The organism is Pyxidicoccus trucidator (assembly GCF_010894435.1).
GTDB lineage: Bacteria > Myxococcota > Myxococcia > Myxococcales > Myxococcaceae > Myxococcus > Myxococcus trucidator.
Map to the genome: position 1 here is coordinate 57672 of NZ_JAAIXZ010000022.1, position 56885 is coordinate 114556.

At 72.1% G+C, this 56885-nt stretch carries 48 protein-coding genes (2 of these 48 cut by a window edge); 16 read left to right on the plus strand and 32 right to left on the minus strand.

All coding sequences use genetic code 11. The annotated features are described in order from the left end of the window. The 5 genes from G4D85_RS40735 to G4D85_RS40755 form a co-directional block, all read right to left on the minus strand. Positions 1 to 796 carry the start of a non-ribosomal peptide synthetase gene (locus G4D85_RS40735; RefSeq protein WP_164019661.1) on the minus strand. 2426 nt of this gene lie to the left of the window's left edge, so the window shows 796 of its 3222 coding nt (coding positions 1–796); the start codon lies at positions 794 to 796; its stop codon lies off the left edge, out of view. Between the two features lie 46 nt (positions 797 to 842). Beyond that, a complete protein-coding gene (locus G4D85_RS40740; RefSeq protein WP_164019662.1) occupies positions 843 to 1907 on the minus strand; it encodes a TauD/TfdA family dioxygenase in 1065 nt (354 codons plus the stop codon). After that, entirely contained in the window at positions 1904 to 5452 is a 3549-nt protein-coding gene (locus G4D85_RS40745; RefSeq protein WP_164019663.1) for a condensation domain-containing protein, read from the minus strand. The genes G4D85_RS40740 and G4D85_RS40745 overlap by 4 nt, the downstream gene beginning before the upstream one ends. Before the next feature lie 263 nt (positions 5453 to 5715). Continuing rightward, positions 5716 to 8319: a MupA/Atu3671 family FMN-dependent luciferase-like monooxygenase gene (locus G4D85_RS40750; protein ID WP_164019664.1), complete on the minus strand. Its 2604-nt coding sequence runs from the start codon at positions 8317 to 8319 to the stop codon at positions 5716 to 5718. 158 nt (positions 8320 to 8477) lie between these two features. Continuing rightward, positions 8478 to 9428, minus strand: coding sequence for an ATP-grasp domain-containing protein (locus G4D85_RS40755; protein WP_240359794.1), 951 nt, complete (start codon positions 9426 to 9428; stop codon positions 8478 to 8480). A 106-nt stretch (positions 9429 to 9534) separates the two neighbouring features. Between G4D85_RS40755 and G4D85_RS40760 the strand changes: the two genes are divergently transcribed. Together G4D85_RS40760 and G4D85_RS40765 are read left to right on the plus strand one after the other, a co-directional pair. Continuing rightward, positions 9535 to 10248 (plus strand): hypothetical protein, encoded by a 714-nt coding sequence (locus G4D85_RS40760; RefSeq protein ID WP_164019666.1) that lies wholly within the window; start codon positions 9535 to 9537, stop codon positions 10246 to 10248. Between the two features lie 287 nt (positions 10249 to 10535). Next, a complete protein-coding gene (locus G4D85_RS40765) occupies positions 10536 to 10787 on the plus strand; it encodes a hypothetical protein (RefSeq protein ID WP_240359795.1) in 252 nt (83 codons plus the stop codon). An 83-nt stretch (positions 10788 to 10870) separates the two neighbouring features. Here the strand turns inward: G4D85_RS40765 and G4D85_RS40770 are convergent, their stop codons facing one another. Together G4D85_RS40770 and G4D85_RS40775 are read right to left on the minus strand one after the other, a co-directional pair. Then, positions 10871 to 11644, minus strand: coding sequence for a DUF5953 family protein (locus G4D85_RS40770; protein WP_338052941.1), 774 nt, complete (start codon positions 11642 to 11644; stop codon positions 10871 to 10873). 52 nt (positions 11645 to 11696) lie between these two features. After that, complete coding sequence (locus tag G4D85_RS40775) at positions 11697 to 11954, minus strand: DUF6310 domain-containing protein (protein WP_240359797.1); 258 nt, start codon at positions 11952 to 11954, stop codon at positions 11697 to 11699. A 120-nt stretch (positions 11955 to 12074) separates the two neighbouring features. Between G4D85_RS40775 and G4D85_RS40780 the strand changes: the two genes are divergently transcribed. Next, positions 12075 to 13415, plus strand: coding sequence for a mechanosensitive ion channel family protein (locus G4D85_RS40780; RefSeq protein ID WP_164019667.1), 1341 nt, complete (start codon positions 12075 to 12077; stop codon positions 13413 to 13415). Positions 13416 to 13460: 45 nt separating this feature from the next. Here the strand turns inward: G4D85_RS40780 and G4D85_RS40785 are convergent, their stop codons facing one another. Next, positions 13461 to 13853, minus strand: coding sequence for a hypothetical protein (locus G4D85_RS40785; RefSeq protein ID WP_164019668.1), 393 nt, complete (start codon positions 13851 to 13853; stop codon positions 13461 to 13463). Between the two features lie 189 nt (positions 13854 to 14042). Between G4D85_RS40785 and G4D85_RS40790 the strand changes: the two genes are divergently transcribed. The 3 genes from G4D85_RS40790 to G4D85_RS40800 all read left to right on the plus strand — a co-directional run bounded on the left by G4D85_RS40790 (position 14043) and on the right by G4D85_RS40800 (position 18074). Next, complete coding sequence (locus G4D85_RS40790; RefSeq protein ID WP_164019669.1) at positions 14043 to 14999, plus strand: hypothetical protein; 957 nt, start codon at positions 14043 to 14045, stop codon at positions 14997 to 14999. Between the two features lie 156 nt (positions 15000 to 15155). Continuing rightward, on the plus strand, positions 15156 to 17663 hold the full coding sequence (locus G4D85_RS40795) for a PQQ-dependent sugar dehydrogenase (protein ID WP_164019670.1): 2508 nt from the start codon (positions 15156 to 15158) through the stop codon (positions 17661 to 17663). Positions 17664 to 17762: 99 nt separating this feature from the next. Further along, positions 17763 to 18074 carry a hypothetical protein gene (locus G4D85_RS40800; RefSeq protein ID WP_164019671.1) on the plus strand — a complete coding sequence of 104 codons (312 nt, stop codon included), beginning with the start codon at positions 17763 to 17765 and terminating at the stop codon, positions 18072 to 18074. A 46-nt stretch (positions 18075 to 18120) separates the two neighbouring features. Here the strand turns inward: G4D85_RS40800 and G4D85_RS40805 are convergent, their stop codons facing one another. The 5 genes from G4D85_RS40805 to G4D85_RS40825 are packed head-to-tail and all read right to left on the minus strand — an operon-like array spanning position 18121 to position 22753. After that, positions 18121 to 19380 (minus strand): hydroxymethylglutaryl-CoA synthase family protein, encoded by a 1260-nt coding sequence (locus G4D85_RS40805; protein WP_164019672.1) that lies wholly within the window; start codon positions 19378 to 19380, stop codon positions 18121 to 18123. A gap of 58 nt (positions 19381 to 19438) precedes the next feature. Then, positions 19439 to 20476, minus strand: a complete 1038-nt coding sequence (locus tag G4D85_RS40810; RefSeq protein ID WP_164019673.1) for an alcohol dehydrogenase catalytic domain-containing protein — start codon at positions 20474 to 20476, stop codon at positions 19439 to 19441. Between the two features lie 47 nt (positions 20477 to 20523). Beyond that, a complete protein-coding gene (locus G4D85_RS40815) occupies positions 20524 to 21264 on the minus strand; it encodes a CoA-transferase subunit beta (protein WP_164019674.1) in 741 nt (246 codons plus the stop codon). After that, entirely contained in the window at positions 21261 to 22058 is a 798-nt protein-coding gene (locus G4D85_RS40820; protein ID WP_164019675.1) for a CoA transferase subunit A, read from the minus strand. The genes G4D85_RS40815 and G4D85_RS40820 overlap by 4 nt, the downstream gene beginning before the upstream one ends. After that, positions 22055 to 22753 carry a TetR/AcrR family transcriptional regulator gene (locus G4D85_RS40825; RefSeq protein ID WP_164019676.1) on the minus strand — a complete coding sequence of 233 codons (699 nt, stop codon included), beginning with the start codon at positions 22751 to 22753 and terminating at the stop codon, positions 22055 to 22057. Before G4D85_RS40825 ends, G4D85_RS40820 begins: the two co-directional genes overlap by 4 nt. Before the next feature lie 256 nt (positions 22754 to 23009). Here G4D85_RS40825 and G4D85_RS40830 point away from each other — a divergent pair, with 256 nt between their 5' ends. The 6 genes from G4D85_RS40830 (at position 23010) to G4D85_RS40855 (ending at position 30060) form a co-directional block, all read left to right on the plus strand. Beyond that, on the plus strand, positions 23010 to 23849 hold the full coding sequence (locus tag G4D85_RS40830) for a GC-type dockerin domain-anchored protein (RefSeq protein WP_164019677.1): 840 nt from the start codon (positions 23010 to 23012) through the stop codon (positions 23847 to 23849). A gap of 452 nt (positions 23850 to 24301) precedes the next feature. After that, on the plus strand, positions 24302 to 26413 hold the full coding sequence (locus tag G4D85_RS40835) for a two-component system sensor histidine kinase NtrB (protein WP_164019678.1): 2112 nt from the start codon (positions 24302 to 24304) through the stop codon (positions 26411 to 26413). Then, the gene (locus G4D85_RS40840; RefSeq protein ID WP_164019679.1) at positions 26403 to 27761 is read left to right on the plus strand and encodes a sigma-54-dependent transcriptional regulator; all 1359 of its coding nucleotides are present in this window, start codon (positions 26403 to 26405) and stop codon (positions 27759 to 27761) included. The genes G4D85_RS40835 and G4D85_RS40840 overlap by 11 nt, the downstream gene beginning before the upstream one ends. 111 nt (positions 27762 to 27872) lie before the next feature. Next, positions 27873 to 28286: a DNA-binding transcriptional response regulator gene (locus tag G4D85_RS40845; protein WP_164019680.1), complete on the plus strand. Its 414-nt coding sequence runs from the start codon at positions 27873 to 27875 to the stop codon at positions 28284 to 28286. Continuing rightward, on the plus strand, positions 28283 to 28783 hold the full coding sequence (locus G4D85_RS40850) for a DUF6232 family protein (RefSeq protein WP_240359798.1): 501 nt from the start codon (positions 28283 to 28285) through the stop codon (positions 28781 to 28783). The genes G4D85_RS40845 and G4D85_RS40850 overlap by 4 nt, the downstream gene beginning before the upstream one ends. 311 nt (positions 28784 to 29094) lie before the next feature. After that, positions 29095 to 30060, plus strand: coding sequence for a ribokinase (locus G4D85_RS40855; RefSeq protein ID WP_164019681.1), 966 nt, complete (start codon positions 29095 to 29097; stop codon positions 30058 to 30060). Between the two features lie 16 nt (positions 30061 to 30076). On the opposite strand, the gene G4D85_RS40860 is transcribed toward G4D85_RS40855, so the two are convergent. From G4D85_RS40860 to G4D85_RS40920, 13 genes are all read right to left on the minus strand, one after another. Then, complete coding sequence (locus G4D85_RS40860) at positions 30077 to 31072, minus strand: sulfotransferase family protein (RefSeq protein WP_164019682.1); 996 nt, start codon at positions 31070 to 31072, stop codon at positions 30077 to 30079. Next, complete coding sequence (locus G4D85_RS40865; RefSeq protein ID WP_164019683.1) at positions 31069 to 31275, minus strand: Nif11-like leader peptide family natural product precursor; 207 nt, start codon at positions 31273 to 31275, stop codon at positions 31069 to 31071. Before G4D85_RS40865 ends, G4D85_RS40860 begins: the two co-directional genes overlap by 4 nt. After that, positions 31265 to 31870 (minus strand): aspartyl/asparaginyl beta-hydroxylase domain-containing protein, encoded by a 606-nt coding sequence (locus G4D85_RS40870; protein WP_164019684.1) that lies wholly within the window; start codon positions 31868 to 31870, stop codon positions 31265 to 31267. The genes G4D85_RS40865 and G4D85_RS40870 overlap by 11 nt, the downstream gene beginning before the upstream one ends. Positions 31871 to 31935: 65 nt before the next feature. Then, entirely contained in the window at positions 31936 to 33738 is a 1803-nt protein-coding gene (locus G4D85_RS50480; protein ID WP_164019685.1) for a diguanylate cyclase domain-containing protein, read from the minus strand. A 126-nt stretch (positions 33739 to 33864) separates the two neighbouring features. Beyond that, positions 33865 to 35286: a CHASE2 domain-containing protein gene (locus tag G4D85_RS40880; protein ID WP_164019686.1), complete on the minus strand. Its 1422-nt coding sequence runs from the start codon at positions 35284 to 35286 to the stop codon at positions 33865 to 33867. 42 nt (positions 35287 to 35328) lie between these two features. Next, the gene (locus tag G4D85_RS40885; RefSeq protein ID WP_164019687.1) at positions 35329 to 36501 is read right to left on the minus strand and encodes a FecR family protein; all 1173 of its coding nucleotides are present in this window, start codon (positions 36499 to 36501) and stop codon (positions 35329 to 35331) included. Then, entirely contained in the window at positions 36498 to 38489 is a 1992-nt protein-coding gene (locus G4D85_RS40890; RefSeq protein ID WP_240359799.1) for an OmpA family protein, read from the minus strand. The genes G4D85_RS40885 and G4D85_RS40890 overlap by 4 nt, the downstream gene beginning before the upstream one ends. Positions 38490 to 38494: 5 nt before the next feature. Continuing rightward, positions 38495 to 38872 (minus strand): response regulator, encoded by a 378-nt coding sequence (locus G4D85_RS40895; RefSeq protein ID WP_240359800.1) that lies wholly within the window; start codon positions 38870 to 38872, stop codon positions 38495 to 38497. A gap of 110 nt (positions 38873 to 38982) precedes the next feature. Further along, positions 38983 to 40344 (minus strand): sigma-54-dependent transcriptional regulator, encoded by a 1362-nt coding sequence (locus G4D85_RS40900; RefSeq protein WP_164019689.1) that lies wholly within the window; start codon positions 40342 to 40344, stop codon positions 38983 to 38985. After that, positions 40341 to 42464, minus strand: coding sequence for a PAS domain-containing sensor histidine kinase (locus G4D85_RS40905; RefSeq protein ID WP_164019690.1), 2124 nt, complete (start codon positions 42462 to 42464; stop codon positions 40341 to 40343). The genes G4D85_RS40900 and G4D85_RS40905 overlap by 4 nt, the downstream gene beginning before the upstream one ends. A 255-nt stretch (positions 42465 to 42719) precedes the next feature. Next, a complete protein-coding gene (locus G4D85_RS40910; protein ID WP_240359801.1) occupies positions 42720 to 43442 on the minus strand; it encodes a phosphoribosyltransferase in 723 nt (240 codons plus the stop codon). 99 nt (positions 43443 to 43541) lie between these two features. Further along, positions 43542 to 43760: a hypothetical protein gene (locus G4D85_RS40915; protein WP_164019691.1), complete on the minus strand. Its 219-nt coding sequence runs from the start codon at positions 43758 to 43760 to the stop codon at positions 43542 to 43544. A gap of 196 nt (positions 43761 to 43956) precedes the next feature. Continuing rightward, on the minus strand, positions 43957 to 45771 hold the full coding sequence (locus G4D85_RS40920) for a sensor histidine kinase (protein ID WP_164019692.1): 1815 nt from the start codon (positions 45769 to 45771) through the stop codon (positions 43957 to 43959). A 244-nt stretch (positions 45772 to 46015) separates the two neighbouring features. Between G4D85_RS40920 and G4D85_RS40925 the strand changes: the two genes are divergently transcribed. The 4 genes from G4D85_RS40925 to G4D85_RS40940 all read left to right on the plus strand — a co-directional run bounded on the left by G4D85_RS40925 (position 46016) and on the right by G4D85_RS40940 (position 49913). Then, positions 46016 to 46849, plus strand: coding sequence for a hypothetical protein (locus tag G4D85_RS40925; RefSeq protein WP_164019693.1), 834 nt, complete (start codon positions 46016 to 46018; stop codon positions 46847 to 46849). 82 nt (positions 46850 to 46931) lie between these two features. Then, a complete protein-coding gene (locus tag G4D85_RS40930) occupies positions 46932 to 48122 on the plus strand; it encodes a protoglobin domain-containing protein (RefSeq protein ID WP_164019694.1) in 1191 nt (396 codons plus the stop codon). Beyond that, positions 48097 to 48810, plus strand: a complete 714-nt coding sequence (locus G4D85_RS40935) for a response regulator (RefSeq protein ID WP_164019695.1) — start codon at positions 48097 to 48099, stop codon at positions 48808 to 48810. The genes G4D85_RS40930 and G4D85_RS40935 overlap by 26 nt, the downstream gene beginning before the upstream one ends. Next, the gene (locus G4D85_RS40940; RefSeq protein WP_164019696.1) at positions 48807 to 49913 is read left to right on the plus strand and encodes a sensor histidine kinase; all 1107 of its coding nucleotides are present in this window, start codon (positions 48807 to 48809) and stop codon (positions 49911 to 49913) included. Before G4D85_RS40935 ends, G4D85_RS40940 begins: the two co-directional genes overlap by 4 nt. 9 nt (positions 49914 to 49922) lie before the next feature. Here the strand turns inward: G4D85_RS40940 and G4D85_RS40945 are convergent, their stop codons facing one another. The 6 genes from G4D85_RS40945 to G4D85_RS40970 form a co-directional block, all read right to left on the minus strand. After that, positions 49923 to 51821 carry a M56 family metallopeptidase gene (locus tag G4D85_RS40945; protein ID WP_164019697.1) on the minus strand — a complete coding sequence of 633 codons (1899 nt, stop codon included), beginning with the start codon at positions 51819 to 51821 and terminating at the stop codon, positions 49923 to 49925. Beyond that, positions 51822 to 52214, minus strand: a complete 393-nt coding sequence (locus G4D85_RS40950) for a BlaI/MecI/CopY family transcriptional regulator (RefSeq protein ID WP_164019698.1) — start codon at positions 52212 to 52214, stop codon at positions 51822 to 51824. Between the two features lie 86 nt (positions 52215 to 52300). Continuing rightward, on the minus strand, positions 52301 to 53476 hold the full coding sequence (locus tag G4D85_RS40955; protein ID WP_164019699.1) for a hypothetical protein: 1176 nt from the start codon (positions 53474 to 53476) through the stop codon (positions 52301 to 52303). 32 nt (positions 53477 to 53508) lie between these two features. Continuing rightward, on the minus strand, positions 53509 to 54933 hold the full coding sequence (locus G4D85_RS40960) for a sigma-54-dependent transcriptional regulator (protein WP_164019700.1): 1425 nt from the start codon (positions 54931 to 54933) through the stop codon (positions 53509 to 53511). A gap of 18 nt (positions 54934 to 54951) precedes the next feature. Continuing rightward, the gene (locus tag G4D85_RS40965) at positions 54952 to 55461 is read right to left on the minus strand and encodes an OsmC family protein (RefSeq protein WP_164019701.1); all 510 of its coding nucleotides are present in this window, start codon (positions 55459 to 55461) and stop codon (positions 54952 to 54954) included. A gap of 118 nt (positions 55462 to 55579) precedes the next feature. Beyond that, positions 55580 to 56885, minus strand: the 3' portion of a protein-coding gene (locus G4D85_RS40970; protein ID WP_164019702.1) for an SLC13 family permease. 110 nt of this gene lie beyond the right edge of the window; 1306 of the gene's 1416 nt are visible here — the last part of the coding sequence; its start codon lies beyond the right edge, outside the window — the gene reads right to left on this strand; it ends in the stop codon at positions 55580 to 55582.

Here is a 56885-nt window from a genome sequence, read left to right on the forward strand (position 1 = left end):
ACTCGTCACGCGCGCCCATGCGGCCCAGCAGCAACATCCACCCGGCCAGCACCGCGTCCGCTGCCCGCGCGCCCAGACGTCCGGCGAGTGCCTCCAGGGTGGAGGTCGTCTCCGGCTTCAGCGCAAGGGACTGGAGCCCCGGCCGCTTCCACGGTCCGCTCGCACCCGGAAGACGCGTGGGCAGCACGGTGCCGGTGGCGGACGAGACGTCGCGCGACTTCCAGTACTTCCGCCCGTCGCCCGTCTCCTCGGACTCGAGGAGCTGGTGGAAGATTTCGGCCACGTCCGCGTACTGGGGCGGTGGCTCCTCGTCCGTCGTCGCGGCGGACGTCAGGCCCTGGCACAGCTCGCGGGCGAGGAGGAGCAGGCTCTGCCGGTCAGCGGACGGCGCGGGCAGGTCCACCACCAGGACATGCCGCTCGGGGCCCAGCCTCGCCAGCTTCAACGGAGCAGGCCCGTCCTCGGGCGTGGCCTCGGCGGACAGCACGGCCTGGAGTCGCGCCTCGGCTTCCGCGGCGGAGACAGCGCTCCAGTCGAGCACCTCCAGCACGGTGGCCGGCACGTCGCCGGGCACCTGCACCGCGGCCCCCGTGCCCGGAAGGCGGCGGTAGGTGGTGCGGAGCAGCTCATGCCGCGACACGACCTCGCGTACGACGCGCTCCAGCCGCGCGGCCTCCAGCGGGCCTTCGAGCAGGAGCGCGGCACGGGCACGCGCGGACGTGGCGGGAGTTGCCGCCAGGAGCGACCACTGACGCGCTTGTTGGGGGGAGAGCCGGAATCCAGGGGTGTGGGTCACGGTGATGGCTCATCGGTAGTCGGCGCCATCGGGCGCGTTGGGAAGCTCAGGACGAGGAGGAGCCTGGCGGGGCCACATCACTCCAGGAGAAGGGGCGCGCCATGCCCGCCAGCACCCGTCGGGGCCCGGAGAACGGGGAGCGCGCATGCGCGGCGAGCATGTTGTCCACGACGAGCAGGTCCCCACGCTCCCACGGGAAGGCCACCAGCTCCGCGTCGTACGCGGCGCGCAGCGTCTCCAGCGTGGCCGGTTCGATGGGCGAGCCATCGCCGTAGTACGTGTTGTTGGGCAGCTCGTCCTCGCCCAGGTCGGCCAGCAGCACCGCACCCACCTGCGGGGGCAGGGTGGAGACGTGGAAGAACGTGGCGTGGTTGAACCAGACGGGCTCGCGGGTGACGGGGTGGAGCCCCGCGGCGCGGCGCACCTGGCGCGTGCGCAGGCGGTTGCCCTCGCGCCACTCGAAGCTGATGCCGTTGCGGCGGCAGTACGCTTCCACCTCGGCGCGGTCCTCGGTCTGGAAGGCCGTCTGCCAGCTCAGCCCCAGCTGGTGGCCGAAGTTGCGGACGTACATATAGCCCTGCTCCAGGAAGCGGGCGCGCAGCTCCGCCGGCAGGCGCTGGTACACCCGCCGCGAGTCCACCAGCGGCGTCTCGCCTCCCTGCTGCGCGGGCGTCACGCAGGCGAAGAAGAGGCGCAGTGGGAAGGTCAGGTTGTAGGACTGCTCGTTGTGCGGATAGATGCGCTCGGCCGCGGGGTGGTCCGTGGACGTGTAGATGTTGCCGCTGACCTGGGAGCGCGGTGACGAGCGCTCCTCGTACTTCAGCGCCTCGTCGGCCAGCGCCTGGATGGCGGCGTCCATGGCCTCGGGCGTCGCCACGTCGAAGCCGCGAAAGAGCACGGCGCCGTGGCGGTGCAGGTGCTCATCCACACGGGCACGCTGGCCACGGGCCCACGCGGCCAGGTCCACGCCCGGAAGCGCGGGACGGGCCACGACGGGCAGGTGAGTTGCGGGGCGGGGTTCCTCGAAGCGCACCCAGTCCTGTCCGGAGCCATCCACCTCGCGGCGCCGCACCTGGGGCAGCGCGCGCTTCACCGGGCCACCTGCCGTCATGACTCACCTCCGCTCTTGCGGCGTACGCTGCGGAACAGCTCCTTGCGCGTCGACTGCAGCTCCTTCGCCCGGGCCTGCTGCCGCTGGCGCTCCAGCTCGGCCAGTTGCTGCCTCAGCTCGTCCACCGTGGCGTCGGGCCGCGTCACCGCCGTGGTCAGCACCGCCTCGTAGTCCTCCGCGAGCCGGGTGATGGTGGGCGCGTCGAACAACGCCGTGGCGTAGCGCAGCACGCCGTGGAAGTGCCCACCGGACTCGGACAGCAACACGGACAGGTCGAACGGCGAGCCTCCGTCATCCACCTCGAGCTGCCGGAGCTCCAGCCCTGGCAGCTTCAGCGCGGGCAGCGGCGCGTTCTCCAGCACGAACATCACCTGGAAGAGCGGGTTGTAGCGGGCGTCGCGCGGCGGGCGCAGCGCCTCCACCAGCTTGTCGAAGGGGACGTGCGGGCGCGCGTAGCCGCCGAGCGCCACCTCGCGCACGCGCCCGAGCACCGCGCGGAAGGACGGGTTGCCCTCCAGGCCCACGCGCAGCACCAGCTGGTTGACGAAGAGGCCGGCCAGCCCCTGCGTGCGGGCGTGCTCGCGGTTGGCCACGTCCGTGCCCACCACCAGGTCCGTGCGGCCCGTGCGCGCGTGCAGCACCACGAGGAAGCCCGCGAGCAGCGACATGAAGGGCGTGGCGCCCTCGGCCTGGCCCAGCTGGCGCAGGCCCGAGGTGAGGGCGGGGGAGAGCGCCAGCGGGTGACGCGCGCCCTCGAAGTGCTGTCGCTCCGGACGGGGCCTGTCGGAGGGCAGCTCCAGCAACGGAGGTGCACCCGTGAGGCGCTCCTTCCACCACGACAGCTCCGCCTCCAGCTCGCCGCCCTCCAGCCACCGGCGCAGCCACGCGGCATGGTCGGCGTACTGCACGGGCAGCGCGGGCAGGGGAGAGGGCCGCCCCTGCGCGAAGGCCGCGTAGAGCGCGCCCAACTCGCGCACCAGCACGCCCATGGTCCACCCGTCGGACACCCCGTGGTGCAGCGTCAGCAGCAGCCGGTGCTTGCGCTCCGACAGCCGCAGCAGCCGTGCTCGCACCGGAAGGCCGTGCTCCAGGTCGAAGGGGCGACGGGCCTCCTCGGCGGTGAGGCGCTCGGCTTCCGGCTGCCGCTCCGCGTCGGGCAGCGCGCCCAGGTCCACCACCGCGCCGGGTCCGGAGAGCTGGGCCGGGACTTCTTCCGGCGGAAGGATGACCTGGGTGAAGCGTCCCTCCGCGCGGGGGAAGCGCGTGCGCAGCACCTCGTGCCGCTGGAAGATGGCGGCCAGGGCCTGGCCCAGCGCCGCCACGTCCAGCGCCCCCTCCAGCTCCACCGCCGCCGGGATGTTGTAGGCCGCGCTGCCCGCCGACAGCTGCTCCAGGAAGAGCAACCGCTCCTGCGCGTAGGAGAGCGGCGGCGAGTCCCCACGAGCGCCAGCCACCAGGGGAGGCAGCACCGCGGTGGGGTGGCGCAGCTCCGCGAGCGCCCGCGCGGTGAGCGCCTCCAGGTGCACGCCCTCCAGCAGCAACGCCACCGGCAACCCGACGCCCAGCTCCTCCTCCAGCGCGCCCTTCAGTTCAATGGCATGGATGGAGTCCAGCCCCAGCTCGGTGAGGGGGCGCGTCGCATCCAGCGCCGACGCAGGCATCGACAGCGCCCGGGCCAGCCGGCCCTGGAGCCACGCGCCCAGCAGCCGCGAGCACTCCTCCTCTGACGCGGCCAGCAGCGCCTCGCGGGTGAGCGGAGGCAGCGCCTCTTCCTGGCTCGCGGGCGCATCGGACGCGTCCGCTACACCCCGGTCCTCCGCGAGCACCTCCAGCTCACCGGCCACGTACATGGCGCGAGTCGCGCGCCGCTGCACCTTGCCGCTGGACGTCTTGGGCAGGCCACCCGGGGGGATGAGCACCACGGTGCCGACCGCCACCTCGTGCGCCTGCGCGATGGCGCGGCGCAGGGCAGCGACAGCCGCCGCGGGCTCCGACAGCCGGTTGCGGTCCACCTCCATCACCACCACCAGCCGCTCCTCGCCGTCCGCCTCCACGGAGAACGCCGCCGAGCAGCCGGGACGCATCGCCGGGTGACTGGCCTCCGCCGTCAGCTCCAGGTCCTGCGGGTAGTGGTTGCGACCGCGCAGGATGATGAGGTCCTTGATGCGGCCCGCGACGAACAGCTCTCCCTCCGCCACGAAGCCGAGGTCGCCGGTGCGCAGGTACGACCCTTCGCCCGTGTCGGCGCGGCGGGCACGGAAGGTGGCCTCGCTCTCCTCGGGGCGCTCCCAGTAGCTGGCGGCCACGCTGGCGCCACGCACCCAGATTTCCCCCAGCCGTCCCTCCTTCGCGGGCACGCGGGACTCCGGGTCCACGACGAGCAGTTCCTGCTCCAGCACGCCCTGGCCACAGCCCACCAGCACGCTCGCGCCGTCGGCTCCGGCCTCCGACGCCTCGGCGCGGCCCTGCTGGAGGGACTCGCGCACGTACGCCCGCTCCACCGGCGGCGTGGCCTTGCGCCCTCCCGCGGCAATCAACGTGGCCTCGGCCAGCCCGTAGCACGGGTAGAACGCCTGCTTGCGGAAGCCCGACACCTCGAAGGCCCGGGCGAAGCGCTCCAGCGTCTCCGCGCGCACCGGCTCGGCGCCGTTGAAGGCCACGTCCCAGCTGCTCAAGTCGAGCGCCGCCCGCTGCTCCGGCGTCGTCTTGCGCACGCACAAGTCGAACGCGAAGTTGGGCCCGCCGCTCGTCGTCGCCTTGTAGCGGGAGATGGCCTCCAGCCACCGCGCCGGTCGCTTGAGGAAGTCCAGCGGCGACATGAGCACCACCGGGAAGCCGCCACACAGCGGCTGCAGCACCCCGCCGATGAGGCCCATGTCGTGGTACGGCGGCAGCCAGATGACGCCCCGGCTGGCCTCGGTGTGCTCGAAGCAGCGGTGGATGGCCAGCGAGTTGTGCAGCAGGTTGCCGTGGCTGAGCATCACCCCGCGAGGCGTGCCCGTGGAGCCGGAGGTGTACTGGAGGAACGCCAGCGACTCGCGCGTGGCGCCCGGCTCCTTCCACGCGTCCGCCGCTCCGGCCTCCACCGTGTCGGTGGCAATCCACGTCAGCCCCGCCAGCGCCGCGGACTGCTCACCCAGCGACTCCACCACGGACTGGATGAAGCCGGTGGTGAGCGCGAAGCGCGCGCGCGCGTCGTGGATCACCGCCTCCAGCCGGGGCAGCGTGCGCGCCACCCGCATCGGGTCCGGCGGGTAGGCCGGCACCGCCACCGCGCCCGCGTAGAGGCAGCCGACGAAGGCGGCTACGTAGTCCAGGCCCGGGGCGTAGAGCAGCAGCACGCGCTCACCCCGCGCGCCGCGCTCCTGCAGGAAGCCACCAATGGCCCGCGCCCGAGCGTCCAGCTCCGCGTACGTGAGGTGGGCTTCCTCGCCGTCACCGTCCACCAGGAAGGTGTACGCACGCTGATCGCCATGCTGCTCCGCGCGACACCGGGACAGCTCCACCAGCGTCGAGCACTCCAACAGCAGATTCGTCGCGCGCATACGTCCCGTACCCGCCTCCCGAGCCCCGCCACCCCGGAAGGGCTTCGCGAGTGTCCCCCTTGCCTGGCTGGCTCGCGGTCCACCGCGAACACAGTCAGCGCGATTCGGGGACACGGTCTCCCGCGCGCCCGGCAGCGCGACACATTTGTTTGATACAAACCGAGTAACACAGCCGTCTGTCGGATGTCCAGGCAGGGCGGAAAAAACGAGATTGGCGGGATTTTGCCCGCCCCCCGGACGACCGCTGAAGACCCGTCAGGTGCTCACGCGCCCACATCCTCCACGAGGCGGAAGGTGAGCTGGGGGCGTGTGCCCACCACGCGCTCGTCGAGGTACTCGGAGAGGACACGCTCCATGCGCAGCGCGTCATCCTGGACGAGGCGCTTGAGCTCGGCGAGGTGCGTGAGGCTGTCCAGCACCGAGCGGGTGTCCACGCCGAAGTCGATGAGGCACGCCACCTCGTCCACGTCGCCCGCCAGCAGCTTGTCCACCATGGGCAGGCAGGACGTCACCGTGCCGATGAGGGCCCCGGTGCGGTAGTAGCGCTCGAAGGCGTAGGAGGCGAGGTAGTCCGCCCACTTCGGCTCGTTGATGTCCACCTGGAGGTCCAGGCTCTTCACCAGCGTCTGCATCAGCGCCACGTGCGCGCGCAGGTAGGCGGTGAGGGGGGCGCGCACCTTGTCGAGGACCTCGTCCGCGTCCTGGCCGATGAAGGTGTGCATCATGAGCGTGGCGGTGCGAGAGCCGCGCGCGTGCCCGGCCCGCTCCGCCGCGGCGTGGTAGAGGCCGAGCTTCTCCAGCGCCTCCTCCAGCGCCTGTCCCAGCAGCGAGGTGAGGACGTTGTAGCCGTTGGCGCCGGTGCGCTCGAAGAGGGCGGGGTCCGTGGCGCACGTCACCCAGGTGGGCAGCCGTGGCTGGAGGGGACGGGGGAAGACCTGGAGGTGGACCTCCTTGCCGGCGCCGTCCTTCGTGGCCACGGCCTCGCCGCGCCACAGCCGCTCCACCGTCTCCAGGTTTTCCCACATGACGTCGCGCTTGCGCGCGAAGTTCTCCGGGAAGAAGGCGAAGTCGTTGGGCACCCAGCCGGAGGCGATGGAGATGCCCGCGCGGCCGCCGGAGAGGTTGTCGACGATGGACCACTCCTCGGCGACACGGAAGGGGCTCTGCAGCGGCAGCACCACGCTGCCCGCGCGCAGGCTGACGTTGCGGGTGATGGTGGCCAGCGCGGAGGCGAGCATGGCGGGGTTGGGGTAGATGCCGCCGTGCTCGTGGAAGTGGCGCTCGGGCGTGGAGACGGAGCTGAAGCCGTGCTGGTCCGCGAACTTCGCCGCCTCGAGCAGCAGGTGGTACTTGTCGCGGGTGCCGGCGTCCTCGTCGGCGAAGAAGAAGAGGCCGAAGTCGAGCTTCCTCGCCCGGCGGCGGGCCGGCACCACGTGGGCCACCAGCGCGTTGCCCTCGGCGCGCACCGACACCGTGCGCACCTCGGGATGACAGGCCAGCAGGGCCTGGAGCTCCGCGGGCCCCGGCGTGGAGCCCGCGGTGACGGTGCCCCGCGAGCCACCTTCCACGGCCCGGCCGGCGGCCTCCACCACCTCATGCAGCGAGGACACGTCCCTGTCTGCCTGCGAGACGAGCGCGTCCACGAGCGCCACGAGCTGGCCCGACAGGCGGATGACGTCCAGGGGCGCGAAGCGGCGCGCGTCATGGTGGAGGCGCAGCGCCAGGCGGGGGCCGGGCTCCACCTCCAGCAGCAGCGGGAAGGACGGCGGCGGCGCGGCGCGGGTGAAGGGCTGGAAGCCCAGCTCCCGCGCGAGGGGACGGAGCGGGTCTTCGTCCGGAGCCTCCCAGACGGCGACGACGCTCTGGAAGAGGAGCGCGTCCTCGGGAAGCGCGAGCCACTGGCGCACCTGGGCCGTGGAGACGTACTCGTGGCGCTGGGCCTCGGTCAGCTCGGCCTGGAGGCCGCGCAGCCAGCGCACGGGGTTTCCGTCCGCCGGAACCGCGAGCCGCCTTGGCAGCACGTGCGCGAAGCTGCCCACCAGCGGGCGGCCCTGGGTCAGCGTCGCGGGCCGGCCCGGCACCTGCGCGCCAAAGACTACGTCCTGGCTCCCCGTGACGTGGCGCAGCAGCAGCGCCCACGCCGCCTGGACGAGCGTGCCCAGCTCCAGCTTGTGCTTGCGCAGGAACGCCTGCACGTTGCCCGTCTCCGTGGGCGAGAGGAGCTGCTGCTGGACGCGGGGCAGGGCGTCGGAGGCAGCGGCGGGCAGCTCCGGGAGCAGGGAGGGCTTCGCGTCGCGCAGCAGCTCGCGCCAGCGGGCCTCGGCCTCGGGGGTGCCCTGCTGGTCCACCCAGGAGAGGTACTCGCGGAAGGGGCGGGCCTTCTCCAGGCCGGCGTCCGCCTTCTCACGGAGGGACTTGTAGAGGCGCAGCAGCTCGTGGAGGCACAGCCGCGCGGCGCCCGCGTCGAGCGCCGCGGCGTGGTAGCCCAGGACGAGCACGCCCGTGTCCGGCCCGGTGCGCAGCAGCGACAGGCGCACCAGCGGGGCGGCGGTGAGGTTCAGGCCTCGCCGGCGGTCCGCCTCCAGCCAGGACGCCACGTCGGTGGCGTCCACGCGCTCCAGGGCGGGGGCTACCTTCTCGCGGACGACCTGCATGGGCTCGGCGAGGCCCTGCATGAAGAAGGCGGTGCGCAGCGCGGCGTGCCGGCGCACGAGCTCGCGCAGGGCTTCCTCCAGGACGGGCTCGTCCAGGGCGCCACGGAACGGGGCATGGAGGTGCTCGACACGGGCCTCGGGAGCGGGCTGTCGCTGGGACAGCAGCTCCCGCTGGGAGGCGGTGAACCGGTAGACGTCCTCGACGTTCTTCATGATGTAGGGCGGAGGGTCTCCGGAGGGCCGACTTCCATCAGGGTGTGGTGGAGACCGTGGGCACCGTAACACGGTGCCTCCCACGCTCGGGAATGGGGCCCGGGCGCCCGTCGAGGTCGGCGCTGACTTCGCCGAGGTCCGGCGTGGGGTCCGCCCGGCTACCGCGCCGTGCGCGCGCCCTCCACCACGGCCCGGGCGATGGCGCGGCTGATGGGGTGCCCCAGCTTCACCTCCACGTCCAGGTAGATGGGCGAGCTGTTGAGCTCCAGGAAGACGTAGTCGTCCCCGTGGTGCTTGATGTCGATGCCGGCGAAGGTGAGGCCGCACGCACGCGCCGCCTGCCGGCAGAACTGCTTCACCGGCTCGGGCAGCGGCACCTCGCGATAGCTCGCCTCACCCCCGCTGTAGATGGGGTCCGCCCTGAAGTCGAGGTGCTGCTCGGGCGTTTCAATCGCCACGCAGGACACCACCTCGTCGCCCACGAGCATGATGCGCAGGTCGTCGCCGCGCACCCGCTCCTGGAAGATGACCGGGGAGGCGGCGACGTCCTCCAGCCGCTCCAGCGCCTCGGCGTCGAGGCCTCGGGTGATGGCGCCGCCCATGATGGGCTTGTAGATGACGTCCTTCACCTCCGCGTGGAAGGCGCGGATGGCGGCCGGGTCATTGGAGATGAGCGTGCGGGGTACGCGTGCACCCAGGCTGCGCAGGGCGTGGAGCTGGAAGGGCTTGTACTGCATGACGCTGGCGGCGTGCGGCCCGTTGACCAGCGTGGCGCCCTGGTGGGCCAGCTTCAGCAGCCACGCCACGAAGTACGAGGCGCGCTCGCGCGTCTGCATGAAGTGGTGGTGCCAGTCCTCATAGAGCACCAGCTCGCCGTTCTGCTCCAGGGCGGGGACGAAGGGGGCGGGGACGAAGCGCAGGTAGAAGCCGCGCAGGTCGTCCACGCGCTGCCCGAGGTAGTACGTCTCGTCGTCCTTCATGGACAGCGGCCAGCCGTGCTCCAGGGCCTCGCTGTCGATGATGACCGATTCCGCGCCCAGGACTCCCGCCTCGTGCGCCACCGCCGCGCACTGCGGGTCATTGCCGTCACCGAAGATGCCGATTCTCAAGGACCTGCCCTCTGTCGTCGGGTGCTTCCGGGGGTTCGCCAATTTCTCAGGCAACTACAAAGGCCGGCGTCCGACAATCCATGTGACCAAGCAGGGGGAGAGTTCCTTGACCAAGATTCCGAAGGGGCCGTCGTTCATCAAGTACGAGACGCCCCGTCCGCCGGTGAAGCCGGGTGGACCCATGACGACGAAGGCGCTCGGTGAGGAGGGCAGCACCAAGCCGCCCCCGATGACCACCAAGGCGCTCGGGGAAGAGGGTGGCATCAAGCCGCCTCCGATGACCACCAAGGCGCTCGGTGAAGAGGGTGGCATCAAGCCGCCTCCGACGACGACGCTGGCCGTGGGCGAGGAGGGCGGTACGAAGCCGCCTCCGACGACGACGCTGGCGGTGGGCGAGGAGGGCGGTACGAAGCCGCCTCCGTCGACGACACTGGCCGTGGGTGAAGAGGGTGGCATCAAGCCGCCTCCGATGACCACCAAGGCGCTTGGTGAGGAGGGTGGCATCAAGCCGCCTCCGTCGACGACGCTGGCCGTGGGTGAAGAGGGTGGCATCAAGCCGCCTCCGTCGACGACGCTGGCAGTGGGCGAGGAGGGCGGCATCAAGCCTCCCCCGATGACGACGCTGGCCGTGGGCGAGGAGGGCGGCATCAAGCCTCCGGGCGGTGGCACCAAGCCGCCTCCGATGACCACGTTGGCCGTGGGCGAGGAGGGCGGCTTCAAGCCGCCTGACATCACGACCAAGGCGCTGGGCGAAGATGGTGGCTTCAAGCCGCCTCCGATGACCACGCTGGCCGTGGGCGAAGAGGGCGGCGCGAAGTAGCACTCAGCACGTCCCTGACTCGAAGCCGGGGAGACTCCGCTGTGCGCCCCTGGCCTCGCGGTCCGGCGGAACGCAGCGGAGTCCCGGTGACACGCAGGGGCTTCGCGGTGCGGCCCGCTCCGTTCGCGAAGCCACGCGCGTGCGAACCCGCAGGGCAGACCACGGACAGTGGCGGTCGGTGCTGCAGGTGATTGAGGAGCAGTCGCGGCAACATGCCAGTCGCGTCGCAATCGCGGACGCGGCCGTCGCAGTGACCTACGCGCGGCTCTGGAACTGCGGACACGCGGGTGTTGCAGTTCTTCCACCCGTCCGTTGACGCGTCCCTGTGCGACATCCTGATGGCGCTGGCCAACGGCGGCCGGCTGGAGATGCTTCACGAATCGCAGAGCTCCGGGGAGCCGCTGGCCGAGCTCCTGCTCGCGCGACGGCTTACCCACGCGGTGCTGCCCGCGAACGTGCTGCGAACGCTGAGTCCGAGCCGGTTCTCCGAGCTCCGGATGCTGATGAGCACAGGTGACGTGTGTCTGCCGGAGACCTGAAGGCAGTGGACGTCCTTCCATCGCTTCGTCAACGGCTCCGCCTGACGGAGGTGACGGTGGCCAGCGGGGGCCTCACGGTGGGCTTATTCCCACTGAAGCGGACCGTCCAATTTCCCTGCCGGGAACTTCCTTCGATCATCGCGTGGACTTCGAAGGGATGAGCGCCCGCCGATCTTCGGGAAACGATCATAGCCGCGCAGGAGCGCGTCGAGGTGCGCGGGATTATCGAGGTCGAGCGGAGCAGTCGTGAGACGAACAACCCATCCGTCTGTCGCAGTGCTCCGCGCCAGTGAGAGCAGGTCCTCGTCGCGCGAGTGATCCGGGAATCCGATGGCGCCCGCAGCAGCGGCCGACCAGTAGTTCAGCCACCCCAGGCGATGCGGAGTCTCAGGCGATGGGAGGTCCCACGGAAGCTTGAGAGCGGGCAGGCTCCGGGGCGGGTAGGGCGGCCCCTCCAACGTGGGGCTTGTCTGCTCCGCGATATCTCCCGCTGCGCGTCCGGGCGTTGCATGCCCCCATAGCGCGTGCGTGCATCCTGCCACCTGCTCCAGCAACTCCGCTGCAACCGAAAGGCCCGTCGCGTCCAGTGGCCACTCCGCATGGACCTCAAGAAAGCGCTGGCCGCACGGGTTCTGGCTGGTTGGCGGTTCCGACCAGGAGAGCGTCACGAGGTTGCTCTCATCGTCGTTGCAGATGAGTGGAAATGCCCCCTTTCGCGTATCTTCGGTGATCCACGCGTCGCGTCGCGGCAGGGGGAGGAACCGTCCCTCATTGGAAATCGTCCACCCCAGATGGAGGCCGGGGAAGGCGCGTTCCATCGCATGGACGACCGCCACCAGTCGGTTGTCGTCGGCCACGAGCGCGGGTGCGTAGACCCTGAGCAGGAGGGAGTCTCTCGGCTCTGCCATTTCAGCACCAGTCCATGACGACAATGTTGAGGGAAGGGTCTGATGCGCGCAGCGCCGCCCGGTGCGTTGCGCTTCGTACGCCGACAACGAATCCATACCTGCAGGCCTTTGCCAGGTCGCGTTCGCGCTGCAACTCATGCACCTGTTTTGCGATCACAATCTTTCGGAGGGCGGCTGTGTACGTGTCGAAGTTGTCGGTCTTGACCTCCCACAGCACGCCCCTGGCGGTTTGCATCGCGTCGAAGCGCTTGCCGCGCACGGACCCGCCGTGTCACGCAACATCCGCGGGGTCGGGCAGGCTGGACGGGGGACCCATCATGCCGTATAGTTTGAACTCAAACTATATGGCCTAGAAGGGCCTTCACTCGAAACGGAACCCATGCGCCGCGCCTCCCTCCTCCTCGTGTTGCTGCTGTCCTCCCTGCCGGCGCTCGCGCTCGAAGCGTCCCCGGAGGTGGCACGAGCCGAGGCAGGACTCCAGGCGCCCACCGCCCCGCCGGCCATCGACCTGCTGTCCACCTCGCAGGGCCTGGCGCTGCGTGAGTCGCTGCCTTCAGTCCTCTTCACGCGTCCGTTCGGTGTGGTGGAGCTGTGGCAATGGCTGGGGCTGGCGCTGGTGATGGCGGCGGGCTGGCTGGCGGGACGCGCCCTGGAGGGCGGGGTGCTCCGCATGGCGGTCCGTGCCACGGGGCTGACGAAGTCGGGCTGGGATGACCAGCTCGCGGCCTCGGGCCGGGGGCCCCTCCGCTACCTGCTGTTCGCGGTGGTGGTGCTGTCAGGCGCGCTGGCGCTGCGGCTTCCTCCTCCCGCGGGGCACGTCATCCAGGTCGGCGGGCACTCGGTGGTCATCGCCACCGTGGCGTGGTTCCTGCTGCGCTTCGTGAAGCTGGCCTCGCGCTTCGTGGAGCAGACCGTCGCCCAGGAAGCGAACAGCGCGGACGTGGCCCGCGCGCGGGGACTGCGCACGCAGCTCGCGGTGCTCCGGCGCGTGACGGAAGTCGTGGTCGCCCTGGTGGCCGCGTCGCTGCTGCTGCTCCAGTTCGAGGCGGTGCGCAACGTGGGGGTCTCGCTGCTCGCGTCGGCGGGCCTGGCGGGCCTGGTCATCGGCCTGGCGGCGCAGAAGTCCATCTCCACGCTGCTGGCCGGCATCCAGCTCTCCATCACCCAGCCCGTGCGCATCGGCGACACCGTCATCGTGGAGAACGAGTGGGGCTGGGTGGAGGAAATCACGCTCACCTACGTGGTGGTGAAGGTCTGGGACTTGCGGCGGCTCGTGATTCCGATGACGCACTTCCTGGACAAGCCCTTCCAGAACTGGAGCAAGGTGTCGCCCGACATCATGGGCACGGTGGAGCTGTACGCGGACTTCCGCACCGACGTGGTGGCGGCCCGCGCCGAGCTGAAGCGGGTGCTGGAGCACGAGTCCCTGGGACTGTGGGACGGCAAGGTGCAGGGGCTCCAGGTGACGGACTGCACCGAGCGGACGATGAAGCTGCGGGCGCTGGTGAGCGCCGCGGACTCGGGGAAGGCGTGGGACTTGCGCTGCCTGGTCCGCGAGAAGCTCATCGGCTGGCTGCGGGGCCAGCCTCACGGACTTCCGCTGCTGCGCGCCGAGGCGAACCTCGAGCAGCTTCACCAGCCCGTGCTGTCGCGCATCGCGCCCGCGCTGCCCCCCGGCCGGCCGGAAGGCAGTCTCCTCGCCGGCCGTTCCCCGGAGTGAGTCCGCGTGGGAGGGGGGCTCCCGCGGGAGCCCTCGTGCGGCCCCTCAGTCCCTCCGCTTCTTGAGGAGGAAGGCATCCGCGAAGCCCTGCACGCGGGCCTGCGGCTTCGAGAAGATGAAGGTGATGACGCTCACCTTCCGCTCCGCGTACACCATCGCCAGCTCGGCGATGGCGCGCACGTCATGGGTACTGACGGGGCTGTAGCGGTAGCGCTCGGGCTTCCCTCCGTCGCTGACGAGCAGACCGCCAGCGGTGAGGTCCTCCATCCGCGCGGCCGAGGACTCTTCATTGATGCGCAGCTCCAAGGCCACCTCTGCCGCGGTCCACTCCCGCTCCGTCCGAGTCCGAAGCAGGAGGAGAACCTCCAGCTTCTCGAGGGAGTCGATGTGCGCCATGAGGAAGCCCTGGACCCGCTCGTTCAGGGCGGCGTCAGTCACGGGTCTACCTATGGGTATAGATACTTTGAGCGTCAACTAATTCCAGCATTGGCGTGTTCGCTACGCAATTCGGGGCCAGCCAGGGAGGGGAGGGCTGGTGGGGCTGTCCTCCATCCCTCCTGGTTGCCCTGGCGGAGTCCCGTCCGCACCCTGAAGTGAGGTGCATTGCCTGGAAGGACGCGGTGATGGATGGGGAACGAGCGGCGCGCGGGTCCTATTGAGGCGCTTCGAAACCTGGTCCTGGCGCTCGAACGGCTGGTGGCCAAGGAGGCCGTGAGCGGCGCGGTGAGCGGCGCTGCGGACGGGCTGCGCCACGAGATTCCGGAGGTCGACGGCCAGCTGGCCAGCCTCGTCCAGGACGCGCTCACGCTGATGGGGCGGCTGGTGCACGAGGCGGCCGAGGGAGAGCGCGGCGTATCCGGAGAGCTGGCCCATACGCTCGCGGCCTCGGCGATGCAGGGCGCGCTGGAGGTGCTGGAGCAGGAGTGGCAGAACGGCGGCCTGCCCTTCCACGGGTTGATGGTGCGCCTCAACCTCCTCTTCAACGAGGCAGTGGAGTTCGCCCACAGCCGCACCGATGAGATTCGCGCTCCGGGAGACAGGGCCGCGGCCATGGCGCGGGGCGTGGTGCGGGCGGCCACGGAGGAGCTTCACACCGCCGTGCCGAAGCTGGCCGAGGACGCGCGGTGTTTCGCCCCGCTGGGAGCGGAGGTCGCCGCGAAGGTGGGGCGGGGACTCGTCGAGGGCATCGAGTCGAAGCTGCGCGAGGACTCGGCCTCGCTGACGGGCCTGCTGGAGCGAGTGGGCCGGGTGCTGGTGCGCGGGCTGGCGACGGGAATCCGCGAGGAACTGACGCGCAGCCCGGCGGCGTCCACCGAGGCGCTGGGCGCATCGCTGGAGAAGCTCGCCGAGCGCACCGCCGCCGCCACCGTCCGGGGCGCGGGTGGAGCGCTGGAAACGCAGGGGCGTCGATGGAGCAAGGGCCTGCGACGCGAGCGGCTCGTTCGAGAGGTGGGCCGCGAGCTCACGGGCGGCGTGCTGGAGGCCGTCGAGGCGATGCTGCGCCGGCCGGTGATGGCCGTGGTGGGCGCGGGGAGCGCGCTGGTGGTGGTGTCGCTCCTGGCCGTGCGCTGGCGCACCGCATAGGACTCCATGGGCAGCCAGGGGTGATGCGCGGGTGACGCCGTCGCCCCGGCGCGCCCGCAGGTGGTGACAGAGACCCAGGGCCGGAGTGCCCCTGGTCTGGCCCGGTGGAGACACCAGCTTCCGGCCACCCTCGCTGTCCCCCTTCGCGGAGTGTTCATGCGCGTTCCGGGCCGCAAGTCACGCGGGAGCGTGACCTGTCTGTTCGTCTGTCTTGCGTGGAGCTTTCTGGCGGATGCCCAGCCCTGGCGTCCGAGTCCCGGGCGTGGGTCCGGCCTCGCCTGGGACCCCGGCCTCGCGCTCCCCGGCGGCTTCGCGCAGGAGGTCGTCGTCTCCGGCCTCGCGTTCCCGACCGCGTTCGCGGCACTGCCCGACGGGCGCATCCTCATCGCGGAGAAGGCTGGCGTGGTCCGCCTCTTCGAGGACGGCGAGCTGCGGCCCACGCCATTCATCGACCTCCGTGAGCAGGTGAATGCCCACCATGACCGCGGGCTCCTCGGCCTCGCGGTAGACCCCGCCTTCGCGACGAACGGCTACGTCTACCTGCTCTACACCTACGACGACGATGCCGACGATGACCCGGGCCCCAAGACGGCGCGCCTCGCGCGGTACACGGCCGAGGGAGACACCGCCGCTCCTTCCAGCGAGCGCGTCCTGCTGGGCACCGTGGTGGGCAATTCCTGCAATGACTTCCCCCACGGCACCGACTGCATCCCCTCCGACAGTGCGTCCCACTCCGTGGGCAACGTCCGCTTCGCTCCGGATGGCACGCTCTTCGCGACGCTGGGAGACGGGGCCCGCTTCGACGGAGTCGACGACGATGCCCTGCGGGCCCAGGACCTCCACTCGCTCGCGGGCAAGGTGGTGCGTATCACCCCTCTGGGCGAGGGGCTGCCGTCGAACCCGTTCTGGACGGGAGACGCTGGCGCCAATCGCTCGAAGGTGTGGGCCTACGGGCTGCGCAATCCGTATCGGTTCAACCTGCGCCCCGACACGGGGACTCCCTACCTGGGCGATGTCGGCTGGGGCACCTACGAGGAGATCAACGTCGCGAGCTCGGGCGCCAACCTCGGCTGGCCCTGCTACGAGGGCCCCTTCCGCCAGCCCGGGTATGAGACCCGGATGGTCTGCCAGGCCCTCTATGGGCGGGGCCCGTCCGCCGTGAAGCCGCCTCTGTATGTCTGGGGCCGTGAAGCTGGCCGCACGTCCACTGGCGGGGCCTTCTACACGGGCGCGGCGTATCCGGCGGAGTGGCGCGGTGCCTACTTCTTCGGCGACTACAGCGCGCAGTGGATTCGCGCCCTGCGGGTCGACGCGGACGACAACCTCATCCCCGACAGCGTGGCCACCTTCGCTACCGACGTGGGCGGGCTGGTCGGACTCGACGTCGGGCCCGACTCCAACCTCTTCATCGTCGACATCCTCGCGGGAGAGCTGCGCCGGCTCCGCTACACGGAGGGCAACACGCCCCCGACCGCAGTGGCCTCCGCCACGCCGAGCCACGGAAGCCTGCCGCTCCACGTCCAGTTCTCCAGCGAGGGCTCCAGTGACGCGGATGGAGATGCCCTCCAGTACACGTGGGACTTCGGAGATGGCAGCCCGCCTTCGCACCTCACCCATCCGGAGCACACCTACGACATGGCCGGCCTCTTCACGGCAACGCTGAGCGTGAGCGACGGACGGGGCGGCAGTCACTCCGTCAGCCTCCCCATCGCCGCGGGCAACCATCCCCCCGTCGTCTCCATCACCGCCCCCTCACCGGAGTACCGGTTCCGCGTGGGGGAGGTGGTGGCCTACGCGGGCTTCGCGAGCGACCCGGAGGACGGCCCCATTCCGGACGACCAGCTGTCCTGGACGCTCACCCTCCAGCATTGCAACGGGGTGGACTGCCACGCCCATCCCTACGCCACCAGCACGGGCCCGAGCGGCACGTTCACCATCGCGGACCACGGGGACGAGGTCTACTTCGAGCTCACCCTCACCGCGACGGACTCGGCCGGCCTGACGGGGTCGACGACGGTGAGCGTGCACCCCTGGACGGTCCAGGTGCGGCTGGAGACCTCGCCTCCCGGGATGGAGCTGGTGTTCGATGGCAGGTCCCTCCCGGCCCCCTTCATCCGCACGGTCATCGTCGGTTCCACTCACACCCTTCATGCTCCCTCACCCCAGGGGGATGCCGTCTTCCACAGCTGGGAGGACGGCGGGGCAGGGGAGCGGGAAATCGTGGTTGGGACGACCGGCGCCACGTACACGGCTCGCTTCGTGCCCGACGCTCCACCCGACTGCCCACAGGGCATGTACCGGGCGGAGTACTTCAACAACACGGGGCTCGCGGGCGCGCCCGCGCTGGTGCGCTGCGAGTCCGCACCGCTCTCCCATGACTGGGGTCAAGGCAGCCCTTCACCGCTCTGGGTGAAGGCGGACGGCTTCTCGGTGCTGTGGACCGGGTGGTTCTACCTGCCCTCGGGCGGCTACTTCTTCGCCGCGGAGGCGGATGACGGCGTGCGGGTCTACGTGGATGGGACTCGCATCATCAATGGGTGGAAGGACCAGGCGCCCACCACGTATGTCACCTGGCGCTACCTGCGCTCGGGGATGCACCGCGTCGTCATGGCGTACTACGAGAACGGCGGGGGCGCCGTGGCGCGGCTCCAGTGGTGGCGGTGAGGCGCTGCCTTCCCGGGAGCTGGCAGCCTGCCCGCCTGCTCGGCGGACGACGGGCCTCCCTTCCGGGCGGGTTTCGTGTCCGATGGCTACCGTGCTCCCATGTCCCGGCTCTTCTACTCGCGGCGAGCGGAGCGCCAGCTTCAGCGGCTCGCGGGTGAGGTGCGCGTGCACCTCGAGACCCACCTGGAGAACCTGACGCTCCTGATGGGAAGCGCCGTGCCGCTGGCGCAGTTCCTGGCCCGCCTGGAGCGCGAGGAGGACGGCTTCGTCACCACGGTGGAGGGCGTGCGCGTCTCCTTCGCCCTCGACACCGTGCTGCGCGTCCTGCTCGTCCACTGCATCGAGCCGCTCGCCGACGACAAGCGGGCGCCGGGAGCTATCGGCCTCCACGGCGCCCTGCCGGCGACCTAGTGGGCACCCCGCGAGCGCGGCCGCCGGGTGCGCGCAGGGCAGGGACTCAGGCCGTCCCTTCGACGTACAGCCGCCGGTGCTCGCGAATCTCCTGGAGCCGGAAGGCGCCGGGGGGCGGAGCGACGGGCTCGGGCGCGTCCGGGGGCAGCTTCATCAGCCGCTCGTACTCCTCCACGGAGACGCGCTCGCGCCTCGCCAGCACCGTTTCCAGGTCCGCGCGCGCCATCCGCTCCGCGGCCTTCTCGCCCACGGTGCCGGAGTAGAACTCGGCCATGCAGCCGCTGCCGTACGACAGCAGGCCGATGCGCTGCCCGGCGAGCCAGGCGCCCTCTCGCTGGAGCAGGCCCGCGAGCGCCAGGTAGAGCGACGCCGTGTACACGTTGCCGATGCGCGCGTTGAGCCCCAGCGACGTGGCCACCTGCGCGTCGTAGCTGGCCTGGGACTTCGCCACCTCCTCGCGCGCCTCCGGCGTCCCGGGCCCCGGGCCCACCGCGTCCTCCAAGTCACACAGCCGCAGCTGCGTGTGCGCCTTGCGCGCCATCTTGCAGAAGGGCACGTGGTAGGCGATGCGCGCGAGCTGCTCGCCGGGCATCGTCCCCGACCAGCGCACCAGTCCGGCCGCGAGCGCCTTCTCGCGCCAGCCCCGGTACGCGCCCGACAGCGCCTCCAGGTAGCAGCTGATGGAGTAGTGCCCGTCCACCAGCGCCTCCCGGCGGCCCACGGGCCTCCAGAAGTCGTACACGTCCATCGTGCACACGCCATTGAGCCCCACGTCCAGCGCCAGCAGGTCGGGCTGCTCGGAGACCAGCAGCGCCACCGCGCCGCCGCCCTGCGTGGGCTCGCCCGCGGTGTTCAGCCCGTACCGGGCAATGTCCGAGCACACGACGATGGCCACCTTGCCCGCGCCCGCGCCCGAGGCAATCCACTCCACCGCCGCCATCAGCCCCGCGGTGCCGCCGTAGCACGCGTGCTGCGTGTCATACGTGCGCATGGTGCGCGGCAGCTTCAGCAGCCCCTGGACGTGCGAGGCGACGGGCTTGGAGTGGTCGATGCCCGTCTCCGTGCCCACCACCAGCATGCCGATGCGCGACGGGTCCACGTCCTGCTGGCGAATCAGCCGCGCCGCGGCCGTGGCGGCCAGGGCCACCGTGTCCTCGCCCGGGTCGTTGACCGCCATCTCCTTCGCGCCCAGGCCCGCGGTGAACTTCGCCGGGTCCACCCCGCGCGCCCGCGCCAGGTCCTCGATGTCCACGTACCGGGACGGCACCGCCACCGCCAACGCTTCGATTCCAACGCGCCTTTTCATCGCACTCCTCGATTCCGCTTCGAGCTCCGAATCCGTGTCACCGGGCCGCCGCTGTCACTCACGCCTCGGGCGGCACCAGCACCAGCCGGCCCGCCACCTCACGGTTCTCCAGCCGGAAGTGCGCCCGCGCCGCCTCCACCAGCGGCACCTTGTCCGTGACGAACTGGCGCACGCCGTCCGTGGCCGTCAGCCGCAGCGCCTCGTCCAGCTCCTGCTGGGTGGTGGCGTACGCGCCGAGGATCTCCAGCTCCTTGACGATGACGAGCCCCGGGTTGAGCTGCACCAGCCCCGACTCCAGGTTGCCCACCACCACCACGCGGCCACCGGGCGCCATGGACTTCAGCGTCTGGTCGAAGGTGGCGCTGCCGACGATTTCAACCGCCACGTCCACGCCCGCGCCCTTGGTGCGCTTGCGCACCTCCGCCGCGAAGTCCAGTCCGCGAGACATGATGACCTCGTCCGCGCCCGCCTCCTTCAGCGCCTGCACCTTGGCCTCGCCCGACGTCACGGCGATGACGCGTGCTCCGTCCAGCTTCGCGAGCTGCACCGAGGACAGGCCCACGCCGCCGCTGGCGCCGGTAATCAGCACCGTCTCGCCCGCGCGGACCTTCGCCCGCGTGCGCACCGTGTGCACCGCCGTGCCCGTGGTGCAGCACACCGTGGCGGCCTCTGCCCAGGGCAGCGACGCGGGCACCCGGCCCAGCCCGGCCACCGGCGCCACCATGAACTGCGCGTAGCCGCCCGGCAGCTCCTCGCCGAAGAAGCGGTTGTCGTTCTTGCACAGGCTGTTGCGTCCAATCTTGCAGAGCGCGCACTCGCCGCACGACAGGCGCTGCAGCGTGGCGGCGCGGTCGCCCGTCTTCCACCCCGGCGTGTCCGGGCCCACGTCCACCACCTCGCCCGCCGCCTCGTGGCCGAGGATGGCGGGGACGCTGGTGCGCGGCAGGTTGCCCCGGCGGTTGATGACGTCGTGGTAGCAGACGCCACACGCGTGGACCTTCAGCAGCACCTCTCCGCGCCCTGGCTTCGGCACGGGGACGTTCTCCATCTTGAGATTGCCTGCCTCACCAAAGCTGCGCAGAACGACAGCCTTCATCTCCATGCCTCCGTGATTCCAGAATCCGATGTGAGCAGCGGGGTGTGTCAGGTGCCGACGAGCTGATCTCGCTGGCCGCGAGAGTCGATGGCGCGGATGGCCGCGAGCGTGCGCGCGTCCGGTAGCGGGGTGACGGGGAGCGACTCCGGCACGCTGAACGCGAAGCCGGTGCGCTCGGCGATGCTCTCCTCCGTCGCCCAGGGGTGGCGCGCCAGCAGCCGGGCTCCGGCGGAGCCCAGCTCGAAGACGCCCAGGTCGGAGATGAGCGTCACCGACCGGCGAGGGTCTCTCGTGGTGGCCACCTGCACCACGGGCACCAGGTTGCGGCGCGACTGCCGGGGCACCAGCAGCACCGGCCGCCGCACCCACTGCCGCAGCGTGGCCGCGCCCGCCACTCCGGGGAACTTCGTCCTCGGCCGGTCCAGGCTGCCGCTGGCCGTCATGTTGGTGCAGCCGGCGCCATCCACCTCGGCCGCGCCGAAGAAGACGGTGTCCACCCGGCCGCGCCGCGCATGGTCGAAGAGGTCCGGAATGGTGACTTCCGCCGAGCGGCCCTCCAGGTAGCCCAGGTCCTCTGAGGAGGGGAGCAGGGTGGGGAGGTCCGGATCCAACGAGCCCACGCAGGCCAGGTACGTCAGGCCCGGCGCATGCGTGGCCCGCGCCACCGCAATCGCGAGGATGGCCAGCGGCGAGGCCACGCCCGTGGCCACCACGGCGCCATCGTCAATCTGCCGCGCCAGCAACGAGACCACCGTCTCCGCCGGAGTGATGTCAGGGGACGCACTCATGCAGCCCTCCGCGCCATCAGCGGTTCCAGGAACTCGGCCTCGCGGCCCGCCTCGGCCAGCGCGAGGTAGCGCGCCAGCATGGCGTCGTCGTGCGGGTACAGGCCCACGCAGCCAGAGGGCAGTGCCCCGCCCGGGGAGAGGACGAGGCGGTCCACCTGGAAGCCCGGCACGGTGACGCGGGGCAGCCTCGCCACGCGCTCCTCCACCGTGGCAATCACCCGCCGCGCCGCGCCGGCCACCAGCAGGTCCGTCGTCGGGTCCTCCATGTACAGGTTGCCGCGCTCGTCCGCGGCGCGCGCGTGGATGAGCGCCACGTCCGGGTAGAAGGCCGGCTCCACCGCGACGGGCTGTCCTGTGAAGGGGTCCATGACGATGCGCGGCGGCTCCGCCTCGGCCAGCTCCGACACCTCCGCGTCCGGCGCGGGGATGAAGGGCAGGCCCATGGACGCGGCCCGCAGCCGCTGCACGACGCGGTAGCCGTCATGCTCGCGCCAGGAGACGGTGCCCGCCTCCATGGCCCGCTTGAGGCAGGGCATGGGCCGCACGCGGCCTTCCAGGCTGAGCGCGGCGAAGGCGATATCCACGCGCGCAAGGCAGCCACCCGCGACGAGGAACTCCGCCGGCAGCGGGTTGGGCAGCGAGATGAGGCCCAGCTTCCGCTTGCCCTGGGCAATCAACTCCATCACCAGCGCCATGGGCGCGCGGCCGAGCATGAAGCCCCCGGTGGCCAGCGACGCGCCGTCGGGGATGGAGGACACCGCCTCCTCCAGCGAGCACCAGCGCGCCGTCTTCACGTCGGCTCCTTCGTGCCGGAGCCGGAGTCCGTTCCCGTCGCCGGGGTGGAGCGCGGGACGACGCGCAGGGACGACGTGCCCGGCTGGCCCTCCACGGCCGCCGCGACGATGGGCGGGAAGAGCATGTCCACCATGCCCTCGGCGATCTGCTCATCCGAGAGCCGCCCGTCCGGCTTGAACCACTTGTAGACCCACAGCACCATGCCCAGGAACGAGAAGGCGCCGATGGTGGGGTCCACGGGGCGGATGCGGCCCTGCTGCGCGGCCTGCGCGAAGGCCTCCTCCAGGAAGTCCACGTACTTCTTCTTCCGGGCGTCGATGAACGCGCGCGCCTCGCCGGTCAGCGTGGCGTGCTCGTGGAGGATGATGATGACCTCCTTGCTCCACCCTCGCGTCACCAGGAGGATGTTGTGGCGCATGCACGCGCGCAGCCGCTCCACCGGGTCTTCGATGTGCTGGACGCGTGAGAGCACCTGCTCCTCGAACACGTCCATCCCGTAGTTCATGATGGCGAAGAGGAGCTGCTCCTTGTTCTGGATGTGGTGGTAGAGCCCCGCCTTCGTCATCCGGCACGCGGCGGCGATCTCCTGCATCGAGGTCCCCTCGTAGCCCCGCTCGCAGATGAGCCGCGCAGACGTCTCGAGGATGGCCCGGTACCGCTCTCCCTCATCCGGCTTCCGCCCGCTGGTCGTCACGTGTGTCCCTTCCCTTGCGGCTGTCGCCAGCCATGGCAAACCACGACCTACCGACCGGTAGGTAGCATCACGCAACGCAGGGTGTCAATCCTGGGTGTGTGGGTCCATTCGCCAAGGGCGCCTGAAGTCTCCAAGGAATTTCAGGGAGTTACGGCAGGGTGGGGACGAGAGAAGGCGTTACCCGATTGGCAGGGAGGGTGTCAGGCGGACTGCCTATCGTTCGCGCCTCACCCCCTCACCCAGCCTGGAGCAACCCATGCGTCACATCCCCCTGTGGGCCGGTGCCATCCCCCTGTTCGCGGCCGCTTCCGCGCACGCCCAGTTCATCACCCCCGTGGAAGGCACCCGCTCGGTGTCCGCCAACATCTCCGCGACGGACAACGGCACGAACATCGTCGACTCGGACACGCGGCGCACGGACGGCTTCGAGGACTTCAGCGAGTGCCTGGAGCTGAAGGCCAGCACGAGCCCGCAGTACGACGACACGCACAGTCACGTGGACGCCAACGGCTCCGGCACGGAGACCTCGAAGATCACCGGCTCGCGCATCACCGCGTCTGTGTCCGCCACCGCCGAGGGCGTCTCGCAGACCTCCTCCGCGCGCGGCTACGCCACTGGCAACGCGGACTTCTACCTGACGTTCCAGGTCAACCGCTTCGCTCGCTACACCGTGGCCGGCGATGCGAATGCCGCTTCGGTCGGCAACTCCTATGGCGGCTCCGCGGCGCTGGTCCACATCGCCAGCCTGACCACCGGCGTGCCCGTCCTTTCCATCGACATCGGCAATACGGACTCGGACTCGGTGCGCCGCCGGGGCTGGGTGAACGCGGGGCCGTACACGCTGCAGGGTGACGTGTCGGCGCTGGTGGACGCGAAGAACAATCTCTCCGGCACGGCGTCCGCGTCGTGGACGATGGACTTCCAGCTGTTCTGCCCGTCCGACTACGATGTGAATGGCACCGTGAATACCGCGGACCGGGATGCGTTCCTCAGCGCCTGGAACGCGGGCAGCCTGGACGCAGACGCGGACGGCAACGGCACCGTGAACGCCACGGACCGCACCACGTTCCTGCTGGCGTACGGCGCGGGCTGCTGAGCCTGGAGCGGCGGGCAGGCGGGCGACGCTCGGCTTTGCCCGCCACCTGTGCCCTTACTCCCCGCCAGCCTCCGGACTGCCTCCGGCGGCGCAAGGGCTCTACCTCTGCACGTGCAGAGGTGAGGGGGCCAGTCGCCACTTCAAGGGCTCTACCTCTGCACGTGCAGAGGTGAGGGGGCCAGTCGCCACTTCAAGGGCTCTACCTCTGCACGTGCAGAGGTGAGGGGGCCAGTCGCCACTTCAGGGGGCTCTGCCTCTGCACGTGCAGAGGTGAGGGGGCCAGGTCGCCCCCCAGGGGCTCTACCTCTGCACGTGCAGAGGTGAGGGGGCCAGGTCGCCCCCCAGGGGCTCTACCTCTGCACGTGCAGAGGTGAGGAGCCTGGCCGCCACTCAAGGGCTGAAGCGGCTTCGATGGCAGCGGAAGAGGGGAGCGCGGTAAGACTCTCCGGCCCATGCGGTACGCCCTCCTGCCCATCCTGCTGCTGTGCGCCGCGCTCACCAGCGTGGGTCTGGGCGTACTCACTCTGCTGGAGAGCAACCGCGCGGCGCTGGCACGCCAGTTCGCGGTGGACCGGCAGGCCCAGCTCGACGAGGCCACGCGCGGGGTGTCGGAGACGCTGGAGGACGTGGGCGAGGACCTGCGCTTCGCGGGCGAGCTGCTCTCCCAGCCCGGCAGTGACGCCGAGCACCGGCGCGAGCTGCGCGCCCTGCTGGAGGCGGTGGGGCAGTACAAGATCATCGTCGCCTACGACGCGGAGGGCCGGGAGCGGCTGCGCCTGCTGGACCGGCGCACAGGCAAGCAGATGGCGCGAGGCACCGTGCTCCCGCAGATGACGGAGGCGGCGAAGCGCGCCCTGCAGCGACCTCCCGGGGACATCACCACGTCCCCGCCACTCGGGGAGCCCCAGGGCTGGCTGCGCGTCATGGCCACCGCGCTGCCCGTGGCGAAGGGACGGCCCGCGGGCGCCGTGGCGGTGCTGGTGGACACGGAGTCCTTCTTCACGCCCCTGCGCATCGTCACCTCGGACCCGGAGGCGCGCCTGCTGCTGGTGGGCGCCATGGGCCAGCCCATGTCCGCCAGTGATGCCACGCTCGCGGACTGGTACCGCCGGCTCGACGCGGAGTGGATGCTCGTCCCCAGCTTCGCGTCCATGGCCGCGCGGATGAAGGAAGGCGAGCGCGGCACGCTCCCACTGGGCGAAGAGGAAGCGGAGCGGCTGGGGCTCGGGCGCGCCGAGGCCGTTGCCGTCTTCACCCCCATCCGTCTCCGGGGCGGCAGCAGCTGGGCGGCGGCCACGCTGGTGTCCACCGCCGCACTCCGCTCGCACGAGCAGGGGCTCATCTGGCGGCTGTCCGGCGCGGCGCTGCTCGTCGCACTGTTCCTGTGCACGTTCGCCGTGTACGTCGTGCTGGCCCAGCGCCGCGCCGGCGCGCTGCGGGAGAGCCGGCGCCATGCGGACCAGCTCGCCCACCTGCATGACAAGACGCAGAAGATTCTCGACCACATTCCCGCCGGGGTGCTCGCGCTCACCGAGGATGGCCGCATCAGCGCCGTGAATCAGGTGCTGCGCGCCCGCATGCCGGAGCAGGCCGTCGGGGTGCCCCTGGCCGCCGCCTTCCCCCAGGCCCCCGAGCCGGTGGTGACGCGGCTGCGCGCGCTGGTGGACGCCGCCACCGGCGAGTCCCGCCCCCACAGCCTCCTGGGCGAGCCCCTGGCCCTCTTCGGAGACGAGGGCCGGTTCAACCTCCACGCGGTGCCGCTGGAGGCGAGAGATCCGGACGTCCGCACGCTGCTGGTGGTGGAGGACCTGAGCAACGTGCGCGCCCTGGAGACGCAGCTATTGCGCGCGGAGAAGCTGGCCACGGTGGGCGTGCTCGCGGCGGGCATCGCCCACGAGATTGGCACCCCGCTGGGCGTGGTGCGTGGGAGGGCGGAGTACGTGCTGGGCAAGCTGGGACAGGCGCACCCTCAGGGGCCCGGGCTGGCGGTCATCATCGAGCAGATAGACAGGGTGAGCCGCACGCTGCGGCAGCTCCTGGACTTCTCGCGGCTGCAGCGCACGGCGGTGCGGCCGGTGGGGCTGGGGCCCATCGTCCGCGACGTGTACGAACTGCTGCGTGTGGAGGCGGAGCGCCGCCGCGTGCACCTGGAGTTCGACGTCCCCGACACGGTGCCGCCCCTGGCCGCGGATCCGGACCAGCTCCAGCAGGTCTTGGTGAACCTGGCGCTCAATGCGTGTGACGCGTGCGCCCCCGGAGGGCGGGTGCGGCTGTCGGCCTCCGCGCCGGATGGCTTGGAGACGGGGACGTGGGGGCTGGTGACGCTCACCGTGCGGGACGACGGCTGCGGCATCCCTCGCGAGAGCCTCAACCAGGTGTTCGACCCGTTCTTCACCACCAAGAAGCGGGGGCAGGGCACGGGGCTGGGCCTGACGATGGTGGCCCACGTCGTGCGCAATCATGGTGGCCGCATCGAGCTGGAGAGCGAGCCGGGCCAGGGCACCTGCGTCACCGTGCTGTGGCCCGCCACGACGGCCGCCGCTGAGGAGCGACATGCCAGCTGAGGGACGCATCCTGGTCGTCGATGACCACGTGGAGATGGGGCGCATGCTGCGCGACCCGCTCACCGACGAGGGCTACACCGTGGACCTGGCCACGGGCGGCGAGGAGGCCATTCGCCTGGCGCGCTCGCGCCTCTATGACGCGGTGCTGAGCGACTTGCGCATGGAGAAGGTGGACGGCCTGGACGTGCTGCAGGCCGTGCACGCGGTGGACCCCGAAGTTCCGGTGCTGGTGATGACGGCCTTCGGGGGCGTGGAGAGCGCGGTGGAGGCGATGAAGCGCGGCGCCTACCACTACTTCACCAAGCCCTTCCGGCTGGACGAGGTGCTCGTCTTCCTGCGGCGCGCGCTGGCGGAGCGCCGGCTGCGCGCGGAGAACCGGGCCCTGCGCCAGGCGGCGGCCGAGCGCAGCAGCCTGGGCGCGCTGGTGGGCCGCAGCGCGCCCATGCGGGCCCTGTACGAGCTCATCGGACGGGTGGCGCACTCCGGCGCGGCGGTGCTGCTGCGCGGCGAGAGCGGCAGCGGCAAGGAATTGGTGGCTCGCGCACTCCACTTCGAGGGGCCTCGCGCCGCCGCGCCCTTCGTGGCCGTCAACTGCACCGCGCTGCCGCACCACCTGCTGGAGAGCGAGCTGTTCGGCCATGTGAAGGGCTCCTTCACCGGGGCCACGTCGGCCCGGCGCGGACTCTTCGTGGAGGCGGACCGGGGCACGCTCTTCCTGGACGAGATTGGCGACATGCCCATGGAGCTCCAGGCCCGCCTGCTGCGCGTGCTGGAGGACGGCGAGGTGCGCGCGGTGGGCGCGGACGCCAGCCGCACCGTGGACGTGCGCATCGTCGCCGCCACGCATCAGGACCTGGAGGCGCGCGTGCGCGAGGGCCGCTTCCGCGCGGACCTCTTCTACCGACTCAACGTCGTCACCCTGCGCCTGCCCGCGCTGCGCGAGCGCCGCGAGGACATTCCCCTGCTGGTGGAGCACTTCGTCACCCGCGCCCGCGCCCGCAACCCGCGCTCGCGGGTGCAGGCCCTGGCCCCCGACGTGGTGAGCGCCCTGGCCGCCATGCCGTGGGCGGGCAACGTGCGCGAGCTGGAGAACCTGGTGGAGCGGCTGGTGGTGCTCGCACCCGGGGAGACGGTGGGCCTGGAGGACCTGCGCCCACACCTGCCCCCCGAGGCTCCGGAGTCACAGCCGCTGGCGCTGGCGCAGCAGGAGCTGTGGTCCCTGCGCCGCCTGGAGGCCGAGTACATCGCCTGGATGGTGGCGCGCTGCGGTGGCAACAAGACGCGCGCCGCTGAACTGCTGGGCATCGATGTGTCCACCATTCATCGTCGCGAGCGGGAGCGCGGGTAGGGGGCGTGGCAATCCGCCATGCCGGGCTGGCGGGATGCCACGGTGCGCGGGCGTCCTGCCACGGCATCAGGGGCACGGCGCCTGGGCATGGGCATTGCTTGATTCCACGAGGTGGAGTCCCCGCGCACAGCCCGCGCCTTCCTCCTGGGAGGTGACGCCTCGCTCAGCTCGCTCCTGGCGGACGTGCTGGGAGAGCTGGGCATCGCCGTGGAGCTGGACGGGGGCGCACTGACGGTGCGCCCCGACCTCGCGCTGGTGCACGTGGAGCGGGGCGCCAGCATCCAGCGGCTGCTGTGGCGGGCGCGGGAGGTGACGGGCGATGGGCCCATCATCGTGTTGGTGCCCTTCGCCGACGAGCGCCTGGTGCAGCTCGCCATCCGCCTGGGCGCGCGTGACTGCTTTGCCCTGGGCCGTCCGCTGGACGAGCTGCGCCGCGTACTGCTCGCGCACCTGCCCGGCTCACAAGGCTCCGCCTTCACTTCTTCCGGCGGGGCCGAGCCGCCAACCTCAGGAGACGACCCATGATGAAGCCACAGGCCACGTTCCCTCGACTCGTGCCCCACGCGTTGCCCCGGCGCCCGGTGGCGGTGGCGCTTCCTCCCGCCGAGGCCCCCCTCTTCCAGGAGCACGGCGTCCTCGTCACCGCCGAGCGCGTCGTGGCCCGGGGCCGGAGCCAGCCCCTCGCCGACGTGCTGGGCGTGGAGTCCGTCCGCCACTCGCCTCGCCTGGGGCCCGTGCTGGCCACGCTCGCGCTGGCCGTGAGCGTGGGGTTGCCGATGCTCTCGGCCCTGTCCGTCGCCGCGACGGCGGGGAGGGGCTTCTACGAGGCCGCGCTGGTGGTGCTCGCGCTGGTCGTCTTCGGCTCCATCGCCCGGCTCGTTCTCGCGGAGGACTCGTACCAGGTGGTGCTGCGCACGCGGGACGGCGCCTGGCGGGTGCTCTCCAGCGCCGAGTCCCGCACCACCACCCGGTTGGTGGAGCGGCTCCAGGACGCGGTGGCCGCGGCAGCGCGGCGGCGTTGATGCCCACGCTCGCGGTCATCGACGGGCCTGCCATGCGGGCTCGGTCGCCCGTGGTCTCCCAGGACTGACGTCCCACGTGCGGGTCCGGGCGCGCCTGCCTGCCGTGCTCTTTCGGGCGTGCCAGCGAGGAAGCCCCGGGTGCATTGGCCGGGAGCGGAGCAGCGGGCCTGTCCTCTGGGGGCTCGCGCTGGCGACATGCATACCTTGAGGGCTGTCGCATGTCCTCGTGGTGCCCGGACTCCCCGGCATGGGGAGGGGCGGTCAGGTCTCGTCTCCCAGGACGCCGCGCGGGCCAACTGAGGAGGAGCGCCATGCCAGTGCGCGAGCGGGCCGACATCGTCGTGGTCGGTGGAATCAACACGGACTTCCTCGTGCAGGGCCCCCGCCTGCCTGCTCCCGGCGACAGCGTGCAGGGACATCTCTTCCTGGAGAGCCTTGGAGGGAAGGGCGCCAACGGGGCCGTGGGTGCGGCGCGGCTGGGCGCGCGCGTGGCGCTGGTGGGGCGCGTGGGCATGGATGCGCGCGGGCTCGCGCTGCTGGAGCAGCTCGAAGGGGAGGGCGTGGACATTGGCGCGGTGGCGAGAGACCCCACCGCGATGACTGGAGTGGCGCTGGAGATGGTGGACGAGGAGGGCCAGCGGCAGAGCCTGGCCGCACCCGGTGCGAACCTCTGTCTGAAGCCCTCGGACATCATGAGCGCGGAGGAGCGCATCTCCGCCGCGCGGGTGCTGCTGGTTCAACTGGAAGTGCCGATGGGGGCGGTGAGCGCCGCGGTCCACCACGCCCGGGCGGCCGGCACGCACGTGGTGTTGGATCCGGCTCCCGCCATGTCCCTGCCCGAGGATTTGCTGGAGGCCGTCCACGTCATCCGCCCCAACGCGGAGGAGGCCGAGGCCCTCACGGGCGTGGAGGTCCGGGACCGGGACTCGGCCCGGCGCGCGGCGGAGAACCTGCTTCGGCGAGGCGTGGGAGGCGCGGTGGTGGCCTCGCCGGATGGAAGCCTCGTGTTGTCCTCCGAAGGCGAGCTGTGGCTGCCAGACCTGTCCCTGGAGCGCGCGGACACCACCGGCGCGGGGGATGCCTTCTGTGCGGCGCTCGCCGTCGCGCTGGCGGAGGGCAGGTCCCTGGCGGAGGCGGCGCGCTTCGCGCACGAGGCGTCGGCACTGGCGACGATGCGCCTGGGCGCCCTCGCAGGGCTGCCCATGCGCGACCAGGTGGAGTCCCGCCTCGCGCTGCTGGGGCCGCGGGGACTGTGGACCGAGTCGGCGCCGCTGTGAGGCCGCGCGCGGCCGTTCAGCCCCGAAGTCGCTCGGCCTCTAGCGCCTCATGGACGGGGCGCACCCAGCGCTCCGCCATCTCCCGTGAGAGTCCGCTGACCCGGCGGGCCTTGTCCTCGGTGTCGTCCGCGAAGGGAACCACGGGGTTCTTCGCATCGCGCTCCGCTGCCTCGCGCAGGCGCTCGGCGTCCTCCGGCGTCAGCTCCAGTCCGAAGAGGTCCGTCAGGAGCGCCAGGCCGTCCGGCTGGAGCCGCCGATAGTCCAGCAGCCGCGCCGGCCCCTGGCGCTCCCGGTAGCCGTGCAGTCCCGCCTCGCAGATGCGGGCCAGGACGCGGGCGCCGTACTCCTCCAGCGGCATGCCCTCCAGCGCGCCACGTTCGAGCCCGAGCAGCGCGGGCTCCAGCATGCCCGGCACCATGTGCGCGCCCCGGTGGTTCTGATGCGACGCCATGACCTCCACCGGGTCGCGGTAGAGGAACAGCCACGGCACGTCCGGAAACGCGCGCTGGAGCAAGGGCAGCTCCAGCACGTGCCACGCGTCCAGCTTGAGGAAGACCGCCTCCTCCTCGGGATGGCGCCGCTGGCCGAGCGCTCCCACCACCGCGCGGAGCCACTCCACCCGCTGCGCCTCCGTGACGCCCGGCAGGCGCAGGTGCGAGCGCAGCACCGTGTCCACCGGGCCGGGCTCGGACAGGACGACGTGTCTCGGGAGTGCCGCCAGCAGCTGCGCCGCCAGCGTGGAGCCGCACCGGGACATGTGGAACACGAGCCCCCGCACCGGCAGCCCGGGCCGCGCGGCGTTGCGCGCCACCAGCTCCTCCATCGACGTCTGGTGCCGGAAGAGCAGCGCGAAGGGATGGCGGAGCCGGCGCTCCAGCGTCTGGTCGAAGAACGGGTCCGTGAAGCGCTGTGCCCCCAGGTGGCACCAGTCCACCCGGAGCGCACGCTCCTCCACGTGGACGCGGCCGGGCACCCAGCCGTCCAGGCGCGTGTCGTCCTTCCCTCCGCTCATACCCACCGCCCCAGCCATTCCCGGCGCGCGGTGCGCAGGGTCTCCCGGAGCTCCTCGGCGGTGAAGTGACAGCCCCGCTCCTCGCCGAGCTGCGTCGCCAGCGCGATGAACCCCGGAACGTCCGTCGTCTCCCTCAGCGCCTCTTGCAGCGCCGGGTCCTCCAGGACGAGCCGGCGGAAGCGCTCGAAGTCGTCAGGCGGCATCGGCGGACTCGCGCGCTTGCTGTGCCACGGCGTCGGCGAAGACGGCGCGCAGCCAGTCATTCACCACGCAGTCCAGCACCAGGTGCACGCGGTCCGTGGCGCTGGCGTTCTCCACCCGGTGCGGGAGGTTGAAGTTGAGATACCAGCACTCACCCGGCAGCAGCACCACGCGCCGGCCCGCGAGGAAGAAGGCCACGTCCGGGTGGGTGACGATGGGGATGTGCAGCCGCACCTCGCCGTCCTCGAAGCCCAGGTTGTAGTCGGTGTGCTCGCGGATGTTCGCCCCCGCCGCGAGCTTCAGCAGCCGCGCGGAGCCGATGGAACACTGGAACTCGGCCAGTGCCTCCCGGAAGGCGGGGCACCGTCCCAGTAGCGGCGTGTCCGCGTAGCGCTCCAGCCCGGTGGGGTCGGGATAGATTCGCCCCTCGGTGCCGCCAATGGAGCGCAAGGGCACGCCGCTCCACTCACCCTCGTATTGGCGCTTGTTGAAGTGCGGCACCCAGATGTCAGGCCCCAGCCGCGCGAGGTCTTCCTGGAGCCGGGCCGCGTCGAAGTGGAACGGCAGGCGGAGTCGGTCGGGCACGGTGAACGGCATGGGGGGCTCCTCTTCCGCGGGACGCGCGGAAGCTCCCTCCTTCATACACCGACCCGCGCGACGGCTCACCCCGGGTGCGAGGACCGCAGCTCCGCCTTGGCCCGGGTCAGCGCCGCCTGTGCCCTCGCGAGGGTGCTCTGCGGGTCCTCCTCGCCCTCCACTGAGACGGAGGCGGACACGACCTTGGGCGTCCCGAGCACGGCGTGGAGCCGCTGGCGCACGGCCTCCGCGGCCTCCGCGTCGATGCCAGGGAGCGCGAGCAGCAGGGCTCCGCCCTCCCACCGCACCGCGAAGCCCGGCGGCGCGCGCAGGCCCTCCAGTCGGCGGGCCACGTCGCGCAGCGCCGCGTCCCCCGTGTCGAAGCCGCGCTCCATGTTGATGCGGCCCAGCCCCACCAGGTCCACCAACAGCACGCTGAAGGGCACGCCGTCCCGCCGGCAGCGGCCAATCTCCCGCAGCAGCCGTTCCTCGCCCACACGCCGCGTGTCCAGCCCCGTCAGCGCGTCCATGCGCGGAAGCCGCTCACGCTCCTCTCGCGGCGGAGGCGCGCCACCGAGGTCCGACAGCGTCAGCATCTGCGCTACGCCTCCCGGCACCGGGAAGGGACGGGCCACCCACCGCAGCCGGCGCGGCTGGGGACGCTCCAGCGCCAGCGTCAGGTGCAGTCCCCGCGACGACTCGGAGGCCAGGTCGAGCTGCCTCAGCGTGGCCGCCGGGTCCGCCGTCAGCCCCGCCACGTGCTGGCAGAAGGTCTCCAGGGACATGCCGGGGATGCGCTCGGCCGGAAGGCCCAGCAGGTCCGCCAGTGCTCCGTTGCCCGCGTAGGGCCGGCGTCCCGGGGCCACCAGCAGCGCCGGCACGTCCAGCGCCCGCACCGCCTCCCGAAGCAGCTCCAGCGCCCCTCCCTCCGGGAGTGGCGGCTGCCGGGCCTGTCCCGCCTGCTGGGCCTGGAGCTGCGCCCCCTGTCGCGCGCGCGCCTTCTGCTCCAGGTCCTCCGCCACGCGCCGGGCCAGCTCGCGCAGGGCCGCCAGGTCCTCCGCGCCGAGCATCAGCGGTCGCGTGTCGATGACGCACAGCGAGCCCAGCACCTCGCCGGTGGACGTCAGCAGCGGCGCGCCCGCGTAGCTGCCCACGATGCCTTCGCGCACCAGCGGGTTGTCGCGGAACACGGGATGGCGCGCGGCGTCCGGCACCACCAGCGACTCGCGGCCCTGCACCACGTGGTGACAGAAGGCCCAGTCCCGGGGCGTCCCCCTGTCTTTCGCCAGCGACGGCGGCAGCCCCACGTGCGCCTTGAACCACTGCCGGTCTCCCAGCACCAGCGACAGCAGCGCCACCGGCACGCCGAAGGCCTGCGCCACCTCGGCGACCAGCGCTTGCAGCTCCGCGTCCGGCGGCCCCTCGTCCACCAGCCGCATCGAGTCGATGCGCGCCAGCCTCGGACCCTCGGGCTCGGTGGTGGGCTCTCCCAGGAAGGGGGGCGTGGAGCGCTGGCCGGCGAGGACGCGCTTCACCGTGTCCTTCATCAACTCCGGCGCGGCACGGCGGCTCAGCAGCGAGTGGATGCCCAGCGCTTCCTTGAGCTGCCAGGCGCGGACGCGCAGCTCGTCGAAGGCCGTCACCACCACCACCTGCGTGCCCGTCGCGTCGCCGCGCTCGCGCAGCCACGTCAGCAGGGCGAACCCATCCACCCGCGGAAGGGCCAGGTCGGTGACCAGCAACAGGGGCGCGTTGCGCTGCCGCACCACCTCCTGCGCCTCGGCGCCGTCGCGGGCCACCACTCCCTCCAGCCCCTCTCCGGTGATGAGGGCGAGGAGTCCGGCGGCGCGCGTCGGGTCAGGCTCGGCGATGAGTGCGTAGGGAGCCATGTCCTTTGGATGCTGCCATGGATACCCGGTTGCCGACGCGCCCAAGCGGGGAAGCAGGGCCCTGCTGTACGGGAGTTACAGGGGTTTCCCGGCAACAGTGGAATCACGGCCTGAGGCCCGCGTGTGTCAGGCGGAGGCGGGTGGCGGCCCGGACGGAGGCCGTGGGTAGCGGACGAACAGCCGGCGCAAAGCGCTCCGCTGCCGGCCCAGCTCCTCGCCACGCGTCACCGAGTCCACCACCAGCATCAGCACCAGTCCCACGCACGCGGGGACCAGCGGCATCACCCAGCCCAGGTCCGCGGCCAGCCACCCCACCAGGGCCACGTGCACCACGCCCGGCAGCAGCGCGGCCCGGAGCACCGCGCCCGGGGAGCGAGCGCGACGGGAGAGCAGCAAGAAGGCCAGCAGGACAGCCGCCGTCTCCAGCACGCCCGCCCAGGCGACGATGCCCGACGAGCGCAGCAGCCGGCCCGAGCGGAGGTTGTCCAGGGCGAAGGCGTGAATCTCCACGCCGGGCACGGCGACCTGTCCGGGCAGCGTTATCTGGCCGTGCAGGCCCGTCGCGGTGACGCCCACGAAGACAGTCTTCCCGCGCAGCGCCAGGTCCAGCCCCACCGACTCCGGGTCCGCGTGCAGCACGTCCGCCAGGCTCACGTGGGGCAGCCAGCCCGGGCGGGGCAGTGGCATCAGCGGCGCGCCCCGGTCCGTGGTCGCGGCCCCTATTAATGATACGGACCGCTCGGGCAGCAGGTGCAGCGCGGTGGCCAGCGCCAGCGACGGCCACGCCCGGCCGCCGACGTTCACCGCGTAGGGGTAGCGGCGGATGACGCCGTCACCGTCCACCAGCATGTTCAGCGTGCCGCTGCCTCGCGCCGCCATGCGCAGCGGGGCAATGCTGCCCGCCACCGACGGCGCCTGGAGCCGCAGGGTCTCCACGGGCAGGGACAGGGGAGTGCCCGGCGCGCCGTCTTCCAGCGGAGCCATCACCGGCACGTCGCCCGTCAGCGCCGCCGCCCCGAGGATGACGCCATCCCCCTCGGAGAGCGCCTCGGCCAGCCGCGCGTCGCCGTCCTGCGCATGCAGCCGCGTCTCCAGCTCCGCCACCAGCGCCGCGCCCGCGGGCTGGGCCGCGAGGCCGGACTCCTGGAGGGCCTGCAGCACGTCCTCACCCAGCTCCAGCGCCTCGCGAGGCCCGGGCTGGTCGAACACCACGTCCACCGCCACCGCCGCCGGGCGTTGCGCCGCCATGGCGCGGAAGGCGCGGGCCCACGTCGCGCGCGACAGCGGCCAGCGCTCGCCCAGCGCCGCGAGCGCCCGGTCGTCCACCTCCACCAGCACCAGGTCCGCCGTCGGCGGCACCCGGGGAAGCAGCCGGCTCACGGCCGTGTCATAGAGGCCGCGCTCCAGGAAGCCCGGCGCGCCGCCCGTCGCCGCCGTCACGCACGCCAGCCCCACGCCCACCAGCGCGCCCAGCGCCCGCCACGGGGCGCTGCGCGGGAGCCTGGGGTTGGAACCGCTGAGGGGCTGCTCGACGGGGGTGGGCGTCATGGGCGGGGGCCTCCCGGAAGGAGGGCCGCGCCATCATACGGCTCAGGGCCGGACGTCGAAGGCGAAGATCTTCGAGGGGAAGCCGACGAAGCCGTCCGCGTCCACCGCCAGCACCCGCCAGAACCACTTGCCCTCGCGAGAGCCCGGCACCTCCAGCTCCGTGGCCGGAGAGACGTAGGTCTGCACGCCCGCGGCGAAGTCCGCCGTGCGCGCCAATTCCACGCGGTAGGTCTTCGCCCCGGTCACCGTCCACCAGGACAGCTTGGGGGCCGCGCGGAACGTGCCGCCACGCGGGTCGGCCAGCGTGGGCGCCACCAGCAGCGGTCGGACGGGCTCCGGCTCCGAGTCTGGCATTGCCCGCGAGCCATACCCGCCGACGACGTCCAGGTCACCCTTCTTGCCGATGAGGGCCACCTTGCCCTCCAGCGTCTCCAGGCGGCTCATGCCGTCGTCCTGCGCGGACACGCGGAAGTGGGTGCCGCGCACGCCGGCCACCGCGCCGCGCGTGCGCACCTCGAAGAGCGAGCCCTCGCCACCGGGCGCCGCGGCCGTCTCCACCGTGCCGCGCAGCAGCTCCAACTGCACCTTGCGCCGCAGGTTGGCCATCAGCTCGACGGCGCCCACCCGCACCAGGCTGCCCTCCATCACCTGAACCGTGCTGCCATCCGCCAGCAGCAGCTCCGCCCGGGCCTCCGCGCCCGTGTGGAACAGCTCTCCCGCATAGAGCGCGTCGCCCGTGGCCCTCGGGCGCAGCTCCGCCGGCGCGGGGCCCGCGGACACGTCGCCGCTGGCGGCCCGCACCCGCGCCACCGCGGGCTGGGAGGGACGCTCGATGAAGGCGAGCTGGAGCTGCCCCGGCTCACCCGGCACGGCCGGCGGCGCCACCGCCGACACGCGCGTGCGGGGCAAGCCCGCCGCCACCAGCACCTCCGCCGCGGCCTTCGCCACCGCGAGCCCCTGGCCCTCCAGCCGCTCCACGTCCGGCAGCCGCGCCGCCACCGTTATCGAGCGGATGGCGGGCCGAGCCTTGAGGGCCTCGGCCACGTGCTTCAGACACGCCTCCGTCTCCGGCCCCTTCGGAGCCAGCGGCCGGCCTGTCTCCACGCGCCCGTTCTCGAAGCGCAGCCCGCCACAGGGCTCACCCGCGCCCGCCGCGAGGGCAGGGGAGGTGGCCCCCAGCACCAGTGCCATCACCCACGGAGCGGTCCGCTTCACGGCGTGCCTCCTTCCGCCGACGGCTCGGCGACCTTCACGATGTTGAACTCCACGCGGCGGTTGTTCTCGCGGCCCTTCGCCGTCGTGTTGGTGTCCACCGGCTTCGTCTCGCCGTGGCCCACCGCCTCCAGTCGCTCGGGCGCGATGCCCGCTTGCAGCAGGAAGCCCCGCACGTTGTTGGCGCGGCGCTGCGACAGGTCCAGGTTCTTCACATCGGAGCCCTGGTCATCCGTGTGGCCCTCCACGCGCACCTGCTCGAGCTGGGGGTTGGCCTTGAGCACCGAGGCCACCTGCTGCAAGAGCGGGAAGGACTTCGCGAGGATGACGTCCTTGCCCGTGGCGAAGTGCACCTTGCCCAGGATGACGATGCGCGAGCTCTCCACGCGCACCTGCGCCTGCCCCTTGTCCGGGCACCCGTCTTCGTCCTTTGTGCCGTTGATGACCTCGGCCTCCAGCGGGCACGCGTCCGCCGCGTCCGCCACGCCGTCGCGGTCATTGTCCAGGTCCGGGCAGCCGTCCCCGTCCTCGAAGCCGTCCACGTCCTCGGCCGCCTTCGGGCACCTGTCTTCCAGGTCCAGCAGGCCATCTCCGTCCGTGTCCGCCGCCTCGGGCCGCAGCACCAGGGGCGCCACGGGCTGGCCATTCGTGCCCACGGGCTTCCAGGCCTCGGGGTCATCCGGGCAGCCGTCCGCGTCCTGGAAGTCGTTGCGCGTCTCCGCCTCGCCCGGGCACACGTCCGGACCGTCGAGGATGCCGTCCCCGTCGTCGTCCGCGTCCAGGCAGCCATCCTCGTCCTGGAAGCCGTCGAAGTCCTCGGGCCCCAGCGCGCAGGTGGCGGTGGACTTCGAGGGCGCGGAGGCGGACGCGGACTGGGTCCACGCCAGCCCCGCGAGCACGCGGAAGCCCGGCGTCCCATAGCCCCGGGTGAGGCCCGGCCCGGCGCCCACATGCGCGGCCAGCCCGTCCCGGAACTGGTACTTCAGCGCGGCGAGCACCTCCAGCGGCCGCTCCTCCGTGTTCGTCTCCTTCAGGCCCAGCGCGCCCGCCAGCGTGGCCTCCGCGGACAGCGCCTGCGTCAGCGCCACCTGCGCGCCCACGCCGTAGGCCAGCTCCGAGCCCACGCGCAGGTTGCGCAGCCGGGCCTCGCGCCGCAGGTTGAAGCCCACGTTGGCCAGCAGGCGCAGCCGCGTATCGGCCCAGTCCGCCACCACGCGGGGCTGGAAGGTCAGCCCGTCCGAGCCCAGGAAGCCGTCCGCGCCCGCGGTGGGCAGCGTCACCGGCGCCACCACGGCCACGTCCAGTCCGCCCTCGGTGGACAGCAGCCGCGCCTTGGGCACCAGCCGCAGGTCGCCCACGCCCGTGGCCTTCACGCCGCTGGCGAAGGTGGGGGAGATGGCGCCGGCCGGCTCGGACGTCGTGGTGGAGATGGGCAGCGCCACACCCAGCTCCAGCCTGTCGAACAGGGCGATGGCGCCCATCAAGTCCAACGTGAGCTGGCTGTCGACGATTCGGTAGACGAACGCGTCCTGCCGCGGGTCCAGCACGTTGAGCGGGTCATCCGCGTAGTTGAGCGACAGCCCCAGGTTCCAGCCCAGGTGCGGCCCCACGCGCGCGCCGTGCAGGCCGAGCACGTCATGGGCGCCCGGACCCGGCTTGTACTGCTGCACGTCGATGGCCTGCGAGGCCTCGGGCTGCGCCAGCGCCAGGCCGCCGGGCACCGCCAGCGCCAGCACCATTCCCGCAACCACCGAGGCCCACCGTCGCGCGTGGGCCACCCGGCGGAGCAGCGCGTGCCAGGCCTGTGAGAACGAGGCGATGCCCTCAGCGCCCCGCGAGCCGGGCTCGAAGTTGAAAGGCACCTTGTCGGGGTCTGCGCCCGCCGCCTTGGCGTCGTCAGTGCGGTCCTGCCCCTCCCGGGGGCCGCCCGGCACGATGGCCGGGGGGGCGGGAGGCGGCTGACGGGGGTCCGAATTGCATTGGCCGTTCATGGGGCTCACCGGGAGGCCGTGAGGAGCTGGGAGACGTGTTGGGCCAGCGCAGGCAGGGGTTGGGGTTTGGGCAGCACCAGGTCCACGCCCAGGCCCCGGGCCTTGTCCGTGATTTCCTGCGTGGCGAAGGCGGTGAGCAGCACCACCCGGGTGTCCGGGGAGAAGCGGCGCACGAAGTCCGCCAGCAGCAGCCCCTCCTCCGACTGCGTGCCGCTCAGACGCAAGTCACTGATGATGAGGTCGTACCGGCCCGTCGTCATCAGGTCCAGCGCCTCGTCCAGCGCCTGGGCGGAGTCCACCCGGTAGCCGGCGCTGGCGAAGAACTGGCCCAGGACCCAGCAGAGGGACGATTCGTCATCGACTATCAGGAGGTTCTGGGTCACGGGCCGGAGCCGTGAGCAAGGTCGGGGCCACGGGTCCATGGGCACCCGGCCCCAGGTATTTCCGACACTTGCGCGGCGCGCCGGGCCCGCCCGCCCGGGGGTCGTCCAGATTACGGATCCGACTTCTGGAATCCGGATTTGTTGATGCCCAAACGTTTTAGCCGCTCATAGAGGGAGGAGCGGGGGATGCCGAGCCTGGCGGCGGCGCGCTCCACGTGGCCATTCTCGCGGCGCAGGACGCGCTCGATGTGGCGGCGCTCCAGCTCCTCCAGGGTGAGGTCCTCCTCCGCGCCGGCCTCGTCGGGCGTGACTTCGAAGCGCAGGTCATTCGGGGACAGCGGGCCTCCGCCGGACAGCAGCACGGCGCGCTCCAGCACGTTGCGCAGCTCGCGGATGTTGCCGGGCCACGGGTAGCGCGCCAGGGCGGCCTCGGCATCGGGCTGCAGGGCCACGCCGGCACGGCCGCGCGAGGTGCCCAGCTCCTCCAGGAAGTGCCGGGCGATGACGGGGATGTCCTCCGGGCGCTCGCGCAGCGCGGGCACGTGGAGGATGAGGGTGCTGATGCGGAAGTAGAGGTCGCTGCGGAAGCGCTTCTCGCGCGCGGCGACGCCCAGGTCCTGGTGGGTGGCGGCGATGAGGCGCACGTCCACGCGCCTGTCGCGCACGTCGCCCAGCCGCCGGAAGCGCTTCTCCTCCAGCACCTTCAGCAGCTTGGGCTGGACGGCCACGTCCATGTCGCCAATCTCGTCCATGAAGAGGGTGCCCTGGTCCGCGACTTCCAGCAGGCCCTGCTTCGCGGTGACGGCGCCGGTGAAGGCGCCCTTCTCGTGGCCGAACAGCTCCGAGTCCAGCAAGTCCTTGGACAGCGCCGCGCAGTTGAGGTCCACGAAGGGCGCGTCCGCGCGCGGGCCGCCCTCGTGCAGCCAGCGGGCGAGCACGCTCTTGCCGCTGCCCGTCTCGCCGGTGACGAGCACCGGGGCGTCGCTCTGGAGCACGCGCTCGGCCTGGCCCTGGAGGACGCGGATGGCGACGCTGGTGCCCAGGAAGGGATTCACCGTCGTCTGTGCCGTGCGCGAGCGGTCCGCGCGCTGTTTCAGCCGCTCGCGGCGCTGCGCCACCAGCCGCTCCAGCACCACCTTGAGGACGCTCAGCTCCACCGGCTTGGTGAGGAACTGCTCCGCGCCCTCCTTCACGGCCTGCACCGCCAGCTCAATCGAGCCATGGCCGGTGAGCACCACCAGCGGCACGGACGCGTCCAGCTCCTTGAGGCGCGGCAGCAGCTCCAGCGCGGTGCCGTCCGTCAGGCGGTAGTCCACCACGGCCACGTCGGGGCGCGTGGTGCGGAAGGCCTCCTGCGCCTCGGCGAGGCTGGACGCCTCGTCCACGTCGAACCCGTGGGCGGTGAGGTAGCCCCGCATGCCCAGGCGGATGCCGGGCTCGTCGTCCACGAGGAGGATTCGGGTGCGCGTCATGAGGCCAGGGAGTCTACGGTTTGGGTCGCCGGAGGCGAGGAAACCGCCGGCAGGAGGAGCGTCACCTCCGCGCCTCCTGACCCATGGTTGCGCAGGCGGATGAGGCCCTGGTGCTCCTCCAGGATGCGCTGGACGATGGACAGGCCCAGGCCGGTGCCGCCCCGGCGCTTGCTGAAGAAGGGCTCGAAGACGTGCGGCAGGTCCTCCTCGCGGAAGCCCGGGCCGCCGTCGCGCACGGTGCAGCACACCCAGGGGCGGCCCGCCTCCTCCACCACCTCCGTGGCCACGTGCACGGTGGTGCCCGCGGGCGAGTGCTGCACCGCGTTCTCCACCACGTTGCGGAAGACGTGGAACAGCCGCCGCGCGTCCATGCGCACCAGCGGCAGCTCCGGGGCCAGCTCGCGCACCACCGCCACGCCGGCCTTCTCTCCGGCCAGCGTGCACGCGGACAGGGCGTCCTCCACCACCGGCCGCACGCCTCCCTCCACCCACTCGCCCCGGGTGGGGCGGCCGTACTCGAACAGCTCCTGCGTGAGGTGGTTGAGGCGCTTCACCTCGCCGCGCAGGACTTCCAGGTACGGCTTGAGCTCGGCGCGCTCGCCGAAGGTCGCCTCCACCGCGTCCACCACGGCGGAGATGGAGAAGAGGGGATTGCGCACCTCGTGGGCCACGCCGGCGACGATGGCGCCCATGACGGCCATCGTCTCGCTGCGGCGCACGCTGGCCTGCAGCTCCAGCAGGCGCGTCACCTCGGTGGCCACCAGGATGATGCGCGAGTCCTCGCCTCCTGCCTCGTCCACCCACGCGGCGGATACCTCCCAGGTGCGGCGCGACTGCGGGTCCGTCACCTCGCGGGCGGCGCTGCCGTGGGTGCGGCGCAGCAGCTCCACCAGGAGCAGGCCGCTGGAGCGCAGGGGCGTATGGGGCGCCGTGGACAGGGGCTGGCCGGACGGGTCCATCCCCTCGAAGAGGGCGATGGCGGCGGCGTTGAGGCGCTGGATGGTGCCATCCGGGCCGAGGACGAGCAGGGGCGAGGTGACGGCGTCGAAGGTGCGGCGCCACTCCTGCGCGGAGCGGCGGAAGCTCTCGTGCAGGCGCTGGCGCAGGTCGTCCGCGAGGCGCCGGTCGGTGACGTCGGTGACGACGCAGCCCACGTGCACCTCGCGCTGCGAGTCCATCGCGGACGCGGCGGCGCGGCTGCGCACCCAGCGCACCCGGCCGTCGGCGCAGATGAGGCGGTGCTCCAGCTCCGCCTCCGCGCCGGGGGCGAGCCCCTCGATGCAGGCGCGGTAGCGGGCGCGGTCCTCGGGGTGGATCATCTCCGCCCAGAGGGGCGGCGGGCCGCCGTCGGGGCCGGGCCGGACGAAGGCGGTGGCGGGGTAGCCGGTGGTGCGCTCGATGACGGGCGTGCAGTAGAAGTCGCGCAGCACCCCGCCGCGCAGCTTGCCGCCCCAGAGGTAGTCCGGCAGCGAGCGGGTGAGCACGTCCAGCCGCCCCTCGTGCTCCTGGAGGCTCTGCTCCGCGCGCATGCGCTCGGTCAGCTCGGACAGGGCGGCGATGACGCCCAGCACCTCGCCGCCCGCGCCGCGCACTCGCGAGTAGCTGCCGAACCAGAAGCGGGGCTCGCCGGGCGCGGCGGGCGTCTCCACCTCCAGGCACGTGTCCTGGATGGGGGTGTCGGTCTCCAGGGCCTGCTGGAGGCGCGGCGCGAGGAGCCGGCCCAACTCGGGCATCACCTCGGTGACGTGGTGGCCCAGGTGGCGGCTGGCGGGCAGGCCATTCATCGCCGCCAGCGCGGTGTTGACGTGGACGTAGCGCAGCCGGCGGTCGAAGAAGGCGAAGCCCACGGGCGTGACGTCCATGACGGCCTCGCGCAGGGCGCTGGCGTCACCGGCGCTGCGCAGGGCGGCGTCGCGCTCGCGGTGGGTGCGCTGCCGCGCGCGGTCCCACGCCAGGGCCAGCGTGCCGGTGGTGAGCAGCACCAGCGCCGCCGGGGTGAGGACGCGGGCCAGGGGGCTCTCCGCTCCCGCGCGCCAGCTCACCCAGGCGAGGAGGGCGGTGAGGGCCGTGGCCCCGAGGACGGCCAGCAGCAACTGACGGAGGGAGGGGGACTCTTGCATGGGGGACGGGCGAAGCCGCGCGAGCCTAAACCGGAATCCGTGGCCGGACTGTTGCCGATGGACTTCCGGACTGGCGCCCCGGTGGGCCGGCGGGCGGGGAAACGGGCCCTCCAGGCCCAGATATTCCAAGCACTTGGAGGCGTTGGCGAAAAAAGCCGGGCCTGTCGATTCCAGGGCCCCTCGTTCGACGTGAGCGAGGAGGAGACACGACGATGTGGTTCTTGACGATGTGGATCGCGATGGCGTGCACGCCTGCTAGGGCGCCGGAGGCTGCTCCACGCCCGCGCCCGCCTCCGAGACAGCGCGGGCCAGCAGCTCCCGCACCTCCTCGTCCGAGGTCTGCGCGAAGTCGCGGAACCACAGCCCCACGGCGTAGAAGGGCTCCGGCATCCGAGCGCAGATGACCTCGTCCGCCTCGGCGGCCAGGTCCTCGCAGGACTCGACGGCCCCCACCGGCACGGCGACGACGATGCGGGCGGGCGCCTGCTGGCGGAGCGCGGCCACGGCGGCACGCATGGTGGTTCCGGTGGCCAGGCCGTCATCCACGAGGATGACGGTGCGCCCGCGCACGTCCGGAGGCGCGCGCCCGTCGCGGTAGCGCAGCTCGCGCCGCTGGAGCTCCCGGCCCTCGCGCTCGGCGGTGGCGTCAATCTGCTCCCGGGAGATGCTCAGCTCCTCCACCACCTCGCGGTTGATGACGCGCATGCCCCCGGAGGCGATGGCCCCCATGGCCAGCTCCTCGTGCCGGGGCGCCCCCAGCTTGCGCACGAGGAACACGTCCATCGGCACGCCCAGCTGGCGCGCCACCACGTAGCCCACCGGCACGCCGCCCCTCGGCAGTGCCAGCACCAGTGCGTCCGGCTGGTGCGCGTAGTGCCGCAACAGGTCCGCGAGCACACGGCCTCCCTCGTATCGGTCCAGGAACTCCGGCCCTCGCATGTTCCGCTCCTCCCGCCCCACCTCGGGACGAACCCTCATGAGAGGAACCTGGACACCTTGGGAGGGGAGGGGAACGGGGCGCGCGGGGCGCGCCTGTCCCCTACCCTGGGACACGCGGGGGGTACGGGCGGGCCCCGCCTACGCGATGATTTCGGGCTTGCCCGGCTGGGTGGGCATGGGCGGGTCATGGATGCCGGGCGGAGTGATGTCCGGATGCTGGGGCGGTTCGATTTCCGGCGGCGCGCGCGTGGGGGGCTCGATTTCCGGCGGCTGTCGGGTGGGCGGCTCGCGCTCGGGCGCCGGGGCCGGCTCCGGGTTCTTCACGGGGGCGCCAGGCGTGGTCTGCGGTCCAGCCATGTGTCGTGTCTCCTCGCTCGGTCAAAGGTCCATCAGCCCGTTCAGCATGGGCACGCCCGGGCAGGCGGGCACCGCCTCCGTCGCCGACTGAACGAGCCGGTGACGCCCGCCTGACTGCCTGGGGGCCGGGCGCGGCCTGTCCGGCGGGCGCTCCTCCGGGGTCGGCTCCAGCGGGAGCGCGCAATCCCTCACCGGCTCACCCCGGGTAGGCGCAGTCCTCCATCGCGAGGGCGCGGGGCAGCCGCACCGAGAACTCGGTGCCATGGGTCGAGGACGAGCGGACGGTGATGCTCCCGCCGTGGGCCAGCACGAGCTGCTGGACGATGTAGAGCCCCAGCCCCAGGCCCCGCCGGCCACCGTTTCCCGGGGCCTGCTTGAAGGGGTCGAAGATGTGGGGCAGCAGCTCCGCCGGCACGGGCGTTCCACGGTTGTGGACGGTCAGCACCACGTCCGGGCCGTCCTCCCGCAGCTCCACCCGCACGGGGGCCACCACATCTCCGTGTACGAGTGCGTTGCCCACCAGGTTGGACACCACCTGGGCCAGCCGGTCCGGGTCCCAATCCCCGGCGTGCGTGCCTCGTGCGCAGGACAGGGCGACCCGCCCCGGGTACGTCAGCTCGAACTCCGCCACGGTGTCCTGCACCAGCGCGCACAGGTCCGTGGACCGCCGCTCCAGGGGGATGCCGCCGCCCACGGACGCGCGTGTGAAGTCCAGCAGGTCGTTGATCATCCGCGCCATCCGGTCCCCGCTGGTGGAGATGCGTCGCACCCCCTCCATCACCGACTCCGGCACGCCTTCTCGCCGCAGGAGCAATTGCGCGGTGAGGGAGATGTTGCTCAGCGGGTTGCGCAGGTCATGGCCGACGATGCCCAGCAGCCGGTCCTGGAACTGCTCCACGCGCTTCTGCTCGGTGACGTCCCGGGCGAAGACGGCGACGCCGCCCTCGCGCGTGGGGTAGGCGCTGATGCTCGTCCACTGGTCCAGCGGCGCGTAGTACGCGTCGAACCGGACGGACACCCGCTCCTCCACCACGCGGTGGTACTCCACCCAGAAGGGCGAGTCGGGATTCGCGGAGTCCGGGAACACCTCCCAGAAGAGGCGCCCCAGCGTCTCCTCGCGCCGCGTCCGCGACAGGCGCTGCTGGTTCTCGTTCACCAGCACGAAGCGGAAATCCCGGTCGAGCACGAACATCGCGTCCCCGTGCTCCAGCACCTCCACCGCGCGCTCGTGCTCGCGCAGCATCCGCTCGCGCTCCGCGGCCTCGCGCTTGCGCTCGGTGATGTCGTGGAAGAAGACGGACAGGCCCCCGTCCTCCGTCGGATGGGCGCGCACCTCGAACCAGCGATTCCAGGGGACGTACAGCGTCTCGAACGAGTCGGGGGCCCCCGCGTCGATGACCCGCCGGAAGTGCCGCTCCAGCTCCGTTTCATGTGACTCGGGGAACACCTCGTGGAAGAAGCGGCCCACGCTGCGCTCACGCCGCACGCCCAGCACCTGCTCGGCCCGGGGATTCACGTCGGTGAGCCGCCACTCCCGGTCGAAGGCGTAGTAGCCGTCGGACATGTTCTCCAGCAGCCGCGCCCGGTGGAGCTGGGCGCGCGCCGCCTCGTCCCGGTTGCGCACCCGCTCGGTGACGTCCACCAGCGTGCCCAGGAAGCGCGCCGGCCGGCCTTCTCCGTCGAAGAAGGTCCGCCCGTTGGCGGCGACCCAGCGCACGCCCCGCGGGGTGGAGATGCGGTACTCCAGGGAGTAGTGGCCGTCTCCCTCCGGTCGCAGCGCCTGTCGGATGGCGGCCTGCGTCTTCACCCGGTCCTCGGGGTAGACGCGCCGCAGGAAGTCCTCCAGGCCCATGGGCGTGTCGGGCGGAAGGCCGAAGAGGGCCTTCGCCCGAGCGTCCCAGGTCAGCTGTCCCGTGCGCGGGTCGTAGTCCCACGTGCCAAGGCCGGTGGCCTCCACGGCGAGCCTCAGCCGCTCACGGTCCTGTTCGATGGCGTCCCCATCCCGGGCCATGCACTCCCCTGGGCCCGTGTAGGTGGCGTGTCGGCGGGCCTCCCTTGGGAGGTGGACCTCTGCGGATGGTTTCGGAAGGGGCCCGCGCCCGCCTGCCCTCCGGCCGGCGCAAGTCTTGCGCGTCCACCGTGCGGCGCGCGGTTTCTGCGTCTGGCGCCGTCGCCCCTGCCTTCACCGGCACGTGGCGCGAGGCTTGCTCAAGGCCCGGGTGCCAGGCCCGGTGGGCCGGCCGATGGGAGACCTCATGGCCTTGCGTGACGCGATTCCGGTGTGCCTCTGCCTGCTGCTCACCGCGAGCGTGGGGGAGGCGAGCGGCCTGGAGCCCGGCTCTCCCCTCCTGGCCCTTCCGCGCAAGGAGGCCGTGAAGGCGCCGGCGCCCCGCTCGCGCGAGGTGTCCCTGGCGGGCTTCCTGGAGTCGCCGGGCCGCGACGTGGCGCGGGTGCGGCTCTGGCTGCGCCACAACCGCGAGGCGCGCGAGGTGGAGGAGGGCGTGCGCGAGTTCCTGGAGCGGCTCATCCAGCTCACCGCCGAGGCGCCTCCGGAAATGGTGTTCGCGCACGAGCGGGTGATGCTGGACGCGGAGGCGCTGGCGGCGGACGGAGAGCTGCTCGCGCTGGCAGACGCGCGCACGGAGCTGCTGGCAGGGCACGGCCGGATGGACCCGGACTTCCACGTGCTCGAGGGCGAACGCCCCGCGCCCTGGACACGCGACGGGGTGATGGACCGCGAGGCGCTGGTGGGCCTCGTCTTCGCGCGCACGGGCCGGGCCGCCGCGCTGCCGCCGGAGGTGGAGCGGCTGCTGGCGGAGCTGGCCGCGTTGGAGCGTCGGCTGGACGCGCACGAGAACCAGCTGCTGCCGGTGGCCGAGGAGGCCCTGGGCGCGGCGCTCCTGGGGCTGGCGTCGGGGGAGGCGACGATGCGCGAGGTGGTCCACGGCCTCCACTTCCTGAAGCACCAGCAGCGGCGGCGGTTGGACCTGCGCGTGCACCGGGAACTGCTGTTGTTGGAGGTGGCCCGGCGGGCCGGCTGCGCGGTGGAGGCCCTGCCTCTCGTCACGGCGCCGGAGCAGGCCGGCTAGAGGCGCCCGACGACGCACCCGCGCCGGGACAATCTCCCAGCGCCCGGACGTTCTGTGCGGTTAGGCTCCACCCCTGGAAATCATGGCGGAAACCCTGCTCGAGGAATTGAAACGGTACGTGGGCTTCGGCGTGGAGGACGAGCGTGCCCTCGTCGCCCTGCATGCCATCGCGAAGCCGCACTTCCCCCGCATTGCCCGCGTCTTCTACGACCGCATCCTGGAGCACGAGGGGGCGCGCCAGGCGCTGGAGGGGGGCGAGAGCCAGGTGGGCCACCTCCGGGGCACGCTGGAAATCTGGATGAGCCAGCTCATGAGCGGCCCGTGGGACGAGGCCTACTACGAGCTGCGCTGCCGCATCGGCCGCATGCACGTGCGCATCTCCCTGCCACAGCACTACATGTTCGGCGCGATGAACGTCCTGCGCCAGGAGCTCAACGGCCTCATCGACGAGGCGTACCTGGACAAGCCGCAGGCGCTGCGGGCGGCGCGCACGGCGCTGGGGAAGATTCTCGACCTGGAGCTGGCCATCATGCTCCACACCTACCGCGAGGACCTGCTGGCGCAGCAGGCGCGCAACGAGCGGCTGTCCACCTTCGGCCAGCTCGTGGGCTCCATCGGCCACGAGCTGCGCAACCCGCTGGGCGTCATCGAGACGTCGCTCTACATCCTCAAGGGCCGCCCGGGCGCCGTGGACGAGCGCACCGCCAAGCACCTGGTCCGCATCGGCGAGCAGGTGGGCATCGCCAACCGCATCGTCTCCGACTTGCTGGACATGATTCGGGACAGGCCCCTCCAGCGGCAGGAGGTGTGGCTGGACGAGGTGTGGCAGGAAGCCCTCAACGCCGTGCAGCGGCCGGAGTCCGTGGCCGTGCGCGAGGAGGGGCTCGCCGCGCTCCCGGCCGTCCAGGGGGACGCGGGCCAGCTGCGCCAGGTGTTCGTCAACCTGCTGGAGAACGCGGTGCAGGCGCTGGAGGAGTCGGGCGGCTCCATCTCCCTGTCCGCCGCCGCGCCGGACAAGGGAATGGTGGAGCTGGTGCTGGAGGACTCGGGCCCCGGCGTGAGCGACACCATCCGCCGCCGCCTCTTCGAGCCGCTGATGACCACGAAGGCGCGTGGCATCGGCCTGGGCCTGCCCCTCGTCAAGCGCATCCTGGAGCGGCACGGCGGCGGCATCTCCTATCAGCCTCGTGACGGTGCCGGCGCGCGCTTCGTGCTCCGGCTTCCCCTCCTGCCCGCGGAGGACGCGAATGCGTCAGTACCTTCTGCTGGATGACAACCGCGCGTTCGCGGAGAACCTCGCGGAGATTCTTCGCGACGAGGGCAACCAGGCCACCGTCGTCACCAGCGGTGACGAGGCCCTGCGGCTGGCGCGCACCACGCGCTTCGACGCGCTGCTGACGGACATGCGCATGCCCGGCATGTCCGGCGCGGACGCGGTGCACCACCTGCGCCGGGTGGACCCGGGGCTGGCCGCGGTGGTCATCACCGCGTACCCCCGCGAGGACGACCTGGAGACGGCGCGGCGCGAGGGGCTGTTCGCGGTGCTGCCCAAGCCCGTGCCCATCCCCACGCTGGTGGGGCTGCTCTCCTGCGCCCGCCGGGACGGGCTGGTGGTGCTGGTGGAGGACGACCCGGCGCTGAGCGACAACCTCACCGAGCTGCTGCGCTCGCGAGGCTTCTCGTGCGTGACGGCGGCCTCGGTGCTGGACGCGGAGCGCATCGCCTGCATGGAGCCCTTCGCCGCGCTGGTGGACCTGCGCGTGCCCGGAGGCCCGGACGGCGAGGCGCTGCGGCGGCTGCGCGCGCGCTTCCCCCACCTGCCCATCTTCATCATGACGGCCTATCCGGACGTGGCGCCGATGGAGGGCGCCTCGGGCGTCTTCTCCAAGCCCTTCGACTCCGGCGTGCTGCTCCAGGCGCTGGAAACCGTGCACGCCTCGCGTGCCTCCCGTGTCCCATGAGTGAGCTCGCCCCCCAGTCCCCGCCTCGCGTGCTGGTGGTGGATGACAACGCCGCCTTCCTCGACAACCTGCACGAGCTGCTGGGCGACGCGGGCTACGCCGTGCGCGCCGCGTCCAGCTGCCGGGCCGCCCACGAGCGCGCGAAGGAGGGCTTCGACGTGGCGCTGGTGGACCTGCGCCTGCCGGATGGGGACGGCACCGCGCTGGCGGCGGAGCTGAAGGAGGGCGCGCCGGACTCGGAGGTGGTGCTGCTCACCGGCTTCGCCACGCTGGAGACGGCGGTGGCGGCGGTGCGCGCGGGCGCGTGCGCCTACCTCATGAAGCCCTGCGCGCCGCAGGAGCTGCTGCTCACGCTGGAGCAGGCCATGCGCCAGGTGCGGCTGCACGGCGAGAAGCGCGAGCTGGCGCGGCGCGCGCAGATGACGGAGAAGCTGGCCGCGGTGGGGACGATGACGGCGGGCCTGTCCCACGAGATTCGCAACCCGCTGAACGCGGCGGCGCTGCAGCTCTCCGTGCTGGAGCGCCGGCTGCGGCGGCTGCCGGAAGGCCAGCAGGGCCCGCTGCTGGAGCCGCTGCTGCTGGTGCGGGACGAGATTCGCCGGCTGGACCACATCCTGGAGGACTTCCTCCAGTTCGCCCGGCCCCGCGAGTTCCGCCCGGCCCCGGTGGACGTGCGCGAGCTGCTGCGCCGTGTGGTGGACCTCCTGAGCGGTCAGGCCGAGTCGCGCAAGGTGAGGCTGGAGCAGGCCCCGCTGGAAGCGGAGCTGCCGCCGGTGGCCGGCGAGGAGGAGCGGCTGCGCCAGGTGCTCATCAACCTGTGCCTCAACGCGCTGGAGGCGACGCCCGCGGGCAGCGCGGTGACGGTGTCCGCGGGGCACGAGGGCGGGCGGGTGTGGCTCACCGTGGACGACGCCGGGCCGGGAGTCCCGAAGGAGGTGCGGGAGCGCATCTTCGAGCCCTTCTTCACCACGAAGGCGCAGGGCTCGGGGCTGGGCCTGTCCATCGTCCACGCCATCGTCACCCAGCATGGCGGGACGCTGGAGGTGGGCGCGGCGCCGGGCGGTGGCGCCCGCTTCATCCTCCGGCTGCCGGTGGCGCGGTAGGGCCGCCCCTCAGAAGCTGCCGCCCGAGCGGTGCAGGATGCGGCCGTCCTTGTCGAACCGGGAGCAGATCATGCAGGAATGGTCGCCCGCGCCGCCCTGGACCTGGTCGAAGGTCAGGCTCGCGAGCTGCCCACCCGGCGGCTCCGTGCGGCCACCTCCGGGGTTGTTGGTGAACCAGACGTCGAACACGTAGTGCACCGCCACGGGCTTCCCATTGCGCAGGGCGGGCTCGTAGCGCCACGTGGTGAGCGTGCGGATGACGCCCTCTTCCAGTCCCCCCAGCACCTGCAGCGGCTTGCAGTCGGTGACGGTGCCCTCGGTGGTGATGGTGCAGCGGGTGACGACGGAGCCTCGGGGGAAGGAGCCCACCTGGGCCCGGAGGCCATACGTGAGGTCGCGGTAGTGGAAGCGCTCCCCGGAGACGAAGCGGGGCGGGGTGATGCCGGGCCCCAGGTCGAGGACCACGGGCTTCGTGTCCACCGCGGGCGGAGGCGTGGGGGCGACGGCGACGGCCACCGGGGCCGCCGGGGCCTCCAGCACGGGCGCGGCGACCTCCACGACAGGGGCGGAGGGCTCGGCGTCCAGCGTGTAGGGGACGCGCGGCAGCTCCGTGCGGACGATGGCGCCCGTGTCCGGGATGAGCAGCGGCGCGGAGCGCGGGGCGCGGGGCTTCACCATGGGAGCACGCGGCTCCTTCGACACGGAGCGCACGGGCGGGCGCGCCACGCGGGCGGGCACGGGGCTCGGGGGCGGGGAGGCGACGGGGACCGCGAGGAGCCGGGGCGCCGCCGGGGGGCGCCCCGGGAGGATGCGCTCTTCCAGGGACGGGGACACGGTGGCCGACGCGTCGCTGGAGGCCGGCTCCGCCCGCGCTGTCTCGGGAAGCTGCGAAGTGCCCAGCACCACCGCGAGCACCGCGCTCCCAAGCCCGCTGGCCAGTCGCCAGGGCCGGCGCGGAGCCTGGGCCTCGGAGGCGACGAGCAGGCGGCGCACGCGCAGCAGCAGCGAGCCACCGCCCGCGCCAATCGCCGGCTGGGGCGAGGGCGTCAGGCGCAGTTGCTCGATGTGGGCCAGGGCGCGCGCGTAGAGGTAGGCGTCGCCGCAGCAGTGGACGGCGAGGTCATCGGCGCAGTGCTCGCGCTCCTCGCGGATGCGGTGGGACAGCCACCAGACGGCCGGGTGGTAGAAGAGGAGCGTCTCGACGAAGGACTGGAGGAGGTTGACGAGGTAGTCGTGCCGGCGGATGTGGGCCAGCTCGTGGGAGAGGATGGCCTCCAGCTGGGAGGCGCTCAGCCCCGTCATGGCGCTGGCGGGCACGAGGATGAGGGGGCGCCACAGGCCGATGACCATGGGCACCTCGACGCTGGCGGAAGCCAGCAGGCGCACCGGGGTCGTCATGCGCATGCGGGCCAGGGCGCGCGAGAGGGCGTCATGCCAGGGGCTGGCGGCCTCCAGCGTCTGACGGCGCGACAGCCGCTGCGTCATCGTCCAGGCCAGCAGGGTGCGCAGGGAGAGCAGCAGCACGCCGCAGCACCAGGCCGGCAGGAGCCAGGGGCGCAGCGTCTCCAGGAAGTCCGAGCCCCCCAGCGGCGCGGGCACCGCCATCACCATGAAGGTGGCGTCGGCGGAGACGGTGGCGTCGGCGGCGCTGGGTACGACGGCCTGCGCGAAGACGACGCGGGCGGCCTCGGTGAGCGCGGAGAAGAAGGAGACCGCCGGGAGCACGGCCATGGCCAGCAGCCCGAGACAGGCGGTGGCATAGCGGGCGCGAGACGAGCGCTCGGGGATGAGGGCCAGCAGCCCCGCGACGACGAGGGCCACGGCGGCGCCCTGCCACAGGAAGCCGAGCAGGGCCTGCTCCAGCGCGAGGAAGAGGGGTTGCTGGGATAGCGCGTGTAGTGCGTCCATTTACTTCCCCCGCTTCTCGTGCTCGTCCAGCAGCTTGCGAATCTCCGCCAGCTCCTCGGCGGAGGCCCGCTTCATGGAGAGGGCCTGCGCCACCAGCGTGGTCGCCGAGCCGCCGAAGGCCCGGTCCATGAGGTCGCGCAGCAGGTCACGCTGGGTGCGCTTCTCGCTGATGGCGGGCTCATAGACGTGGGTGCGCTCGCTCTCGTCGCGCTGGACGATGCCCTTCTCCGTCATGTTCTGGAGGAGCTTGAGGACCGTGGTGTAGCCGGTGTCCTTGTCCTGGGTGTCGCGGAGCGACTCGTGCACCTGTCGCACCGTGCAGGGGCCCAGCTTCCAGAGGACCCGAAGGATGGCCAGCTCGGCCCGCGTGGGTTGCGGCGGAACGGGAGTCATGTGGGGACTATTACGATGTCCGTCGTATCTGTCAACGACGTGCGTCGTAGATGTCCTGGGCACGACGGCGCGCCCCCGCCGCGCGCTCAGGGAGTGGCGTCGGCGGCGGCCGGCGCGGGAGTCCCGGTGCGGAGCTTCTTGAGGCGGTCGAGGTCCTGGGTGCCGATTGCCAGCAGGATGCCGGCGATGTGCTTGCGGGGATACTCGCCCGGGAGCTCGCGCATCCACTGGGACGGGTCGGGCATGTCGCTGCCGGCGGCCGGCGCATCGTCCAGGGTTGCGCCGTGCTCCCAGATGGTTCGTGCGAGCGAGGTCGGGCAGGGGGCCGACGCGAGCTCCGCATCGAGGGCCTCGTAGGCCTGACGGTAGGGGCCCTCCGCGAAGGGCTTGAGGTAGCGGGCCATGCCGGTGGCCTCGGTCAGGCCGATGCAGCGGCTGAGGGCCGAGCCGCAGTGACGTGCCTTCCGGGCCACCGCGGTGGGCGCGGCGATGCTGGAGAAGGACATGCTGCTCCAGAGGACCGCGCGCATGCGCTCGTTCTGTTCGAGGCTCATCGGACGCCACTCCGGCGGTGGCGCCGTCATCGACTCGTGGGCCTTGCGCTCGATGCCGAGCAGGGCGGTGGCGATCATTGCCCCCAGCAGGGTGTCCGAGCGATACGCGAGCCACGCGAGGTGTCGCACGTCCCGCGCGGCCTCCACGGGCTGTCCGGTCCGGAGGCCGTGAACCAGCCGGAACTTCGCCCAGCTCTGCAAGGGGATGAAGTTCGGCACGGCGGCCGTCATGTAGGCGTACGGCTGCTGGAGGGGAGTGGGAGTGTTCTCGAGGGTGTCCCAGTAGTCATACGCGTGGAGCTGGCGCATCCAGCCGAAGTCCAGGGCGGAGAAGTCCACCTCCGACGCGAGCAGGTCGTCCCAGTCCTTCTTGCCCGCCAGCGACGCGGGAAGCTGGAGCGGGGAGTCCGCCGGCATCGTCGGCGCCGGATCCCATCCCAGCCAGGCATTGAGGAGGGGCCCCGCGTCGCCCCCGGTGCGCGGCTCCTGGAACCACGGGTCCGCGGCGAGCTGCTCCTGCTGCTCGCAGAACAGGTCCACGTTCGCGGTGAGGTCCTCGCGGAACGCATCGAGCTTGGGCTCGTACTTCCCGCGGAGCCACATATCGGCGCCCACCGCCGCGACGACGGTGAGCAGCAGGATGCTGCTCACAATCCACACCAGGACACGCACCACGCTGCCACGGGACGACCGGGGGTTCCGACGCATCCGGGAACTCTACCAGTGCCCGGCGCCGGTCCTCACCCCTCCGTCTCCGCCGCCAGGTCCTCGTCCTCGTCCGGCACGGCCTTGAGCTGCGTCCCGCCGCCCTGCATGCCGTACTCCTTGAGGCGGTACTGGATCTTCCGCACGCTGATGCCGAGCACCTCCGCGGCCCGCGACGTGGAGCCCTGCACCATCTCCAGCGTGCGGAGGATGGCCTCCCGTTCAATCGCCGCCAGCGTCGCGCCGGGGATGAGCGAGCCCTGCGCCGTGCCCGCCGGACGCGGCCCGCGCAGCACGGGCGGCAGGTCGTCCGTCGTCACCTCCAGCCCCTGTGCCAGCACCACCGCGCGCTCAATCGCGTTCTCCAGCTCGCGGATGTTGCCCGGCCAGTCATGGGACAGCAGCGCCTGGAGCGTGCCCGGCGCCAGCCCGCGCACCTCCTTGCCGTACGACTCGCCGTACTTCTCCAGGAAGTGGTTCACCAGCGCGGGGATGTCGCTCTTGCGCTCCCGCAGCGGCGGCAGCGTCACGCTCACCACGTTGAGCCGGTAGTAGAGGTCCTCGCGGAACCGGCCCGCCTTCACCTCCGCCACCAGGTCCCGGTGCGTCGCGGCGACGATGCGCACGTCCACCTTCAGCGTCTGCGTCCCGCCCACGCGCTCGAACTCGCGCGACTGCAACACGCGCAGCAGCTTCACCTGCACCGCCGGGGAGATTTCGCCAATCTCGTCCAGGAACAGCGTGCCGCCGTCCGCCAGCTCGAAGCGGCCCTCCTTGCGCGCCAGCGCCCCCGTGAAGGAGCCCTTCTCGTGGCCGAACAGCTCGCTCTCCAGCAGGTTCTCCGACAGGGCCGCGCAGTGCACCCGGATGAAGGGCTTGTCCTTGCGCGGTGACTCCTGGTGCAGCGCCTGGGCAATCAGCTCCTTGCCCGTGCCGGACTCGCCCAGGATGAGCACCGTGGCGCGCGTGCCCGCCGCGCGGCGCACGACGTCGTAGATGCCCTGCAGCGGCGGCGACTCGCCGATGATGTCGTGGAAGCGCCGCACCCGCGAGCGCACCTGGTCTCGCAGCGCCTCCGCCTCCTGCCGCAGGCTGCGCTTCTCCAGCGCCTTGCCCAGGATGACCAGCACCTGCTCGGCGTCCAGCGGCTTGAGCAGGAAGTTGTCCGCGCCGGACTTCATCGCCTCGACGGCGGTCTCCACGCTGGCGAACGCCGTCATCATCACGAAGGTGGCGTCGCTGCCCTGCTCGCGCGCCGTCTTGAGCAGCGTCAGCCCGTCCATCCGCGGCATGCGCACGTCGGTGAGCACCACCGCGGGGGAGAACTCGGGGATGCGGGCCAGGGCCTCTTCGCCGTTGGCGGCCTCGGCGACCTCGTAGCCCTCCTCTTGGAGGATGGTGGCAATCGCCCGGCGGGCATTGTCCTCATCGTCGACGACCAGGATTCGCTGTAGGGACATGGATGGAGGGCTCTCGGGTCAGGTAGCGGGAGGGCTCGCGGAGGAGTCCGCCCGGGTATCGCGGCCGGCGTCGGCGCGGACATGCCACGTCTCCACCACGGGCTCGATGCGAGGGGTGAGCTGGAGGATGGAGCTGGGGAAACAGTGCTCGGGCAGCTCGGAGAAGATGTGGCGCGCCGCCTCCGCGTCCGCGTCGGTGGGGACGGCGACGTGGGGGCGGACGATGAGGTCCGTGAACTGTGGCGGCCGGCCCGGGGCGGCCACCAGGCGGGCCATGGCGGAGCTCTGGTAGAAGAGCACCGGCACGTCCGCCTCGCGCGCCCGGTCCAGGAAGGCCAGCAGCGTGCGCCCCTCCACCGCGCCCACCAGCAACGACTCCGGCGCCCAGCGGCCTTCATCCGCCGTGCCCGGCTCGGCCAGCGGCCGGCCAATGGGCACGGGGGGCGCCTGGTCGCTCGTCAGGACGGCACCGCGCTCGCCCTGCCAGAAGAGACGCGTCTCGTACTCGGTAATCGTCACGGACGTCATGGGCCTGTCTCCCTCGCTGCCCTGGATGGGCAGTGCCCTTTCAACCCCTGTGCCGCGCCTGTGCTTCGTGCCGGAGCCCCTCTCGTCCCGAAGTACGAGGGGGCGGGTCGAGGGTAGCTCATGGCAGTCCGAAGAGACGTAGCACCGCGGTGCCGGTAAGGCTGACCAGCAGGCAGCCCGCCAGCATCAGCGGGAGGCCGAGCCGTATCAGCTCGGAGGAGTCGAGCCCCTCGCCCGCGGCCATGGCGTTGGGCGGGGTGCTGATGACGAAGGGGATGCCGAAGGAGCACCCCAGCGCCACGAGGATGGGCGTGGACGCCGCGGGGTGGAGCTGCACCGCCAGGGGAAGGAGGAGCGCCGCCGTGCCGGTGTTGCTCATCACCGCGGACAGCACCGCCGCCACCACCACCAGCACGCCCAGCTGCACCGACACCGGCCAGCCGCCCAGGTCCGAGCCGGCCAGCGCCCGCGCCACCAGCCCGGAGTGCTCCATCAGCCGCCCCAGGGAGATGCCTCCGGCGATGAGGAGGAGGGTGGACCAGTCCAGCCTGCCCAGGTCCTCGCGCTTCAGCAGGCCGCTGCCGAAGAGGAGCGCGGTGGCGCCCAGCGCCACCACCGGCGCGGGCATGCCGTGCAGGGGCTCGGACAGCCAGGCCACCACGCAGGCCGCGCTCACGCCCAGCACCCGGCGCCCGTCGCGCGTCAGGGGGCGGGGCTCCTCGGCGGGCAGCTCCAGCCGGCCGCTCAGCCGGAAGCGCAGCAGCACCAGCCCGAAGCCCAGCACCAGCATCAGCGCCGTGAGGGGCAGGGCCAGCGCCATCCACTCGGCGAATGTCACCCGCGAGTACGCGCTGGCGGCGGACACCGCGAGGGCGTTGGGGCCGCTGCCCACCGGCGTGGCCATGCCGCCGAAGTTGGCGCCCAGCGCCACACCCAGCAGCAGCGCGGGCCGCAGCGCCGCACCTGCGGGAGTCGCCTGGAGGATGGGCCGCAGCGCCGCGAGCATCATCGCCGCGGCGGCCACGTTGGACATCCACATGGACAGGAAGGCCACGCCGGCCATGACCAGCAGGAGCAGCAGCCGGGGCCGCCCGCGCGACAGCCGCACCACGTGGCGGGCCACCGCGGCGTCCAGCCCGTGCCGCATGGCCGCCACCTCCAGCGTGAAGCCTCCGAGGAAGAGGACCAGCACCGGGTCCATGCCCCACGTCAGCACCGAGGACAGGCGGTAGTCGGCGGCCAGCGGCTCCATCAGCATCGGCGTGGCGCCCATCAGCAGCAGGGTGGGGACGAAGGGCGGCACCACCTCCGTGAGCCACAGCACCAGACACGCCCCGCCAATCAGCACCGCGCGCGAGGCCACCGGGCCCTCCACGCCGAAGCCCGCCACGAGCGCCACCACCGCGAGCCCACTCATTGCCAGC

Excerpts from the sequence above, each read along its gene's own strand:
- G4D85_RS40740 (WP_164019662.1), bottom strand. The coding sequence starts at position 1,907 with ATGACGGCAGGTGGCCCGGTGAAGCGCGCGCTGCCCCAGGTGCGGCGC.
- G4D85_RS40745 (WP_164019663.1), bottom strand. The coding sequence starts at position 5,452 with ATGCGCGCGACGAATCTGCTGTTGGAGTGCTCGACGCTGGTGGAGCTG.
- G4D85_RS40750 (WP_164019664.1), bottom strand. The coding sequence starts at position 8,319 with ATGAAGAACGTCGAGGACGTCTACCGGTTCACCGCCTCCCAGCGGGAG.
- G4D85_RS40780 (WP_164019667.1), top strand. The coding sequence starts at position 12,075 with ATGCGCCGCGCCTCCCTCCTCCTCGTGTTGCTGCTGTCCTCCCTGCCG.
- G4D85_RS40790 (WP_164019669.1), top strand. The coding sequence starts at position 14,043 with ATGGGGAACGAGCGGCGCGCGGGTCCTATTGAGGCGCTTCGAAACCTG.
- G4D85_RS40795 (WP_164019670.1), top strand. The coding sequence starts at position 15,156 with ATGCGCGTTCCGGGCCGCAAGTCACGCGGGAGCGTGACCTGTCTGTTC.
- G4D85_RS40800 (WP_164019671.1), top strand. The coding sequence starts at position 17,763 with ATGTCCCGGCTCTTCTACTCGCGGCGAGCGGAGCGCCAGCTTCAGCGG.
- G4D85_RS40805 (WP_164019672.1), bottom strand. The coding sequence starts at position 19,380 with ATGAAAAGGCGCGTTGGAATCGAAGCGTTGGCGGTGGCGGTGCCGTCC.
- G4D85_RS40810 (WP_164019673.1), bottom strand. The coding sequence starts at position 20,476 with ATGAAGGCTGTCGTTCTGCGCAGCTTTGGTGAGGCAGGCAATCTCAAG.
- G4D85_RS40815 (WP_164019674.1), bottom strand. The coding sequence starts at position 21,264 with ATGAGTGCGTCCCCTGACATCACTCCGGCGGAGACGGTGGTCTCGTTG.
- G4D85_RS40830 (WP_164019677.1), top strand. The coding sequence starts at position 23,010 with ATGCGTCACATCCCCCTGTGGGCCGGTGCCATCCCCCTGTTCGCGGCC.
- G4D85_RS40835 (WP_164019678.1), top strand. The coding sequence starts at position 24,302 with ATGCGGTACGCCCTCCTGCCCATCCTGCTGCTGTGCGCCGCGCTCACC.
- G4D85_RS40840 (WP_164019679.1), top strand. The coding sequence starts at position 26,403 with ATGCCAGCTGAGGGACGCATCCTGGTCGTCGATGACCACGTGGAGATG.
- G4D85_RS40850 (WP_240359798.1), top strand. The coding sequence starts at position 28,283 with ATGATGAAGCCACAGGCCACGTTCCCTCGACTCGTGCCCCACGCGTTG.
- G4D85_RS40855 (WP_164019681.1), top strand. The coding sequence starts at position 29,095 with ATGCCAGTGCGCGAGCGGGCCGACATCGTCGTGGTCGGTGGAATCAAC.
- G4D85_RS40860 (WP_164019682.1), bottom strand. The coding sequence starts at position 31,072 with ATGAGCGGAGGGAAGGACGACACGCGCCTGGACGGCTGGGTGCCCGGC.
- G4D85_RS40865 (WP_164019683.1), bottom strand. The coding sequence starts at position 31,275 with ATGCCGCCTGACGACTTCGAGCGCTTCCGCCGGCTCGTCCTGGAGGAC.
- G4D85_RS40870 (WP_164019684.1), bottom strand. The coding sequence starts at position 31,870 with ATGCCGTTCACCGTGCCCGACCGACTCCGCCTGCCGTTCCACTTCGAC.
- G4D85_RS50480 (WP_164019685.1), bottom strand. The coding sequence starts at position 33,738 with ATGGCTCCCTACGCACTCATCGCCGAGCCTGACCCGACGCGCGCCGCC.
- G4D85_RS40880 (WP_164019686.1), bottom strand. The coding sequence starts at position 35,286 with ATGACGCCCACCCCCGTCGAGCAGCCCCTCAGCGGTTCCAACCCCAGG.
- G4D85_RS40890 (WP_240359799.1), bottom strand. The coding sequence starts at position 38,489 with ATGAACGGCCAATGCAATTCGGACCCCCGTCAGCCGCCTCCCGCCCCC.
- G4D85_RS40900 (WP_164019689.1), bottom strand. The coding sequence starts at position 40,344 with ATGACGCGCACCCGAATCCTCCTCGTGGACGACGAGCCCGGCATCCGC.
- G4D85_RS40905 (WP_164019690.1), bottom strand. The coding sequence starts at position 42,464 with ATGCAAGAGTCCCCCTCCCTCCGTCAGTTGCTGCTGGCCGTCCTCGGG.
- G4D85_RS40910 (WP_240359801.1), bottom strand. The coding sequence starts at position 43,442 with ATGAGGGTTCGTCCCGAGGTGGGGCGGGAGGAGCGGAACATGCGAGGG.
- G4D85_RS40915 (WP_164019691.1), bottom strand. The coding sequence starts at position 43,760 with ATGGCTGGACCGCAGACCACGCCTGGCGCCCCCGTGAAGAACCCGGAG.
- G4D85_RS40920 (WP_164019692.1), bottom strand. The coding sequence starts at position 45,771 with ATGGCCCGGGATGGGGACGCCATCGAACAGGACCGTGAGCGGCTGAGG.
- G4D85_RS40925 (WP_164019693.1), top strand. The coding sequence starts at position 46,016 with ATGGCCTTGCGTGACGCGATTCCGGTGTGCCTCTGCCTGCTGCTCACC.
- G4D85_RS40930 (WP_164019694.1), top strand. The coding sequence starts at position 46,932 with ATGGCGGAAACCCTGCTCGAGGAATTGAAACGGTACGTGGGCTTCGGC.
- G4D85_RS40935 (WP_164019695.1), top strand. The coding sequence starts at position 48,097 with ATGCGTCAGTACCTTCTGCTGGATGACAACCGCGCGTTCGCGGAGAAC.
- G4D85_RS40940 (WP_164019696.1), top strand. The coding sequence starts at position 48,807 with ATGAGTGAGCTCGCCCCCCAGTCCCCGCCTCGCGTGCTGGTGGTGGAT.
- G4D85_RS40945 (WP_164019697.1), bottom strand. The coding sequence starts at position 51,821 with ATGGACGCACTACACGCGCTATCCCAGCAACCCCTCTTCCTCGCGCTG.
- G4D85_RS40950 (WP_164019698.1), bottom strand. The coding sequence starts at position 52,214 with ATGACTCCCGTTCCGCCGCAACCCACGCGGGCCGAGCTGGCCATCCTT.
- G4D85_RS40955 (WP_164019699.1), bottom strand. The coding sequence starts at position 53,476 with ATGCGTCGGAACCCCCGGTCGTCCCGTGGCAGCGTGGTGCGTGTCCTG.
- G4D85_RS40960 (WP_164019700.1), bottom strand. The coding sequence starts at position 54,933 with ATGTCCCTACAGCGAATCCTGGTCGTCGACGATGAGGACAATGCCCGC.
- G4D85_RS40965 (WP_164019701.1), bottom strand. The coding sequence starts at position 55,461 with ATGACGTCCGTGACGATTACCGAGTACGAGACGCGTCTCTTCTGGCAG.